This is a genomic window from Streptomyces sp. NPDC047525, from assembly GCF_040643025.1.
Taxonomy (GTDB): Bacteria; Actinomycetota; Actinomycetes; order Streptomycetales; family Streptomycetaceae; genus Streptomyces; species Streptomyces durmitorensis.
Genome location: NZ_JBEYTL010000008.1, coordinates 510,713 through 566,103, shown reverse-complemented (window position 1 = coordinate 566,103; position 55,391 = coordinate 510,713). Strand labels below are relative to the sequence as shown.

Annotated in this window: 48 protein-coding genes; 28 read left to right on the top strand and 20 right to left on the bottom strand. The window is 70.7% G+C overall.

The genetic code is table 11. The features are described 5' to 3' along the window. Nucleotides 1-410: vitamin K epoxide reductase family protein (locus ABZ833_RS26080; protein WP_361050729.1), on the bottom strand; the 410-nt coding region annotated here is incomplete at its 3' end. Nucleotides 411-544: 134 nt separating this feature from the next. Between ABZ833_RS26080 and ABZ833_RS26075 the strand changes: the two genes are divergently transcribed. Then, a complete protein-coding gene (locus tag ABZ833_RS26075; RefSeq protein WP_361050726.1) occupies nucleotides 545-754 on the top strand; it encodes a hypothetical protein in 210 nt (69 codons plus the stop codon). 99 nt (nucleotides 755-853) lie between these two features. On the opposite strand, the gene ABZ833_RS26070 is transcribed toward ABZ833_RS26075, so the two are convergent. The 5 genes from ABZ833_RS26070 to ABZ833_RS26050 form a co-directional block, all read right to left on the bottom strand. After that, on the bottom strand, nucleotides 854-1,357 hold the full coding sequence (locus tag ABZ833_RS26070) for a DUF5949 family protein (RefSeq protein WP_361050724.1): 504 nt from the start codon (nucleotides 1,355-1,357) through the stop codon (nucleotides 854-856). Between the two features lie 257 nt (nucleotides 1,358-1,614). Continuing rightward, a complete protein-coding gene (locus tag ABZ833_RS26065; RefSeq protein ID WP_361050721.1) occupies nucleotides 1,615-1,866 on the bottom strand; it encodes a chaplin in 252 nt (83 codons plus the stop codon). A 129-nt stretch (nucleotides 1,867-1,995) separates the two neighbouring features. After that, on the bottom strand, nucleotides 1,996-2,277 hold the full coding sequence (locus ABZ833_RS26060) for a hypothetical protein (protein ID WP_249588007.1): 282 nt from the start codon (nucleotides 2,275-2,277) through the stop codon (nucleotides 1,996-1,998). 209 nt (nucleotides 2,278-2,486) lie between these two features. Beyond that, nucleotides 2,487-3,179, bottom strand: a complete 693-nt coding sequence (locus tag ABZ833_RS26055) for a hypothetical protein (RefSeq protein WP_361050717.1) — start codon at nucleotides 3,177-3,179, stop codon at nucleotides 2,487-2,489. A gap of 178 nt (nucleotides 3,180-3,357) precedes the next feature. Beyond that, nucleotides 3,358-3,597, bottom strand: a complete 240-nt coding sequence (locus ABZ833_RS26050) for a chaplin (protein ID WP_361050714.1) — start codon at nucleotides 3,595-3,597, stop codon at nucleotides 3,358-3,360. A 346-nt stretch (nucleotides 3,598-3,943) separates the two neighbouring features. Between ABZ833_RS26050 and ABZ833_RS26045 the strand changes: the two genes are divergently transcribed. The 9 genes from ABZ833_RS26045 to ABZ833_RS26005 all read left to right on the top strand — a co-directional run bounded on the left by ABZ833_RS26045 (nucleotide 3,944) and on the right by ABZ833_RS26005 (nucleotide 14,411). Continuing rightward, on the top strand, nucleotides 3,944-5,047 hold the full coding sequence (locus tag ABZ833_RS26045) for a DUF3344 domain-containing protein (protein ID WP_361050711.1): 1,104 nt from the start codon (nucleotides 3,944-3,946) through the stop codon (nucleotides 5,045-5,047). A gap of 33 nt (nucleotides 5,048-5,080) precedes the next feature. Then, on the top strand, nucleotides 5,081-6,235 hold the full coding sequence (locus tag ABZ833_RS26040; RefSeq protein ID WP_361050708.1) for a glycosyltransferase: 1,155 nt from the start codon (nucleotides 5,081-5,083) through the stop codon (nucleotides 6,233-6,235). After that, nucleotides 6,232-7,713, top strand: a complete 1,482-nt coding sequence (locus tag ABZ833_RS26035; protein ID WP_361050705.1) for a sugar transferase — start codon at nucleotides 6,232-6,234, stop codon at nucleotides 7,711-7,713. The genes ABZ833_RS26040 and ABZ833_RS26035 overlap by 4 nt, the downstream gene beginning before the upstream one ends. Before the next feature lie 98 nt (nucleotides 7,714-7,811). Beyond that, complete coding sequence (locus tag ABZ833_RS26030) at nucleotides 7,812-9,077, top strand: O-antigen ligase family protein (RefSeq protein WP_361050861.1); 1,266 nt, start codon at nucleotides 7,812-7,814, stop codon at nucleotides 9,075-9,077. Continuing rightward, on the top strand, nucleotides 9,074-10,738 hold the full coding sequence (locus tag ABZ833_RS26025; protein WP_361050702.1) for a lipid II flippase MurJ: 1,665 nt from the start codon (nucleotides 9,074-9,076) through the stop codon (nucleotides 10,736-10,738). The genes ABZ833_RS26030 and ABZ833_RS26025 overlap by 4 nt, the downstream gene beginning before the upstream one ends. A 61-nt stretch (nucleotides 10,739-10,799) precedes the next feature. Next, nucleotides 10,800-11,513, top strand: coding sequence for a polysaccharide deacetylase family protein (locus tag ABZ833_RS26020; protein ID WP_361050858.1), 714 nt, complete (start codon nucleotides 10,800-10,802; stop codon nucleotides 11,511-11,513). Then, nucleotides 11,510-12,640, top strand: a complete 1,131-nt coding sequence (locus ABZ833_RS26015) for a glycosyltransferase (RefSeq protein WP_361050699.1) — start codon at nucleotides 11,510-11,512, stop codon at nucleotides 12,638-12,640. The genes ABZ833_RS26020 and ABZ833_RS26015 overlap by 4 nt, the downstream gene beginning before the upstream one ends. After that, on the top strand, nucleotides 12,640-13,302 hold the full coding sequence (locus ABZ833_RS26010; RefSeq protein WP_361050696.1) for a lipopolysaccharide biosynthesis protein: 663 nt from the start codon (nucleotides 12,640-12,642) through the stop codon (nucleotides 13,300-13,302). Before ABZ833_RS26015 ends, ABZ833_RS26010 begins: the two co-directional genes overlap by 1 nt. 5 nt (nucleotides 13,303-13,307) lie before the next feature. Then, complete coding sequence (locus tag ABZ833_RS26005; protein ID WP_361050693.1) at nucleotides 13,308-14,411, top strand: GNAT family N-acetyltransferase; 1,104 nt, start codon at nucleotides 13,308-13,310, stop codon at nucleotides 14,409-14,411. 10 nt (nucleotides 14,412-14,421) lie between these two features. On the opposite strand, the gene ABZ833_RS26000 is transcribed toward ABZ833_RS26005, so the two are convergent. Further along, nucleotides 14,422-15,711 (bottom strand): glycosyl hydrolase, encoded by a 1,290-nt coding sequence (locus tag ABZ833_RS26000; RefSeq protein ID WP_361050691.1) that lies wholly within the window; start codon nucleotides 15,709-15,711, stop codon nucleotides 14,422-14,424. 130 nt (nucleotides 15,712-15,841) lie between these two features. On the opposite strand from ABZ833_RS26000, the gene ABZ833_RS25995 reads away from it, so the two are divergent. Next, nucleotides 15,842-17,173 (top strand): ATP-grasp domain-containing protein, encoded by a 1,332-nt coding sequence (locus ABZ833_RS25995; RefSeq protein WP_361050688.1) that lies wholly within the window; start codon nucleotides 15,842-15,844, stop codon nucleotides 17,171-17,173. Then, a complete protein-coding gene (locus ABZ833_RS25990; protein WP_361050685.1) occupies nucleotides 17,173-18,441 on the top strand; it encodes an NAD(P)-binding domain-containing protein in 1,269 nt (422 codons plus the stop codon). The genes ABZ833_RS25995 and ABZ833_RS25990 overlap by 1 nt, the downstream gene beginning before the upstream one ends. A 247-nt stretch (nucleotides 18,442-18,688) precedes the next feature. On the opposite strand, the gene ABZ833_RS25985 is transcribed toward ABZ833_RS25990, so the two are convergent. The 3 genes from ABZ833_RS25985 to ABZ833_RS25975 all read right to left on the bottom strand — a co-directional run bounded on the left by ABZ833_RS25985 (nucleotide 18,689) and on the right by ABZ833_RS25975 (nucleotide 20,511). Then, nucleotides 18,689-19,513, bottom strand: a complete 825-nt coding sequence (locus ABZ833_RS25985; protein ID WP_361050682.1) for a chaplin — start codon at nucleotides 19,511-19,513, stop codon at nucleotides 18,689-18,691. A gap of 119 nt (nucleotides 19,514-19,632) precedes the next feature. Then, a complete protein-coding gene (locus ABZ833_RS25980) occupies nucleotides 19,633-19,824 on the bottom strand; it encodes a chaplin (protein WP_283779161.1) in 192 nt (63 codons plus the stop codon). Between the two features lie 276 nt (nucleotides 19,825-20,100). Further along, nucleotides 20,101-20,511: a rodlin gene (locus ABZ833_RS25975; protein ID WP_361050679.1), complete on the bottom strand. Its 411-nt coding sequence runs from the start codon at nucleotides 20,509-20,511 to the stop codon at nucleotides 20,101-20,103. A 217-nt stretch (nucleotides 20,512-20,728) separates the two neighbouring features. Here ABZ833_RS25975 and ABZ833_RS25970 point away from each other — a divergent pair, with 217 nt between their 5' ends. The 7 genes from ABZ833_RS25970 (at nucleotide 20,729) to ABZ833_RS25940 (ending at nucleotide 26,964) form a co-directional block, all read left to right on the top strand. Beyond that, entirely contained in the window at nucleotides 20,729-21,139 is a 411-nt protein-coding gene (locus ABZ833_RS25970) for a rodlin (protein ID WP_249587991.1), read from the top strand. 657 nt (nucleotides 21,140-21,796) lie between these two features. Continuing rightward, nucleotides 21,797-22,687, top strand: coding sequence for an LCP family protein (locus ABZ833_RS25965; protein ID WP_361050675.1), 891 nt, complete (start codon nucleotides 21,797-21,799; stop codon nucleotides 22,685-22,687). 112 nt (nucleotides 22,688-22,799) lie between these two features. Beyond that, nucleotides 22,800-23,207 carry a rodlin gene (locus ABZ833_RS25960; RefSeq protein ID WP_361050672.1) on the top strand — a complete coding sequence of 136 codons (408 nt, stop codon included), beginning with the start codon at nucleotides 22,800-22,802 and terminating at the stop codon, nucleotides 23,205-23,207. 104 nt (nucleotides 23,208-23,311) lie between these two features. Continuing rightward, a complete protein-coding gene (locus ABZ833_RS25955) occupies nucleotides 23,312-23,620 on the top strand; it encodes a trypco2 family protein (protein ID WP_361050669.1) in 309 nt (102 codons plus the stop codon). A gap of 11 nt (nucleotides 23,621-23,631) precedes the next feature. Then, on the top strand, nucleotides 23,632-24,699 hold the full coding sequence (locus tag ABZ833_RS25950) for a trypsin-like peptidase domain-containing protein (RefSeq protein WP_361050666.1): 1,068 nt from the start codon (nucleotides 23,632-23,634) through the stop codon (nucleotides 24,697-24,699). 124 nt (nucleotides 24,700-24,823) lie between these two features. Further along, nucleotides 24,824-24,991 carry a hypothetical protein gene (locus ABZ833_RS25945; RefSeq protein WP_249587986.1) on the top strand — a complete coding sequence of 56 codons (168 nt, stop codon included), beginning with the start codon at nucleotides 24,824-24,826 and terminating at the stop codon, nucleotides 24,989-24,991. A gap of 32 nt (nucleotides 24,992-25,023) precedes the next feature. Then, on the top strand, nucleotides 25,024-26,964 hold the full coding sequence (locus ABZ833_RS25940) for an HEXXH motif domain-containing protein (protein ID WP_361050663.1): 1,941 nt from the start codon (nucleotides 25,024-25,026) through the stop codon (nucleotides 26,962-26,964). Between the two features lie 66 nt (nucleotides 26,965-27,030). On the opposite strand, the gene fxsT is transcribed toward ABZ833_RS25940, so the two are convergent. From fxsT to ABZ833_RS25925, 3 genes are all read right to left on the bottom strand, one after another. After that, a complete protein-coding gene (gene fxsT / locus ABZ833_RS25935) occupies nucleotides 27,031-30,939 on the bottom strand; it encodes an FxSxx-COOH system tetratricopeptide repeat protein (RefSeq protein ID WP_361050660.1) in 3,909 nt (1,302 codons plus the stop codon). A 295-nt stretch (nucleotides 30,940-31,234) separates the two neighbouring features. After that, nucleotides 31,235-32,722 carry a hypothetical protein gene (locus ABZ833_RS25930; protein ID WP_361050656.1) on the bottom strand — a complete coding sequence of 496 codons (1,488 nt, stop codon included), beginning with the start codon at nucleotides 32,720-32,722 and terminating at the stop codon, nucleotides 31,235-31,237. Nucleotides 32,723-32,860: 138 nt separating this feature from the next. Further along, on the bottom strand, nucleotides 32,861-33,985 hold the full coding sequence (locus ABZ833_RS25925; protein ID WP_361050653.1) for a threonine synthase: 1,125 nt from the start codon (nucleotides 33,983-33,985) through the stop codon (nucleotides 32,861-32,863). Between the two features lie 234 nt (nucleotides 33,986-34,219). Between ABZ833_RS25925 and ABZ833_RS25920 the strand changes: the two genes are divergently transcribed. From ABZ833_RS25920 to ABZ833_RS25880, 9 genes are all read left to right on the top strand, one after another. Further along, entirely contained in the window at nucleotides 34,220-35,794 is a 1,575-nt protein-coding gene (locus tag ABZ833_RS25920; protein WP_361050650.1) for a S8 family peptidase, read from the top strand. Nucleotides 35,795-36,006: 212 nt separating this feature from the next. Then, nucleotides 36,007-37,239, top strand: a complete 1,233-nt coding sequence (locus ABZ833_RS25915; RefSeq protein WP_361050647.1) for a DUF4190 domain-containing protein — start codon at nucleotides 36,007-36,009, stop codon at nucleotides 37,237-37,239. A 55-nt stretch (nucleotides 37,240-37,294) separates the two neighbouring features. After that, nucleotides 37,295-38,560 (top strand): alpha/beta hydrolase, encoded by a 1,266-nt coding sequence (locus ABZ833_RS25910; RefSeq protein ID WP_361050644.1) that lies wholly within the window; start codon nucleotides 37,295-37,297, stop codon nucleotides 38,558-38,560. 174 nt (nucleotides 38,561-38,734) lie between these two features. After that, nucleotides 38,735-39,487: a GntR family transcriptional regulator gene (locus ABZ833_RS25905; RefSeq protein WP_361050641.1), complete on the top strand. Its 753-nt coding sequence runs from the start codon at nucleotides 38,735-38,737 to the stop codon at nucleotides 39,485-39,487. 178 nt (nucleotides 39,488-39,665) lie between these two features. After that, a complete protein-coding gene (locus tag ABZ833_RS25900; RefSeq protein ID WP_361050638.1) occupies nucleotides 39,666-41,360 on the top strand; it encodes a hypothetical protein in 1,695 nt (564 codons plus the stop codon). A 205-nt stretch (nucleotides 41,361-41,565) separates the two neighbouring features. Then, a complete protein-coding gene (locus tag ABZ833_RS25895; protein ID WP_361050635.1) occupies nucleotides 41,566-41,751 on the top strand; it encodes an SPOR domain-containing protein in 186 nt (61 codons plus the stop codon). A gap of 18 nt (nucleotides 41,752-41,769) precedes the next feature. After that, nucleotides 41,770-42,156, top strand: a complete 387-nt coding sequence (locus ABZ833_RS25890; protein WP_361050632.1) for a (deoxy)nucleoside triphosphate pyrophosphohydrolase — start codon at nucleotides 41,770-41,772, stop codon at nucleotides 42,154-42,156. Between the two features lie 210 nt (nucleotides 42,157-42,366). Further along, nucleotides 42,367-42,783: an ATP-binding protein gene (locus ABZ833_RS25885; protein WP_361050629.1), complete on the top strand. Its 417-nt coding sequence runs from the start codon at nucleotides 42,367-42,369 to the stop codon at nucleotides 42,781-42,783. 166 nt (nucleotides 42,784-42,949) lie between these two features. Then, a complete protein-coding gene (locus ABZ833_RS25880; protein ID WP_361050626.1) occupies nucleotides 42,950-45,622 on the top strand; it encodes a SpoIIE family protein phosphatase in 2,673 nt (890 codons plus the stop codon). Nucleotides 45,623-45,744: 122 nt separating this feature from the next. Here the strand turns inward: ABZ833_RS25880 and ABZ833_RS25875 are convergent, their stop codons facing one another. The 7 genes from ABZ833_RS25875 to ABZ833_RS25845 form a co-directional block, all read right to left on the bottom strand. Next, on the bottom strand, nucleotides 45,745-46,458 hold the full coding sequence (locus ABZ833_RS25875) for a PspA/IM30 family protein (protein ID WP_249587972.1): 714 nt from the start codon (nucleotides 46,456-46,458) through the stop codon (nucleotides 45,745-45,747). 91 nt (nucleotides 46,459-46,549) lie between these two features. Continuing rightward, nucleotides 46,550-48,652 carry a TPM domain-containing protein gene (locus ABZ833_RS25870; protein ID WP_361050855.1) on the bottom strand — a complete coding sequence of 701 codons (2,103 nt, stop codon included), beginning with the start codon at nucleotides 48,650-48,652 and terminating at the stop codon, nucleotides 46,550-46,552. Between the two features lie 101 nt (nucleotides 48,653-48,753). Further along, the gene (locus ABZ833_RS25865) at nucleotides 48,754-50,181 is read right to left on the bottom strand and encodes a glucoamylase family protein (protein WP_361050622.1); all 1,428 of its coding nucleotides are present in this window, start codon (nucleotides 50,179-50,181) and stop codon (nucleotides 48,754-48,756) included. A 147-nt stretch (nucleotides 50,182-50,328) separates the two neighbouring features. After that, on the bottom strand, nucleotides 50,329-51,534 hold the full coding sequence (locus ABZ833_RS25860; RefSeq protein WP_361050619.1) for a family 1 glycosylhydrolase: 1,206 nt from the start codon (nucleotides 51,532-51,534) through the stop codon (nucleotides 50,329-50,331). Between the two features lie 54 nt (nucleotides 51,535-51,588). Further along, a complete protein-coding gene (locus ABZ833_RS25855; protein WP_361050852.1) occupies nucleotides 51,589-52,440 on the bottom strand; it encodes a carbohydrate ABC transporter permease in 852 nt (283 codons plus the stop codon). A 41-nt stretch (nucleotides 52,441-52,481) separates the two neighbouring features. Beyond that, complete coding sequence (locus ABZ833_RS25850; protein WP_361050616.1) at nucleotides 52,482-53,474, bottom strand: sugar ABC transporter permease; 993 nt, start codon at nucleotides 53,472-53,474, stop codon at nucleotides 52,482-52,484. Nucleotides 53,475-53,479: 5 nt separating this feature from the next. Beyond that, complete coding sequence (locus ABZ833_RS25845; RefSeq protein WP_361050613.1) at nucleotides 53,480-54,724, bottom strand: sugar ABC transporter substrate-binding protein; 1,245 nt, start codon at nucleotides 54,722-54,724, stop codon at nucleotides 53,480-53,482. Nucleotides 54,725-55,391: the final 667 nt, after the last annotated feature.

The window sequence follows — 55,391 nt, the reverse complement described above, 5'->3', positions numbered from 1 at the left end:
CAGGTGCAGAAGCCGACCCCGAAGAGCATGCCCGCGTTCAGCGTCAGCCAGTACCAGCGCGGGAAGCGGGCGCGGCCCAGCAGGCTCATGCCGACGCACATCACGACGGCGTACGCGGCGATGCCCAGCATCGGGTTCGGGAACCCGAAGACCGACGCCTGCTCGCTCTTCATGATGTTGCCGCAGGAGACCACCGGATTGAGGCTGCAGCCCGGCGTGAAGTCCGGGTCCTCAAGGAGCTTGAACTTGTCCAGCGTGATGACCCACGCCGCCAGCAGACCCGCAGTACCCGTGATCACCAGAAGCAGCGCGAACGCACGGCTCCCGCCGGTACCACCGGATGGCGGGTCCACACGCCCTGACGGGGACTCGGGCGTACGGGCTTGGGGCAGAGGTGTCCTGGTGGTCATCGGCTGGGTCCTCACTGGGTTCGCGGGCGGCGGGGTCGGCACCCTTTTGCAGTAGTCGTGCATCTCTCGGCAGGACAGGGTCTGTGGGGCTGATTAGCGTCGGTCGCGTCCCCAACGGATCTAGGAGATCCCCCATGAAGATCACGCTTCGTCGTGCCGCGGCGACCGCCATGCTGACCCTGGCCGTGGCGGTGCCGCTGACAACTGCCGCTCAGGCGGCGGAAGTTCCCACGCAGAAGGCGGCGGCCTCCCACCCGTGCGACCACGGCGGCTGCTGGGACGACCATCACCACCACCACGGCCACGACCACGGCCTGCTGGACCTGGACCTCGGTCTTCTCTGACGCGATGCGCTGAACCACCGCGTCACGGAGTGCTTGGGTCCGCCGGTCCGTCCCGACCGGCGGGCCCTGCCACGTGCGGGCCCGCCGAAACGGCCGCGCCTAGCCGCGCAGGCTCTTCGCGGTGAGCAGGCAGTGCGCGGCGCTGGTCATGGTCTCCTCGGCGCCCGCGAAGGCCGCGAGGTCCTCCTCGGCGAGCGGAACCCCGGGCTTGGCCTCGGGCCACGGGCGCGTGGTGAACATGAAGTAGGCGTGTCCCCGCTCGCCCACCGCGGCGAGCCACTCCGGCGGTACGACGCACTGGGCATTGAGGTGCGGCATGTTCAGGACGGCCTGGCCGGCCTCGACGAGGAGGGTGAGGGGCAGGCTCGGGTTGCGGGAGCTCTCCACGACGGGGCCGCCGATGGGGAGCCCGGTGTTGCGCAGCAGGTGCTCGATGGCTTCGGTCGCGGCCTCAGGACCGCCTTCGCCGTCGCCCAGCGAGTAGGCGAGCAGGAAGGGCATGTCCTTCTCGTCCTCCGGGTGTTCACCGCTCCAGGCGACCACGGTGAGGGTGCCCAGATCGGCGGGTCGGAAGGTGCGGGTTTCGCTCGATGTCGAGGTCATCCCGGAACGGTATCGACGTGACCTGATGTCCCGGACCCGTCTGTCACTTGACTGGGTGAGTGCGGGCGAGCGATCACACGATCGGGGCACGCGAGGCACGCGCCGGTCGAACTCCGGGGCCCGTCAGTCGAACTGAGGCCCTGCAGAGGCGTGAAGTGCCGGGGAAAGCCCGAGGGCCGGTCCCGCAGAACGCGTCTGCGGAACCGGCCCTCACTGCTGCGTGCCGTGTGCTCGCGGCAGTACTTCTCGGGGGTGCGTCAGCTGTTGACGGCCGTGTTGCCGAACGCCGGGTTCAGGGCGCCGATCAGGTTGGCCGTGTTGCCCGCGACGTTCACCGGTACGTGGACCGGGACCTCGGCCAGGTTGCCGGAGAGGACGCCGGGCGAGCCGACAGCCGCGCCCTCGGCGGAGGAACCGCTGCCGTCGGTGGCGAAGGCGCTGCCTGCGGCGGCACCCGCGGCGAGACCGGCGGTGGCAAGGACGAGAGCAGCCTTCTTGGCAGTGTTCATAATCAAACCTTCCCTTCGGATTTGCTTTACCTTATGGACCTGTTCGCGGAAGCCTCAGCAGGAACACGCCCAGGTAATTGCTTCCTTCATTCGGCGCAATGCGCCGTCCGGAAGGAGCAAGAAAGAGTTCTACTTCGCGAGGGGAAGTCCGCCGAGAAGCTTGCCGGGTGCGCCGCCGCCCGCGTGCAGGTCGTCAGCGGCACCTGACACGCTGTTGACGACCGAGTCCTTGTTCTCGGCGTCGAGGGCGTTGGTGGCCACCGGGGCCGCGTCGAGCGTCGGCTGGCTGGTGATCGTGTCCAGTGCACCGTTCAGGCTGGTGGGCGTGAGGTCGGCGGCAAAGGCGGGTGCGGCGGCACCTGCGATGACCAGGGATCCGGCAACGACGGCGGCAGCCTTCAGGGGCTTCATCGTGTTCCTTTCTTCGGCGACGGACGGTCGCCAGAGGGGATTTTCACTTCGCCATGGGTAACGAGCGCTGTGAACGGCGGAAACTCTGTGCGGCGGAAAATCCAGGAACCCACCCGAACGAAGGCGGTGTCTCATTCTCGTATGAGATGGACGCGCACATGCCCGTCGCGCCGGCCCTGAGGACCGGCGCGACGGGCACTGACTGAGGCTCAGGAAAGCCCGGGTGCCTGCGGCAGGCCGGGTGCGGCCGGCAGCTTGGGCAGGGCCGGCAGACCCGCCAGGTCGGGTGCGGGGAGACCGCCGCCGAGCAGCGTGGCGGCGAGGAGGTTGACCAGGCCGGTGAGCACGGGCGGAACCGCGCCCGCCACCTTGGTGACGTCGCCGCCGGTGGCCGCCTTGACCAGGGCGTCGACCGCGGTCTGCAGCGCCTTCAGGGCGTCGGCCTTCGGGTCGGCGGCCGCGGCCCTGGAGTCGTCCGACAGTGCCTTGGGGAGGGCCGGTGCCTCCGGGAGCGCCGCGGTGTCGGGGAGTGCCGGGGTGTCAGGGGCCGCCGGGGTCTCGGGGAGTTCGGGCGCCTTGGGGGCCGCGGCAGAGGCCTTGGTGATGGCCTCCTTCACCGGGTCGGCGAGCTTCGTGGCGTCCGCGGCGGGCAGTTGGCCCTTGTCGGCCTTGAGCACGGCGGTGAGCAGGTCGGTGACCGGGGTGAGTACACCGCCGGCGTCGCCCAGGGTCTTGGCCTGGGCGAGCAGCGCGTCCGCCCCGGGGACCGGCGCGCGGGCCGCTTCCTGGGCGCTGGTGCTGTGAGAGTCGCTCTCGGCGGCGATGACGGGACCGGCCGTCCCGATGAGAAGTGAAGCGCAGAGGACGGTGGTCGCGATACGCCGTACGGGCAGAGCGCGCATGAATGTTCCCTTCGGTGATGCGTCGGATCTTGTGTTCACCGTGAAAGCGGTGGACACCGTCCGCAACCGAGCGACTGCCATTTGGGGCATGGCGGCCGTTCGGGGCACACGTGGGAACGCACGACGGCCGTCCTCCTCGGGGGAGAACGGCCGTCGCTGACTGCGTGCTGCTGAGGTGTCAGGCGTTGACGCAGGTGTTGCCGAACGCCGGGTTCAGCAGACCGATGACGTCGACGGTGTTGCCGCAGGCGTTGACCGGAACGTGGACCGGCACCTGGACGGCGTTGCCCGAGCCGACGCCGGGGGAGTTGGTGGCGGCCCCCTGGGCGCCGGCGTCGGCGGCGGCGATGCCGGCGCTGCCGGCCATGGCGGCCACGGCAACGGTGGAGAGGGCGAGGGCCTTCGCGGTACGCGACATGGAGAGTTGCTCCTTGGTCAGTTGATGCATCGGCTGGGCGGGGTGCCCGGCCCATGGATCAACGGACGTCGCCCGCAGGAGTTGTGGGCCCAAAAGGGTGATCTGCTGGCGCACGGTTAACGCGGGGGCCCTCGGCCCGTGCTCCGGGCACGCCCCGAGCGTTACTCACTTCACGTTTCCGACACACTTGTCAGCCTTCCTGGATTAATGCGGAAAGCGGCTAGTGTTGCTCTCCTCCTGAAGCCATTTGAAAGAACAAGTGCGGGAAGTTACGAGTCGAGTGTGACTTTCGCATTTACCTTCTCCCTCCTGGTTCGGAACCTTTCCCGAAAGGGCAACGCCGGTCATGCGTAATTCCCTGGGCCCCCTCCTGCGTCGCGTGACGCTGTGTGCCTTTTCCCTCGCGGTCGTCGCCACGCCGGGCGGCCCCGCCGTGGCCGCCGCGCCCGCACCCCCCGCCGCCGAGGCGTCGAGCATCAAGTTCGCGCAGCGCTATCACGCCCTCCAGCACGGCGGGATCACCCGCGCCGCCAACACGGCCATCACGTGCCGCAAGCCGATGGCGGTCCGCGCGGTGTCATGTCCTTCCGCGCGCGGGGGCAAGACGGCCGCCAACAACGACTTCGACATGTTCTACGTCGACGTCGACAAGGACCCGAACACCTACAACTCGAGCCGCGGCGAGGTCCGGATCCCGCGGGGCTCCCGGGTGTCCTACGCGCGCCTGTACTGGGGCGGCAACCTCCGCGTCGGTGAGCAGAAGCCGCCCAAGGACAACGGCAAGGCCCTGATCGCCGAACCCGGCGGCAGCTACCAGGACGTGAAGGCCGACACCCTGGTCGGGCACCGCACCGCCAACGGAGCGGACGCCTTCCAGGCCTCGGCCGACGTCACGAACCTCGTCAGGGCCAGCGGCGCGGGGATGTACACCGTCGCCCAGGTCAACGTGGCGATGGGCCACTCGAAGGCCGGGGCATGGGGCGGCTGGACGCTGGTCGTCGCGTACGAGAACGAGGCCGCGCCGCTGCGGCACCTGACCGTGTGGGACGGCTTCGACTCCTTCGACGCGCGCGGGCGCAGCCAGGCGGTACGGCTCGGCGGCATGCCGGTCCCGGCCCGCGCCAAGGGCCGCGTCGGCATGGTCACGTACAACGGCGACCGCGGAACGACCGGCGACACGCTCACCGTGTCCACCGGCCGGAGCAGGCCCGTGCGGCTCTCCGACGCGGCCAACCCCGCCCGCGACGTCATGAACTCGACCATCAGCGAGCCGGGCAGGCAGAGCGCGAGGACGCCCGCGTACGCCAACACGCTCGGATACGACTCCGACATCTTCCGCCTCGACGGGGGCCTCAAGGCCGACCGAAAGGGCCTGCTCATCCGTCTTGCCTCGCAGCGAGAGTCCGCGTGGGCCGGTGTGCTCTTCGCCGCTGTGGACGCGAAGCGGTAGCGCACCACCTTCCCCCTGAGCAAGGCGCCGTGCATGCAACTGTCAGCAACAGACCAACGGCTGAGCGTCCTTCATGTCGCCCAGCCCGTCGACGGCGGAGTGGCCCGCGTGGTCACCGACCTGGTGAAGTCCCAGCTGTCCGCCGGGATGCAGGTCAGCGTGGCGTGTCCGGACAGCGGCTGTCTGCCGGACGCCGTGCGCGGCCTGGGAAGCGACGTCCACCGGTGGGCGGCGACCCGTTCCCCCGGGCCCGGCCTTCCGGACGAAGTGCGGCGCCTTGCCCGCATCGTCGACGAGCTGCGGCCCGACGTCGTGCACGCGCACAGCGCCAAGGCCGGGCTCGCCGCCCGGCTCGCCCTGCGCGGCAAGGTCCCCACGGTGTTCCAGCCGCACGCCTGGTCCTTCGAGGCCGTCGGCGGCGTGACCGCGCGGCTCGCCCTGCGCTGGGAGCGTTTCGGGGCGCGCTGGGCCACGCACGTCGTCTGCGTCAGCGAGGCTGAGCGGCTCACCGGACAGCGGTCGGGGATCGACGCGCCCTGGTCGGTGATCCCCAACGGGGTGGACGTCGAGCACTTCCGGCCCATGGCCGCCCAGGCCGCGCGGGCCGGACTCGGGCTCTGCGAACAGGCGCCCCTGGTGGTGTGCGTGGGGAGGCTGTGCCGGCAGAAGGGGCAGGACGTCCTGCTGCGGGCCTGGGCGGCGGTCACCGAGCGGATGCCGCTGGCCCGGCTCGTCCTCGTCGGGGACGGACCCGACGGGCCCGGCCTGCGCGAACAGGCGCCCGCCTCCGTGCGGTTCGCCGGAGCCGTCGAGGACGCCACCCCCTGGTACCAGGCGGCCGACCTCGTGGTCCTGCCGTCCCGGTGGGAGGGCATGGCACTCGTACCCCTGGAGGCGATGGCCTGCGCCCGTCCCGTGGTGGTCACCGATGTGGACGGCGCGCGCGAGAGCCTGCCGCCCGCACTCGTGCCCCACGGCCTCGTTCCCGCCCAGGACCCCGACGCACTGGCGCGAGCCCTCGTCGGACTGCTCGGCGACCCGCCCCTTCGCGAAGCCCTCGGCCGTGCAGCGCACCGCCACGTATCGAACACCCACGATGTGCGGCACACCACGGACGCTGTCGCGGCCGTGTACCGCGAGCTACCGGGCGTGGGGCCCATCAAGTGCAGGGAGTCCATCAACCCGTGAGTGCGGAACGAACTGTCGCCACCCCCGCCGCGCAGCCACGGGCGGCCGACCACGCCATCGCCACCGCCTCGGTCATCCCTCCCCGCGGGGCCGGGAGCGGCCGCAGGACGAGCACCGGATGGGGGGCTTCGGTACGCCGCTCGTCGGCCCTCCCCCTGGTCGCCGTCGACTGCAGCGCCGCCCTGCTCGCCACCGTGCTGCTCACCGATCCGCAGCGCCACCCGCTGCTGGTGGCCCTGCTCCTGACCGCCGTGACCGGCCTGAACGCGCGCGCCGCGCTCTACCGCCGCCTCGCCGTGCCCTCCGCCCTCGACGAACTGCCCTCGCTTGCCTGGCAGACCGCGCTGAGCTGGGGCGCCGTGGGGCTCGTCGCCGCGAGCTTCTCCGCCCTGAGCCCGCTCTCCCTCACCGCCTTGTGCACGGCGGCGGCGCTCCAGAGCGTGCTGTGCTGCACGGGCCGAGGCGCCCTGTACTGGTGGGCGCGCAGAGCGACGCGGCGCCAGCCGCGCCCCGCCCTGGTGGTCGGCCCCGCCCCCGTCGCCCGCCGCGTGGCCGAGGCGGTCCTGCGCCATCCGCAGGCCGGGGTCCGGCCCGTGGGCATCGTGGGCGAGGCGCCCGCCGAGCGCACGGAGTCGGAGGGGGCCGAACTGCCGGTGCTCTCCACGATCGAGGAGCTGCGCCGCGCGGTCATCCAGAACGCCGTACGCACCGTCCTGGTCGTCGGGCCGACGCCGGGACCGGAGCAGATCGGCTGGCTGCGCACGCTGAGCGGATCCGGCTGTGACGTATGGGCGATCGACGCGACGCAGCCGCCGGGCTACGACGCGCCGGGGCGGCAGTCCAGATCCGGGCGGCTCGCCGGGTTCCCCTGCCGCTCGCTCGTGCCCGCCGGGCGCAGGCACTTCAGCCTCAGCAAGCGCGCCCTCGACCTCGTGACCTCGGGGATCCTGCTGCTGCTGATCAGCCCGGTGCTCCTCGCGTGCGCCGCCGTCCTGCGGGCCAGCGACGGCCCCGGGGTGATCTTCCGTCAGGAGCGCATCGGCAAGGGCGGGCGGCCGTTCACCCTGCTCAAGTTCCGCACGCACCGCCCCGCCGACCCGCACGAGGCCGCGACCCGGTGGACCGTGGCGGGTGAGCAGCACATGAGCCCGTTCTGCCAGTTCCTGCGCCGGACGTCGCTCGACGAGCTGCCGCAGCTGTGGAACGTCTTCTGGGGCGACATGAGCCTGGTCGGCCCACGCCCCGAACGCCCTTATTTCGTCGGCAAGTTCAGCCAGACCTACCCGGGCTACGCCGAGCGCCACCGCATGCCGACCGGCATCACCGGGCTCGCCCAGATCCAGGGGCTGCGCGGCGACACCTCGATCGAGGACCGGTGCCGGTTCGACAACGCCTACATCGACAGCTGGTCGTTCTGGCAGGACCTGTGCATCCTGCTGCGCACCGCCGCCTCGCTCGTCCGTCCGACGGGGAGCTGACCCAGGTGAACAGTGCCCCGATCACGCTCTTCCCGCCCGGCTCACCGGCCGCCGCGATCTCCTCGGCACTGCGCGGCGCGGGCCCCGTGCTGCCCGTCATGGCCCTGGTCGCCCTGCTCGCGCTGCCCGTGCCGCCCAGCGACGGCGGCTCCGGGGGCGGCACGATCGCCGACGCGGTCTCCGCCCTCGTGGTGCTCTGGTGCGTGGCCCGCGCCGTGCGCGGGGCACGCCGTCCGCTGACCCGGACCGCAGCCGTCGTGCTCGGCCTCCCGGTGATCGGCATCGCGGTCGCCGCGATCGGCGCGAGCACCGCGTCGGCCGGGGCGACCGGCCTGGTGCGCTACCTCCAGATCTTCGTCCTCGTACCGGCCGCGGTCCTGATGCTCGTGCGCGACCGCCGCGACTTCCGCCTGGTGGCCTGGTCGCTCGTCGCGCTCGCCCTGTTCCAGGGCGCGCTCGGCGCCTATCAGTACGTCACGGGGACCGGCGCCACCTACATGGGCGCGGACATCCGGGCCGTGGGGACCTTCGGTCCGACGGACGTCATGGGAATGGCGACCGTGGTGTCGTACGGAGTGGTGTGCGCGGTTGCTCTCGCGCTCGGCCCGGCATCCCCGAAGCAGCGTCAGATGGCGCTGGTGTGCGCGCTGCTCCTGGTCGTCCCGCTCGCGCTCTCCTTCAGCCGCGGCGCCTGGATCGCCACCGTCGTGGCGTGCGGTGCGCAGCTGGGGCTCGCGGGAGTGCGGCGAGCCCTGCGGTCCCTCGCCGTGGTGGCCGCAGCGGCCGTCGTCCTCGTGGGCGGGTTCGGCATCGGCACGCAGATGCTGCAGGAGCGGATCACCAGCATCACGCAGGTGACCGACGCCCCCGACCAGTCGGTCACCGACCGGTACACCATGTGGGCCGCCGCGGTGGACATGTGGCGCGACGAACCGGTGTCGGGCGTGGGGCTCAAGGCCTTCCCCGACCACCGCGACAGCCACGCCTCGCTGGCCCTGTCGTCGGCAAGCGACACCGGAGGCGCGGGCGCGGAGTTCAGCCGCCAGCCGCTGCTCTCCCCGCACAACATGTACCTGCTCGTCCTCAGCGAGCAGGGGCTGCTCGGCCTGTGCACCCTCGTGGGCAGCTGGGCGGCCTTCCTGCTGCTCGGTCTGCGGCGGCTCGCGCGGGTCCGCGGGGGAGCGGGCGTGGACTGCGCGCTCGTCGCGTGCGGACTCCTCGTCTGGCAGCTGGTGGACTTCGCGTACGCCGACATCGGCGGGCCATCGACGGTGCTCATGGCCGTGGTCCTCGGGCTCGTGGCCTGGTGGGCGCTGTCCGGCCGCGCGCTCGCGGCGCCGATGCCGGGGGAGGCGCCGCGATGACCTCCACGACCCACTCCGTGGACGCGGGCCCGGTCGGCAAGGTGCCCGCGCCGGCCAGCGAGGCCGAGCCCGTCAGGGGCTCCGACCCCTCCAACGGCTTTCTCGCCAAGGCAGCCCTGGTCACCGCGGTCCTCACGGTGGCCGGATCGGTGCTCGGGCTCGTGCGCGACCAGGCGCTCGCCCACTTCTTCGGGGCGGGCTCCGAGACCGACGCCTTCCTCGTCGCGTGGACCGTCCCCGAGGTGGCCACGACCCTGCTCATCGAGGACGGCCTCGCGTTCGCCCTCGTACCGGCCTTCAGCATGGCGCTCGCCCGCCGCGGCCAGGGCGCGCGCCGCGACCCGGTCCGCGCGCTCGTCGCCGCGACGCTGCCCCGCCTGATGCTCGCCTCCGGGGTCGTCGCGCTGATCCTGATGGCCGGGGCGCCGGCCTTGGTGGAGATCCTCGCGCCGGGCCTGCCCGACCCGCGCCTCGCCGTGGACTGCACGCTGCTGACCGCCACCTGCGTCTTCACGTTCGGCCTCGCCGGGTACTGCAGCGCCGCGCTGCGCGCCCACCGCCGGTTCGTGGCCCCCGCGGGCATCTACGTCTTCTACAACATCGGCATCATCACCGCGGTGTTCGTCCTCGCCCCCCGCTACGGCGTCCGCGCGGCAGCCCTGGGTGTCGCGGTCGGCGGCGTACTCATGGTGCTCGTCCAGGCGCCCTCGCTCTGGCGGCAGCTCACCCGCGACACGGCGGACGCCCCGAACGAGCAGGCGACAGGACCGTCGGCCCCGGCGCTGATGGGCAGCACCCTCATCGCCACCGTGCTGCTCTTCGCGCTGTGCCGGCAGTCGCAGGTGCTCATCGAGCGCTTCCTCGCGTCCTCGCTGCCCTCGGGGGCCATCTCGCACCTCAACTACGCGCAAAAAGTGGCGCAGGTGCCGATGATCCTCTCCCTGATGCTGTGCACGGTCACGCTCCCCGTCGTCGCGCGGGCCCTGGCCGAAGGAGACGTCAAGCGGGCCAGGTCGCGCGTCGAGCGGGACCTGGGCCTGGCCGGCTGCGTGGTCCTCCTCGGCACCGCCGTGGTCATCGCCTGCGCGCCGCAGCTCATCCAACTCCTCTTCCAACGGGGCGCGTTCACCGCGGACGACACCGTCGCCACGGCGGCCGTGATGCGCGTGTACGCCCTGGGACTCTTGGGCCACACGCTGGTCGGGGCGCTCGTCCGCTCCTACTTCTCCGGCGGGCGCGCCACGTGGTTCCCGCTGGGCGCGATGGCGGTCGGCGTCTCCGCGACCGCCGCGATCGGCGGCTGGGCGGTGGACCTGTGGGGCGTACGCGGCATCGCGCTCGCCAACGCGGCGGGGATCAGCGTCACCGCCTTCGTGCTGCTGTGCGGGATGGGGCCGCGCAATGTGCCGATCCGGGTCCGCCGTGTCCTTGGCGAACTGGTCAAGCCGGTGGCCGCGATGGTGTGCGCCACCGGCTTCGGCGGGGCCTTCGCGAGCCGCGTCGAATCGCCGTTCCTCGCCTTCGCCGTCGGGTCCTCGACCGTCGCCGCTGTCTTCGTCCTGGTGCTCTGGGCCCTGAAGGCCCAGGCCATCGAACCCGTCGTCCGATCCGTCACAACCGCCGTCACATCCGCCACACGAAAGCTCACGCATGTCCGTTGACACAGCACTCGGTGAGACCCCACGTTCGCGGCGCACGCGGCACTGGCTGCCCCAGGCGCCGATGTGGGTGGCGATGTACCACTCCGTGGACAACTGCGCGGACGACCCCTACAAGATCACCGTCTCGCCCGAACGCCTCGCCGCCCAGCTGCGCTGGCTCCGCCGCCAGGGGCTGCGCGGGGTGAGCATGACGCGGCTCCTCACGGCGCGCGCCCGCGGCGAGGGACGCGACCTGGTCGGCCTCACCTTCGACGACGGGTACACCGACTTCGTCGACCACGCCCTGCCGCTCCTGCGCCGCTACGACTTCGACGCCACCCTGTTCGTGCTCCCGGGCCGCCTCGCGGGCGAGAACGCGTGGGACCCCCTCGGCCCGCGCAAACCGCTGCTCACCGCGGACGGCATCCGCCACGCCGCCGCCGAGGGGATGGAGGTCGCCTCGCACGGCCTGACCCACATCGACCTCACCCGGGCGGACGACCGGCTCCTGTGGCAGGAGACCAGTGGCAGCCGGGTCGAGTTGTCCGACCTCATCGGCCGCGAGGTGGAGGGCTTCTGCTACCCGTACGGAACCGTCGACCAGCGGGTCGTCGAGACCGTACGCGCGGCCGGCTACCGCTACGCGTGCGCGATCTCCCCGGGTCCCCTGACCGGGGTGCACGCCCTGCCGCGCGTCCACATCGGGCAGGAGGACACCGCCCTGCGGCTCCAGCTGAAGCTGCGGCTCAACCGGCTGCGCCGCCGGGCGGTCCGCGAACCGGCGGTGGCCGAGTGAAGGCCCTGCACATCATCACGGGCCTCGGGGTCGGCGGCGCCGAGCAGCAACTGCGCCTGCTGCTGCGCCACTTGCCCGCCGCCTGCGACGTCGTGACCCTCACCAACCCCGGTCCCGTCGCCGAAGGCCTGACGGCCGACGGGGTGCGCGTCATCCACCTGGGCATGTCCGGCAACCGTGACGTGGGCGCCGTCCCCCGCCTCGCGAAGGTCATCCGTGGCGGCCGGTACGACCTCGTGCACACCCACCTGTTCCGCGCCTGCCTCTACGGGCGCATCGCCGCCCGCCTGGCGGGGACGCGCGCGGTCGTCGCCACCGAACACTCCCTCGGCGACTCGCAGATGGAGGGACGGCCGCTGACCCCGGGCGTCCGCGCGCTGTACCTGACCGGCGAGCGCCTGGGCCGGGCCACGGTGGCGGTGTCCCCGTCCGTCGCCGAGCGGCTCAGCCGGTGGGGCGTGCCCCGGCAGCGCATCCACGTCGTACCGAACGGCATCGAAGTGGAGCGGTTCCGCTTCGACCCGCGGGCCCGCGTCGCCGCCCGCCGTCAACTGGGGCTCCCGGACGAGGCGTTCGTCGTCGGCGGGGTCGGCCGCATCGTCGAGGGCAAGCGCTTCGACGTCCTGCTGCACGCCCTCGCCTCGCTGCCCCAGGACGTACGCGTGCTCCTGGTCGGCGGTGGCCCCGACGAGGACAGACTGCGCATGACGGCGGCCCAACTGGGGCTCGCGGAACGGGTGGTGTTCGCCGGGGAGCGCTCGCATCTCTCTTCTGAGACCACCGGCCTCCCGGCGCTCCTCGCCGCGATGGACGTCCTCGCGTCGCCGTCGCCCGAGGAGGCCTTCGGCCTCGCTGTCGTGGAGGGGCTCGCCGCCGGTCTGCCGGTGCTCTACGTCCGGTGCCCCGCCGTCGAGGACCTCCCGCCGGAAGCGGCCACCGGCGCCGAGCGCGTCACGGGCGACCCGGATTCCTTCGCGCGGGCGCTGCTGCGGGTCCGGGATGCGGGGGCGCGGCCGCGCCTCGCCCTTCAGGCCGCGCACCACTACAGCATCACCCGCAGTGCAGCACAGCTGATGCATGTCTACGAGGCAGCTGCCTCCGGCTCGACCCCGAGAGTGAGTTCCTGATGACCGATACCCTCAGCAGGCGGCACCGCCCGGCCGGTCACCCGGCCCCGATGCTGGCCCGCGTGAAGCGGCTTCCCGCGTGGTGGCTCCTGCCGGCGGGCGCCGTGCTCGGCGCCCTGACAGGCGGGGCCTACGGCGTGGTGAAGACCCCTCAGTACACCGCGACGAGCTATGTGATCGCGGTCCCGGAGAAGGACTCCGACCCCACGGCGGCGCTCGGCTTCGCCACGGCGTACGGCCGGGTCGCCACGCAGGTCGCGGTGCTCGGCGACGCCCAGGTGGAGTCGGGCGTCTCGCCGCAGACACTGCGCGACAGCGTGCAGGCGGCCACATCGCCCGACGCCCCGATGATCTCGATCTCGGCGACCGCGGCCAAGCCCGGCAAGGCCCGTGACATCGCCAACGCGGTGTCGCGCTCCCTGACCAACAACGCGAACCACACCAAGGACAGTACGCAGGTACGCCTCCTTCAGCTCTCGCGCGCGGTCAAGCCCGCGGCCCCCGCGTCGGCATCGGCGCCGATGACCGCCCTGGTGGGCGGCTGCGCGGGAGGCCTGCTCGGCGGGCTCGCCCTCCTCGTGCGCCCCCGGCGCGGCGATGACGCGGTCCCGGCTTCGGTGCCGGGTCCCGCGCAGTCCGCCGATCTCAACCGGGAGAGGTGATGGGGGTGGCCGAAAGCGCCCTGACCGTCGAACTCTGCACGGACGAGGGCGAGTTCGGGGGCCTCGCGGCGGCGTGGGCCCGGCTGCACCGCAGGTGCGGGACGGCGACACCGTTCCAGAGCCACGCCTGGCTGCACTCGTGGTGGCTCTCCTACGGCACGCGCGGGCGGCTGCGCGTCGTCCTCGTGCGCAGGCACGGCGAGCTCGTCGCCGCGGCGCCGCTGATGCGCGCGTACGTCCCGCTCCCGGCGCTCGTGCCGCTGGGCGGCGCGATCTCCGACTTCACCGACGTGCTCCTCGACGACGCGTTCGCCGACGAAGCCGCGGACGCGCTGGCGGGCGGCCTGTCGGAACTGGCCCGCAGCGCGCTGATCGACTTCCGCGAGGTCCGGTCGGGAGCCGCCGTGGAGCACATCTACGAACGCTGGCGCGGGCCCCGGCTCCGCCTCGCGGACTCGCTCTGCCTCGAGCTGCCCGCGGCGTCGATGGAGGAACTGCTCGGGCGGCTGCCCGCGCCACGGGCCCAGCGGGCGCGCGCCAAGATCCGGAAGATGGACGCGCTGGGCGTCGAGCGGCGGATCGTACGCCACGACGAGGTGGACGATTCGGTGCGCACGCTCCTGCGCCTGCACCAACTCCAGTGGCAGGGGCGCAAGGTGACGTCCGAACACCTCCAGCCGCGGTTCTCCGAGCACCTGATCAGGTCGGTCGGGCTCATGGTCAGGGCGGGCGACGCGGTGGTCACCGAGTTCCGGCTCGACGACGCCGTGGTGGCCGCCGATCTGACCCTGCTCTCGCCCCACCTGGTCGGCGGCTACCTCTACGGGGCGCATCCGCAGCTGCGGGAGCGCAAGGTGGACGTGGCCACGATGCTCCTGAACGCCTGCACGGAGCACGCCGAGGGCGACCGGAGCCGGGTCCTGAGCCTCCTGCGCGGCAACGAACCGTACAAGCACCACTGGCGCCCCGAGGAGGCCACCAACCACCGGCTGCTCCTCGCCCGCAGGCGCACCGCCCCCGTGCTGCGGGCCGCCGCGTGGGACGCGGCGGCCCGCAGCCGGGGCAAGGAGTTCCTGCGGGCGCGCAGGGAACGCCAGGAGCGGTCCTGAGGGCTCCCTTCTAGGGCCGCTTGTACCAGTCCAGGCGCATGCACAGCTTGCCGCCGAGCCAGTGCTCGACCCAGTCGCCGAGGTTCAGCGGGGAACAGTTCGGCGGTGTCGTGGGCGTGGCCGGCTGCGTCGGCTCCGGGACGGTCGGCTCGGTGTCCTTACGGCCGAAGAGCAGGGACCGGTAGGCCTTGGACGACTTGGGATTGTCGTCGCACTGCCACACGCCGTGCGGGCAGTAGTCGGTGACGGTGTTGTACAGCGGTTTGTGCTCGTCCATCCAGGCGAGCATTTTCCGCATGTATTCCTCGTTGTCACCGTTGCGGAAGAGACCCCACTCCGGATAGGAGATCTCCTTGCCGTGTTCCTTCGCGAATTCCACGTGCTTCTTCAGGCCGTACGGCTCGCTGACCTGCTCGGCGAAATCAGTGCCCGTCGGCTGGTCGTACGAGTCCATGCCGACGATGTCCACGACGTCGTCGCCCGGATAGCACTCCGTCCACGGAATGGCGTCCCGGCCCCTGTTCGGCGTGAAGTCGAACTTGAACTTCTGTCCCGGCACCGAACGCATCGTCGTGACGATGCGCTTCCAGTACTTCTTCCAGGCCTCCGGGTCGGGACCACATCGATGGGTGTACGTGATGCCGTTCATTTCCCAGCCGAGCACCACGACGGTGTCGGGCACCTTGAGCTTCACGAGCCGCTGCGCGAGCGCGCGGTAATGCTCGTCGAAATCGCCCGCCGCGCCCCGGCGCAGCAGCGAGCGGACCTCCGAGTCGCCGACCCGGTCCTCGTTGCGCTCCATCATGGGGACGTTGAGCACGAAGAGCCGGTCGTCCTGCGCGCGCCGCCACTCGGCCCAGCTCTCGAGGAAGTTCGGGGCCCCCTCGATGTTGCTCCACCGGTCGCCCGGCAGGTAGGTGTGCCCCACGCGCAGCTCGGCGCCGCCCAGCCACTTGCTGAGCTCGGCCATGCGTTCCACGCCCTGGGGCCCGTAGGTGAGGTAGGCGCCGAAGGCTGGCTTCTTGGCGTCCGGGGCGGCGGGGACGGCCGGGGCGTCCGACGGGTCCGGTGTCGCCGCGGTGTCCGGACCGACCGGGATCGCTGGGGTGGCCGCGGAGGGGGATGGGACGGGCGCCGTCGTCGGCAGCCCGGCGAGGCCGGGCAGCTCGACCGGTGGGTCGGGGTCCTGCCCGGCTCCCCACGCGTATCCGGGCCCGACGGCGAGCGCCGCCGACATGACGATTCCGCCGGCAATGAATGCCAGCCGTCTACTGGTGGTCAGGCGTCTCTGCAAAGCCATGGCCGCTCCTCATGCTGCTCCTCCATCTACTGACACTCAGTCATATGTATTTCTATTGCGCCAATCGAGCCCCTAATCCTTTGGGCGTGCCCATCGCCCGCATGGGGGATCGAATTGAGAGGATTTGGCCGTGCTAACTCTCGACACGCGAGTCCCCGCGGTTCTGCTGCGGATCGACCGGAATCCCTTTCATCACGGCACGCTCGGAGCTGTTCGGTCCCTCGGCCGCGCGGGAGTGGAGGTACATGTAGCGGCCTCGGATTCCGCCGGGAGTCCGGTGCGCAGATCCCGCTATCTGCATCAGACGCACCCTCCGCCGCCGCCGGGGGCATCCCTCCAGGAAATCTCATCCGTCCTGCGCCGCATTTCCCACCGGGTGGCCCGGCCGTCCGTGCTGATTCCGATGGACGACGCGGGAGCCCTGGCGATCGGGCGCCTGCAGAAAGAGCTGGCCGAGTCCTATCTCCTGCCGGACCAGGCGAGCGGCCTCGCGGAACGGGTGGCCGACAAGGCGACCCTGGCCCAGGTGTGCGCCTCGGCCGGCATTCCCCACCCGGTGACGCTCCTGCCGGAATCCCCCGCCCAAGCAGCCGCCGCCGTACGCCGGTTGGGGCTCCCCGTGGTGGCGAAGTGGAGCCGCCCGTGGCTCGTCCCCGCAGGGACCGATCTGCGCAGCACGGTCCTGGTGCGCTCGGCGACGGAGGCCCAGGAGCTCTACCGGCGCAGCGAGGAGGCGGGCAGCCGCCTCCTGTTGCAGGCCTTCCTGCCGGACGGCCCCGGCCGCGACTGGTTCGTCCACGGATACGTCGACCGGACGGGCGCCGTGCGCGGCGGCGGCTCCGGCCGCAAGCACCGCTCCTGGCCGCGCGGTGCGGGCCTGACGGCGGTGGGCGAGTGGACGCCCGACCCGGGCCTGCGGGCCGGCGTGGAGAGGCTGGTCGACACGCTGGGCTACCGGGGCATCTTCGACCTCGACTTCCGGGTGGACGCCGCGACGGGCGAGCACTGCCTGCTCGACTTCAACCCACGGCCCGGCGCCCAGTTCCGGCTCTTCGCCGACGGGGCCGACCTGGACGTGGTGCGCGCCCAGCACCTGGACATGACCTACCGCCCGCTGCCGGCCGCCGCCGTGCTCTCGGGCCGCGCGTTCGTCGTGGAGAACTACTCCCCGCTGGCCGCACTGCGCGTCCTGATGACGGCGGGGCCCGCCTCCACGGCGTCACAGCGCCGCGAGCTGGCCTGGCACGCCCAGGACGACATGGCTCCGGCGCGTGCCATGTGGGTGCTGTGGTGCCGGCACGTGACGCGGCGGCTCCTCGGCCGGCTGAGGCGGACGGTACGCCCCACCGGACCACCGGGGGAGGAGGTGCGGGTGCGGATGGTGCGCCAGGCGGGAGCGCCTGACGGCTCCGGCCGTGCCGAAGCCGCCCGTATCGACGACGAGAGAGCGAGCAGTTGCTGATGTATGACCTGTTGGTTGTCGGAGCCGGCCCCTACGGGCTCTCCATCGCGTCACACGCCGCCGATGCCGGACTCGACGTACGCATCTTCGGCAGACCCATGGCGTCCTGGCGCGACCACATGCCGCGGGGCATGTTCCTGAAGTCGGAGCCCTGGGCGTCGAACCTCTCCGACCCCCGGCGCCGCTACGGCCTCGCCGAGTACTGCACGCGCAACGGGATGGAGGCCAGGCACGGCCAGCCGATCTCCGTGGAGACGTTCGCCTCGTACGGCCTGTGGTTCGCGCAGCACGCCGTGCCGGACGTCGACGAACGCATGGTGGCGTCGGTCAGCGCCTGCCCCGGAGGGTTCGAGGCGGTCACGGAGGACGGCCAGACCGTCCGCGGCCGCACGGTGGCCCTGGCCGTCGGGGTGATCCCCTTCGTCGAGATCCCCTCGGCGCTGCACGGCCTTGGCACGGAGCACGTCTCGCACAGCAGCCACCACCGGGACCTGGACCGCTTCCGCGGCAAGGACGTCACCGTGATCGGCGGGGGCCAGGCGGCGCTTGAGACCGCGGCGCTCCTCGCCGAGCAGGGAACGCGCGTGCGGGTGCTCGCACGGTCGCGCCGGCTGAGCTGGAACAGCGTGCCCCCGGAGTGGAAGCGCCCGTGGCGGGAGTCCGCCCGCGCTCCGCACAGCGGCCTCGGCTGCGGCTGGCGCAACTGGTTCTACGCCGAGGTGCCGGGCGGCTTCCGGCGGCTTCCCGAGGCCACCCGCGCCCGCATCTCGGCGTCGGCGCTCGGCCCCGCGGGGGCCTGGTGGGTACGCGAGCGGGTCGAGTCACGCGTGGAGGTGCTGCTCGACCACGAGGTCGCCACGGCGTCGGTCGCGGGGGGCCGGGTGCGTCTTGAGACCGTGGGCAACGCGAGCGGCGGCCCGGACTTCGAGACCGACCATGTCATCGCGGCCACCGGCTTCAGGGCCACGAGTGCGCGCCTCGGCCTGCTTGCCCCGGACGTGCGCCGGGGCCTTGCGGTGAACGCCGCACAGGAGCCGTACGCCTCCGTCGAGTTCGAGTCCTCGTACCCCGGTCTGTTCCTCGCGGGCCTGGTGACGGCGTCCAGCTTCGGCCCGGCCATGCGCTTCGTGCACGGGGCGTCGTTCACGGCGGGGAGGCTGGTGCGGGGCGTTCGACGGAGCCTGCGACGGACGCCGTTGGGGACCGCGGTCCCGGCGCCGGTCGGTGAGCTCGACCGCCGGACACCCCTGGGCGCCGTCAAGCGCTGAGGAGGAAACCCCGTCTGTCGGGAACTCGATCAGGTGATGCCGTCGGCGAACGGGTGAATCGGTTCTTCGGCGGCGGCGATCAGGTGGTGGACTCTGTGGTCATGGGACGGGCCTGGTTGCCCTCCGCCAGCCGTCGGCGTCTTCGCCGTGGGTGGGCGACACCGCCTTCGCGGGCCGGCCCCCCTCCCGTTCTGGCGGGGAAGAGACCCTCGGGTGTCTCTTCCCCGCCAGCGGCATGTCCGGGCGGCTAGCGGCCGGACGAGGCGCGCCCGCGGCGGTACAGGATCCCCCCGCCGACCAGCAGCGCGGCGCTTGCCGCCGCCGCGGCCAGGAGGTCCTGGTCGCTTCCGGTCTCGGCGAGCCGAGCGTGGCCGTGCGGCGCCGCGGGGGCGGACACCTGCCGGGCGACCGAGGACGCGACCTGCTGCGGCGGCGCCGCGTGCTGCACCGGCCTGGGGACGGAGCGCTCGACGGGCGGCTCCACGGGCGGCACGACGGCCGGGGGAGGCGTCTCGTGCTGCGGAGGCGTCGGCGCGGGCACTCCGTTGGAGCAGCTGTTGCCGGTGACCGGGTTGAGCACGCCGACCACGTCAGCGGTGTTGCCGCAGGCGTTCACCGGCACGTCCAGGGGGGCCTGCAGGCTGTTGCCCGACAGGATGCCGGGCGACTGCCTGGCGTCGCTCTCGGCCAGCGACTGGGTGCCGGCGTGCGTGCCCGGCTGAGAGCCCGGCTGAGAGCCCGGGTACGAGTCCGTGTCCGAGCTCTGGCCGTATCCGCCGTCGTCCGTCCTGGTGGCCGCCCGCTCCTGCGTGGCCGCCCGGTCCGGGGCGCTCGTGTGCTGCTCCTTCGAAGCGGACCCGGAGTTCGCGCAGCTGTTGCCGGTGGCCGGGTTGGCCGCGCCCACCACGTCAGCGGTGTTGCCGCAGGCGTTCACCGGAACGTCGAGGGGGGCCTGCACGCTGTTGCCCGACAGGATGCCGGGCGAATCCGCCGCGACCGCGTCCCCGCCCGCGGCGAACGCGTTCGAGCCGGACAGGGAGAGGATGCTGGTCGCGGCCGCGGTCGCGAGCATCCCTTTACCAATGACCTGTCGCAAGGTAGTTGTCTTCCTCTGTGCAAGTGGAAAGCCGGCCTTGGAGTCGGAGCGACAGTCCAAGGCCGGCCATGAAACAGCCTGGTGGCTGGGTGCTATCAGGTGTTGGCGCAGGTGTTGCCGAAGGCCGGGTTCAGCAGCGCGATCACGTTCACGCTGTTGCCGCACACGTTGACCGGAACGTGGACCGGGACCTGGACGACGTTGCCGGAGAGAACGCCCGGCGAACCGACGGCCGCACCCTCGGCACCGGCGTCGGCGAACGCGGGAGCCGCCATGCTCATGGCCATCACGACACCAGCGATGATCGTTGCGCTCTTCTTGTGCTTCACAGATGTTCCCTTCTCTGTGGTCATGCCGATCTGGCAGTCGAAACCGAGCGAGCACTTCTGTTTACGTCTCGCACCATGACCCGCAGTCTGCAAACGAGTTGAGTGAGCGGAAGAAACCGCTGGTTTCGACCGTTCAGAAAATTCACCCGAATTACCGCATTCAAAAATGAAGGAGCTCGGGCTGCCACGCCTTGAAGAAGGCGGGCGGCCCGAGCGTCCTCACATCGGCAGAGATCAGCCGTTGAACTCGCCGTTCCCGGACAGGACCGGGATGTCGTTCAGGATGTGCGACAGCGGCTCGTCGCCCTTGGCCTGCGTCGAGTTCTCGGTGCACTGCTGGTTCTGCGGGGCCGACAGGACCGGGATGTCCTGGACGGCGATCGGCACGAGGCCGACGAGCGAGCCGACGTTGCCCTTGACCGGCAGACCGACACAGGGCTTGTTCAGCGAACCCTGGACGAGCGAGAGCTGGGGGCTCATGTCGCCGTGCGTCGCGGAGTTGCCGTACGCCTGCTTGGCGCCGTTGCCGCTCAGGGAGGTGGTGCCGTGGTCGTCACCGATGGCCAGCGCCGTCGGGGCCGCAGCGGCAGACATGCCGACGACCGAAACGGCAACCGCCGCCGTGGCCATAGCCTTCTTCATCATGGTGTGTGTTCCTTTTCTGGGCAGACGCTCGAGTCACTGCGAGCTGACCAACATGCCGACCGGAGTTTGGGTTTCGGGGCTTCACTCGGTTGGGCCCTCTTCCGTCCCTCTTCGGGCCTTCGTTGGGCCATCAGAGTGAAGCGGAGCAACTATGCGGAGGGCGTGGAGTTAATCAGAGCGCTCCGGCGAACGGGGTTTCTCCAGAAGGGAATTAGTTGTGATCAAGAAGGGTATGGCTGCAGCTGCGGTTGCCGTCTCCGTCGTCGGCATGTCGGCCGCCGCTGCTCCGTCCGCGCTGGCCATCGGCGACGACCACGGCACCACGTCTCTCAGCGGCAACGGCGCCGAGCAGGCCTTCGGCAACTCGGCCACGTACGGCAACATGAGCCCGCAGATGGCGCTCATCCAGGGCTCGCTCAACAAGCCCTGCATCGGCCTGCCGGCCAAGGCGAACGTCGGCTCGCTCGTCGGCGTCGTGCCGATCTCCGTCCAGGACATCCCGATCCTGTCGGCGCCGCAGAACCAGCAGTGCACCGAGAACTCGACGCAGGCCAAGGGCGACGAGCCGCTGTCGCACATCCTGTCCGACATCCCGGTCCTGTCGGGCAACGGGGCGGGCAACGGCTGATCTCCCCCACGCAGTGCACAGCGGGCCGCCGTTCACCGGCGGCCCGCTGTCGCGTTCACCCTGTCGCGGTCAACTCGGCCCGGCCGTCAGCTCCGTGGCCAGGGATCGCGTGACACGAGTGCCATCCACTCCTGGTCGGGTCGGCCAGGAACGGTCTTGCCCTGTCTTTCCCAGGAATCCTGCAACGACGTGTAGATGGGGTCATCGACGCGGCGTTCCGGAGAATCCCTGCTCACCGGGATGAGGCCTTGACGCTTCCATTGCTGCTTGAAGTCAGCCATGTTCCCTCGCCATCGAAAGGCGTGTGTGGAGCCATGTGTTCCAGCAGTGGAATCAGGCGAAACCGAACGGCTTAGGGCGAACGAGTTGTTGTTCGTGCGTGCCGCGAACTCCCACGCACCGCAGTGCCGTAGAGCGGTTTACCTTTTCTTCGTCCCGGTTCCCCCGGCAGCGGAGATCAACTTGCTCACTCACCTTTACTCACCGACCGGATCCCGGCGGGCGCGCAGGCTGCGTCTGGCCATTCCGGCGGTCCTTCTGGTCGCCGCCGCTGGAATGGGAAACGCCACGGCTCTGCCGCTCCCTGTTCAACGCGTCGATGTCTTCGGTGACATGAAGAATCGACCGAACGAGGGAAGCGGTACGAATATCCTCCTGATGGGGACGGATGGCCGCGACACCATCACGCGCAAGGAGAAGCGCAAGTTCTACGCGGGCGGAGTCGCCTGCAACTGCACGGACACGCTCATGCTGGTCCATCTCTCCGAGAAGCGGGACCGCGTCAGCGTCGTCAGCCTTCCCAGGGACTCCTACGCCGACATCCCGGCGCACCGCGACGAGGCCACGGGGCAGGAGCGCGCGGCCCACCCGGGGAAGATCAACGGCGCCTACGCGGAAGGCGGCCCCGCCCTTTCCGTGCGGACGGTCGAGGCGATGACCGGCGTCCGCGTCGACCGGTATCTGCAGCTCGACTTCCGGCGCTTCATGGACAGCGTGGATACGGTCGGCGGTGTGCGGGTCTGCACGCCCCGTGCGCTCAAGGACAAGACGACGAAGCTCGACCTCGCGCCCGGGAGCCATCTGCTGGGCGGCGGCCAGTCCCTGCAGTACGTCCGTTCCCGCCACGTGGACACGAGCGCCGACTTCGGTCGGATCCAGCGCCAGCAGCGCTTCCTGCTCGCCGCGCTGCGCCGCGTGACCAAGGAGAACGTCCTGGCCGACCCGGTCAGGGCGGCACGGCTCGGCCGGCTGCTCGTCGGCTCGGCGCGGGTCGACCGGGGATTCAGTACCCAGCAGATCCTGACGCTCGCGTCGGACCTGGGCAGACTCCCCGCGTCGTCCATGGAGTTCACCACGGTGCCGGTCAGCGGCTTCAGCACGACGCTGAACGGCTCGCTGGAGTGGGACAGGGCCAAGGCGGGCAAGGTCTTCAAGGCCCTCAGCCAGGACCGCCCCCTGACCGCCCGGAACTCGACGGCCAGGCTGAGCGATCCGCCCAGGTTCAGCAGCCCGGCGACCGTCCGGGGGGACACGCTGGAGTGCCGTTGACGGCCGTCTGATTACTGGGCCAACCGGGTCGCAAGTCGCAACCATCACCTCATCAGGCAGTTGATCATCACGCGGCTCTGCCAAGGGAGCCCGCTCTTGAAAGGGAATCAAAATGAAGAAGCTGTGGGCTTCCGCGGCCATTGCCGCGTCCGTCGCCGGTATCTCGGCGGGGATGGCCCCCCAGGCCCTGGCTATCGGCGACGACTCGGGCACCACGTCCCTGAGCGGCAACGGAGCCGACTCGGCGTTCGGCAACCAGGCGACCAAGGGCGACCTGAGCCCCCAGGCGACGCTCGTCCAGAGCACGCTGAACAAGCCCTGCATCGGTCTGCCGGTCAAGGCGAACGTCGGCTCGCTCGTCGGCCTCGTGCCGATCGCCGTCCAGGACATCCCGGTCCTGTCCGCCCCGCAGAACCAGCAGTGCGCGGACAACTCCACCCAGGCCAAGGGTGACGAGCCGCTGTCGCACATCGTCAACGACATCCCGGTTCTGGCCGGTAACGGCACCAACAACCACTGAGTGCCCGCCAGGGGGCCGGCCGTCGTCGTGCCGGCCGGCCCCTTCGGCTCTCCCCGTGTCGCCGCCACCGTGTGGCGGCGACACGCCGGGGGTAGGGGCTCGGCGTGATTGAACTCGCCGAGATGATCGCGCAGTTACGTGGGGAACTCACCGCCGCCATGGCCGCGGCAGAGGACTCCGAGGACGACGCACTGCACTTCGAGCTGGGTCCCGTACAGCTCGAGGCGGAGTTCGCCGTGCAGCGGTCGGGCACCGCGGAGGGCAGGATCCGCTTCTGGGTCGTCGAGGCGGGCGCCTCCGGCCAGCAGACGCACAGCACCACCCACCGCGTCACCCTCAGCCTGGAGCCCCGCGTCCGGGGCTCCGATCAGCGGCCCTGGGTCAGCGGTGACCAGACCGCACGCGAGCGCTGAGACCGGCCACCATGTCCGTGTCGGAGGGGCTTGAGGCGGCGCGGGTCGCCGAAGTACTGGTGGAGAGGCCGGGCCAGGCTCCCGGACGGCGCGGGTCCGGGTACCGCGTGGGGGACAGGACCGTGCTGACGGCCGCGCATGTGGTCGCCGGTCCTGTGGCGTCGGTGCGGGTGCGCTTCGACGCCGATCTGCCGGGGGAGTGGAGCGCCGACGTACGCGTCGTGCTGCTCGCCGAGGCCGCGGACATCGCGCTGCTCGAGATCATGACGACGCCGCCCGGCGCCGGGGGCATCGAGAAGCCCCGCTACGCGGCCGTGCCCGAGAGCGATGTGGTGCTGCCCGTCAGTGCGATGGGCTTCCCGCGCTTCAAGCTGCGGGACGACCGCATGCGCCTGCTCGACGACGGTGCTCCCAGCCAGTACCGGGACTCCTGCCATGCGTCGGGGACCGTCTCCGTCCTGTCCAACCGCCGCGAGGGCACACTCGAACTGGCCGTTCTCGCGCCGCGCGCGGACCCCGAACCCGAGCGCTCGCCCTGGGAGGGAATGTCCGGCGCGGTGGTCTGGTCCGGCGACGCCGTGATCGGTGTGATCAGTGCCCACCACCGCTCGGACGGTCTGGGGCGGCTCGCGGCGAGTCGGGTGGAGCACTGGTACGACGTGCTGTCCTCCGCCGAGTTGGCGCACCTCCATCGGGACGCGGGGCTTCCGTTGCGTGGAGGGCTTGGTTCCGCGGGGGATCCGGAGGGTTCGACGGCTCCCGTGAGCCTGGCCGCTCTCCCCTCTGACCTGCCCCTGCGTGAACTCATGGGTCTTGTCGACGCGTTGGTGAAGATCCCCTCGCTCGGAGACGCCAACGGACTGGGTCTCGTGCTCGCCAGCATCGACTCGGAGATCGCCGCGAACCGGCCAAGAGACCCCCGGCTCAAGATGGACATCTACGGCATCGTGCGCACCTGCCTGCGCTACCGAGGCACTCTGGATCAGCTCCTGGAGACTGTCCGGCTCCTGGAGGGGCAGTCGACCGAAGTGGCCGGTGTCGACCGTGAGGCGGCTCAACTGGCCAAGCGATACTGCTGACTTGATGTCGGGCACGGCTCGGACGCGGGGTTTCGCCGCGTGCCGCGCTGGGCCATCATGAGGGGGAAAGGGATGGCGCATGCACGGAATCACGGGAGGGGACTTGGCAGCCGTGGAGCAATCGATGCCTGCCGTCGAGTCCGATCTCGTAGATCTCTCGGGGGTTTCTCTTGAAGCGCTGCTCTCCATGGACGGCAGTGCCATCGCGGGGTCGCTCGAGTCCCTGCTGCATCACATCGATGATGCCCAGGCCATCACGAACACGTACGGCGGCCCGTCGCGGTTCGACTGACGGGATCGCCGCGGAGCCGTGGCGGACGGCCCATGGCGCGTAGGTCCGCGGGATCGGTGGAGCTGCCGGTCCACCGGCTGTCGGCTGCCGGGTTCCGGGCCCTCGCGCGGGGTGAGGGCGGCCGGGCCGTGGTGGTGGAACTGCTCGCTGCCGAGCGCAGCCGCCGCATGCTGTTGCTGAGGGCGCTGTACGACGGTCTTTCCGGGGGCGGTCTTTCCGGGAACGGCGTTTCCGGGAACGGCACTTCTGGGGGCGGTCCGAGGCCTCCGGCAGGCGCGGCCGCCGTGTCGTATCGCGAGGCCTGGGCCCTGCTCGAGCGCGCCCAGCGGACGGCTCCGGACGTGTTCGAGGACATTCTGATGTCCCCGCACACCGGGATGTGGCTGTCCCTGGCGCTGCGTCAGCTCAGGGGCGCCTCCTTCGAGGACGCGCCCCTGTGGGCGGTGGCGGGGCATCTGTCGGCGCTGGCCGCGTCGGCGGGGGCCCGGGCCGGTCTGGACTTCTCGCTCGCCGTGCCGGTGCGCCGCGGCGTCGCGTTCCTGCCGACGGTGGGATGTGCGGAGCTCACGGTGGCGGAGCCCTGGAGCACGGCCCAAGTCGTGTTCCGTGAGGGGCAGTTGCGGATCATCGGGGAGCAGGGCGCGGTCGTGGTCGGGCCGGGGCGTGAGGACGGCGCACCGGGATGGCGTGCCGTGCGCCGGTTGTCGCTGGGGGCGGAAGGGCCTCAAAAGTGCTTGTCACTTGAGGAGTTCGACCCCTACCGGACGTTCCCGCAGCCGAGCGAGCCGCTGCTCCTGTCCGAGACGGACGCGCGGGCGTGGCAGGCCATGCTCACCGATGCGTGGGAGCTGCTGCTGCGTGACGAGCCGGAGAGCGCCGAGGCGATGCGCGTCGGCCTGATGTCGGTGACGCCGACTCCGGCGAGAGAACGGTTCCGGCCGCACAGTGTGACCGCGGGGGACGCCTTCGGCGGTGTCATGGCGTCCCGCCCGGACGACGCGACGCAGCTCGCCGCCACGCTGGTGCACGAGTTCCAGCACATCAAGCTGGGCAGCCTGATGCGGCTGCGACCGCTGAATCTGACCGGCCCGGGTCTTGGCCCTCATCCCGGTCCTGGCCTTGCGGAGGAGCTGTTCTACGCACCGTGGCGCGACGACCCGCGCCCCCTGGGCGGACTGCTCCAGGGCATCTACGCCTTTGCCGGTGTGACGCGCTTCTGGTGTTCCCACCGGCAGTCCGCCGACGCCGCGCAGGCCGGGCTCGCGCACTTCGAGTTCGCGCTGTGGCGTACGCAGGTGTCGTCCACGGTGGACCTGGTGCGTACGCACGAACGGCTGACGCCCTTGGGGCGGCAGGTCCTGGACGCCCTGCGCGAGCGCTGCGCCGAGTGGAGTGACGAGTCGGTGCCCGCCGCGGAGCTGCGGCTGGCCCAGGAGGTGGCGGCCGACCACCGGGCCCGCTGGCGAGCGCACCATCTGCGGCCGCCCGCCGCCGCGGTGGAGGAGGCGGTGCGCGCCTGGCGACGGCGGGACGACCGTCCCCCGCCCGGTCTTGCCGGTGAGCCCGTCCTCGTACCGGATGCCGGGGCCCGTTTCCTGGACACCGCGGCCGTCCTGGCCCGGCACCGCCTCAGCGGAGCCGGTGGGGACGGGCGAGAGGTCGAGAGGGCCGAGGGGGCCGAGGACGCCGACGTGCTGCTGGCACGCGGCGAACTGGCCGGGGCGCGGGATGCCTTCGCCGCACTGCTGTCGCGGACGGGGGCGCCGTTCGGCGCCTGGGCCGGTCTGGGGCGTGCCCTCGCCGGTGACGAGGCCCTCAAGGACGCCTCCTGGCTGCTGCGGAGCCATCCGGAGCGGGCGTGCGCCGTGCAGGGCGCGCTGCGGAAGGCCACGGGGCAGGGAGCGGACCCGGTGCGTCTGGCCGCGTGGCTGGCGCGCGATCGCGTGCGGGACGGTGCGTGGGGCGCCGAGTGACGGTGTGAGCGGAACCCGGCGGGGCGGGCGGTGCGGATGTCATCCGCACCGCCCGCCCACTCACGGCTAGAGCGGCACCGGGTCGATGTCGCAGTTGGCCCGCTGGCCCGCCTTGGCCTGCAGGGTCGCCGGGTGCGGGGTGGCGGGCTCCGCGAGGAGCCGGGGAGCGTCCAGGACGCGTTCCATCCGCGCCAGGGTGTCGGCGCGCAGCGCGGCGCCCTCGGTCTCCTCGCCCAGCTCGATCATGTCCATCGCGAGGTTCCCCGCGCACGCCAGCGTGGTGGGGTGGTCCTCGCCGTGGGTGCTCAGGCAGAGCTCCAGGGTCCGTTCGCCCAGTACGCGCGCCGCGTGGTGGTCACCGAGGGCGGCCAGGTCACTCGCCAGGTTGATGGCGGTGGCCAGGGCGATGGGGTGGGCCTCGCCCAGGCGTTCGGTGAGCGAGGAGAGCGCTGCCTCGTCGAGGCGGCGTGCCTCGTCGGGCTGGCCGAGCAGCCGCAGGGTGACGGCGAGGTCGACGTCCGCGGCCAGGACGTGCGGGTGCTGCGGGGCGAAGATGTTGCGGTACTCCCGGCAGGCCTTGACTCCCCGTTCGCGCGCCGCGTTCAGATCGCCGTTCTGGCGCAGCGCCACCGACAGGGTCAGGGCGGCGGACAGCGACGAGGGGTGGGTGTCGCCGTACCGTCGGGTGAACTTGGAGTACGCCTCGGTGGCGAGCTCCAGGGCCTGTGCGTGGTCGCCGGCCTTGCGGCTGGCCTCGCTGAGCTGGCGCATCGTGCTGATCGTCGCGGGGTTGCCGCGGCCGAACACGTCGCGGTAGGCGTCAAGAACCGCTTGCTGGCGGGCGCGTGCCCCTACATAGTCGCCGGTTTCGCGGACGTCGATGGCGACGTTGTTCTCCGTCATCAGGGTCCGCTGGTGGTCCTGGCCGAGGACGCGGAGCCGCAGCGCCAGCGTGTGCTCGTCGAGTTCGAGCGCCTGGCGGAAGTCACCGGCCTGGCGCAGGCTCGTGCCGAGGTTGTGGGCGGCGTCCAGGGTCGTGGGGTCTTCTTCGCCGAAGGCCCTGCGCGCCCGCTCGTACACCGTGGCGTCCAGCTGGGCGCCGATGGCGAACTCGCCCTCGACACGGCGCACGGCGGCTTCGAGGCCGATCGCCGCCAGGGCGTCCTCCCGGATGTCCTCGCGGCCCTCGGGGGCCGTGCGCCGGTAGATGTCCTGCAGCTTGGCCACCAGCTCGACGGCCTCGCCGTGGCGGCCGAGGACCCAGTAGATGTAGCAGAGCCACTGCCCCATGAGCAGGGTCTGCTGGTCCTCCTCGCCGAAGACGGTCTGCCAGGTCTCCCAGGCCTGCTCGGAGAAGTCGAGCGACACCTCGTGGTCGCCCCAGTAGTAGAGGTACTTGGCGATGTTCATGACCAGCTGGCGCACCCAGGGCTGGTCGGACTTGATGGCTTCCGAGGCGATGACGTGGCCGTACAGCTCCGCGTAACGCGGCCAGTTCGCCGCCGTGGTGGGTGCCTTCGGGTCGGCCGCGGCAAGGAGCGTGTGGGCGCCATGGCGCATGCGGGACTGCTCCTCGGGGGACATGCGGTTGTTCAGGACGAGCTGGACGAGGCGGTGCATCTCGATGGAGTTCGTCCGGTGGTCGATGCGGGCCAGGGAATAGCGGTTCACCTCCCTTATGGCGCGCGCGAGCCGCATCGGGTCGTTCAGCGTCGCGTCGAGCTCGGGGAAGATGCTGCTGTTCCCGAGGCCCGAGAAGATGGACCGCGAGATCGGGTCAGGCGCGAAGTACGAGCAGAGCTGGAGCAGGCGCAGAGCTGACGGGCTGCGCGTCTCCAGGTGGTCGAGGGAGACGTTCCAGGCGGCCGCGACCGGCAGTTGGTAGTCCGGGGGCGGGGACGTCTCCAGGAGTTCGGTGCGCTTGTTCTCGAAGAGGCGCAGATACTCGGACGCGGGCATGCCCGTCTCCGCACGCCACGCGGCGGCCTGCTCCAGGGCGAGAGGCAGATCTCCGAGGGCCTCGGCCAGCTGGTCGGCCTCGTCCTCCTGGAGGGGCGGCCCGGAGTGGCGGAGGAGTTCCTTGCTCTCCTCGCGCGTGAAGACGTCCACTTCGAGAGATCCGCCGACAAGACCCCACCGCCTGTTGCGGGAGGTGACCAGGATCGTGCCGTTGCCTCCGGTGGGGAAGTAGTGGCGTACCTGCTCGGGGTTGTCGGCGTTGTCGAAGATCAGCAGCCAGCGCGAGAACGGACGGCCCTCGCGCAGCGCCTCACGGACCGCGGGACCGGCGATGTTGGCTTCGGTGCTGGTCTCGATGCCCAGGCGCCCGGCCAGTTCCACCAGGGCCTGACCGATCTGGCCCGGCCGTTCGGAGGGGATCCACCAAACGATGTCGTACTCGTTCTGATGGCGATACGCGTACTCGATGGCCAGCTGGGTCTTGCCCACGCCGCCCATGCCGTGGATCGCCTCGGGCAGGACCGTGGTCGTGCCTTCGCGCAGGCGCTCGCCGAGCGTTTCGAGCAGCTCGGTGCGGCCGGTGAAGTTGGGATTGCGTGGCGGTAGGTTTCCCCAGACGCGCGGCTGTGATGTGCGGTCCCCCTCCACCGTTTGCTGGGGTGTAGTCGACATCACCGATGCTCCTTCAGGATCGGGCCGAGAGACAGGGGGGCTGCCGCTTTTCTCCAGGCTGACTGCGTATCGACGATCGTGCCAGCCAAGTACCCCTGCCAGCAGGGCGGCGCGCTGCATGAAACGTCCGGAGAGTGCCCTCAGCGCGGCGAGTTCCACGCGGAGGAAACCGATATTGCGACTGTTCACCCGGGGCATGGCCAGGGTGTCCAGTGGTTCGGCCGGGGAGGGGAGCAGCGAGGGGCTCTGGGCGCCGTCCGCGCCGTCCGCCAATAACGCGCGTACGTCGTGCAGGATCCGTGCCGTGTCGCTGCGGCGGCCCAGGGCGAGCAGTTCCTCGCGGATGTTGGGGGCGAACGAGAACGCCACATCCGTCACTTCTTCGCCCTGCGTCCCGCTGGGCCGGACGAGTCCGCTCATCAGGAGCTCTGACGCGTGCACCGGACCCGCTCCCGGTGTGGTCGCGAGGACTCTGCGGATGAGGGGGAGGCTGAGGGGTACGGCGGACAAGCGGGTGGCGAGGGTGAAGGCCGTGGGTGACGCTCCCGCCCGGAAGTCGGACACGCGCTCCGATGCGGGCACCGTGCTGAGGGGGTCGGGAACGTCGTCCGTCCAGGGCAGGGCGCGCGCCGCGTCGGGCCGGCGCTTCCACTCCCGCGCCCGGATGGCGGACATCTCGAGCCACCGCGGCTCGGGTCCCATGACGAGCTGGGTCCAGACCTCGGCCCAGCGGTTGGTCAGGGCGAGGACCGGCACGAGGACCGCGTCGCCCTCGGCATCGGGCTCGTCCGGGTCGTGCGACTCCACCGGGGCCTCGCGCAGCTCCCAGGCGAGCTCGCTGTTGGCCGCCCAGGGGCGTTCGGCGCGCAGCCTCACCCGGCAGACGTCAAGTCCCGTGCGGAACCACAGCTGCTGGGGCAGCACGTGCACCACGGCGACCGGGCAGGTGCGCCCCCAGGCGCGCAGCAGGGTCATGACCGCGCCGGACCGCCATCCGGCCGCGAGGCCGTCGGTCAGCACCAGGATCACGCGGCGTAAGTCCCCGGCGTCGCCGAGCGGTTCGGCCGGGCGGAGGCGGGCCGGGCCCGTCTCGTCGGTCCCGCGCAGGCGCACCACGCGTACGCGGGCGAAGTTCCCTTCGCGGTTCAGCTCGTCGACCAGGTCGGTGACCGCCTGGTCCCACACCTTCATCGTCAGGTGCCCGTCGATGACGAGGACCGCCTCGGCGCGCTCCTGGCTGCCCGACTGGCCGAGTCTCGCGCGCCCGAGCCTGCCGAGGACGGACGCGGCCTCATGACGTGCCCGCGCTGCCGGCCCCTGTCGTTGACCTCCGTCGTCATGCATATGCGCCCTCAAGGCGTAGAGGTGACGCTGACCATTGTGCGGAGTCCCGCAGAGCGCGGGCGTGCGTGACATCCACATGCGCAGCGTGGCAGTGCGCCCGCCGTGCAAGCAAGGGGGTACGGCGGCATGTGCCGGGGCGCACAGAATTCGTGCTAGCGGTCGTGCCTCCGGCAGGGAGAGGTGTGGCTCCGCCGGGGAGCGTCCGCACGGCAGCGGAGGCCGGCTCATTCACGGCGCGGCACCTCCTCTCGCCGGGTGTGCGGGAGGTTCACGGACAGGCGGCCTGCGGGCCCGTTCAAGGCGTCACCGGCGCACGGTCGGGGCCGGGCGGCCCGGGTCTGCGTTCCGGGTCGTCGACCAGGATCGCCAGATGGCGTCCCACGTGGTTGTCCCAGCCCTCGGGGCCCAGCGCCAGAGCCTCCTTGCGCCAATTTCCGGCGCGCGTCACCAGGCTGGACAGGCCCCTGTCCTGGACCATCTCGGCGACCGCCTCCTTGAAGGCCGGGTCCCCGCAGTCACCCCGGTGCCAGATCATCGCGGGCACCCCTGCCCGCAGCCCGGCCATGAACTCCTGCTGGCCGGCTCCTGACTCGCCGCCCGGCGGCTCGCTCAGCACCAGACAGACCGCTTGGTCGTCCTCCTTCAGTTCGCGCTCCAGGTGGAAGTGCGACTGGCCGGGAGGGTTGAAGTACGAATGGCTGTCGGCGGGCTGCTCCTTGAGCTGGCGCCACTTCTTGTGCCAAGGACGGTGCCAGGCGGCCTTGCGCAGGCGCTCGAAACTGCGGACGAGGACCGCGTAGTCCATCACCAGAGGGGTCGGCGACGAGGAGTCGGACTCCTTGTGCCACCACTCCACCGGCTCGCCCAGCAATTCCCACGGGAGGATGAATTCCAGGACGACCGGTTGTCTCAGATCCGCCCACCGCTCCTCGGTCTGCTCGATGAGGACCTCGACCTCGGCGGGCAGGTCGTCCCGGTGCAGATGCAGGGTCTCGCCCGGTACGGGATGCCAGCCCTCGGCGTCCGACTGGCGCCAGTGGGAGAGGAGATAGCGGTCGGGGTCCACTCCGTCGGGCTCGAACTGGATCATCAGATAGGCGGGCACCATGGGGGGCGGGGCCTGCTGGGCGATGCCGCTGCGCTGCCAGTCGGTCATCTTGTCCTCGAGGCCCCACGCCAGGGACTGCTGACGGTTCCAGCGACGCAGATCCTCCGCTGCCTCCATCTGTCCGTCCTCCACGAGCCGATCGGCGGCCAGGGCCAGGAACGCCATGCTCACGGGGAGTTCCTTGGCGGCGGAATTGCCGCCGGCCAGTCGCAGGAAGACTGCCCATCCCGTGTCGCACCACGCGGGCAACTCCTGGGTGCGTGAGCGGCTGGCCCGCCGTGCCAGCGTGGCGAGTTCGGCCGACGAACGCATGTCCCGCAGTATCGGCTGCAAGGGACGCAGGTCGGCGCCGTCGAAGAAGTCCACGGCCTCCCATTCGTCCACCAGGCGCAGCAGCGACAGAATGGCGGAAGACTGCTGCTCCAGATACTTGAGGCAGCGCACCAGACACGGCAGCCCGTCTGGGATCTCCGCGCAGCGCTCGACCAGGTGCAGCAGCCAGGGCCGCAGCGCCGCGTTCCGCAGGGGTTCCACGGGTGCGTCCAGCTCGTCGCTCAGCATGCGTACCCAGATGTCGGCGCTGTTCTCCTGTCGCACCGTGGTCGATTCCTGCAGTACGTCGACGATGTCGGCGACCAGTTCATTGCGAACCCTCGCAGGGCTGCGCTCTTCCACCCCCGTGACCTCCCGATCGCCACCAGCAGCCGACTCATGTAATCGATGGTGGCGACAAGCGTACGGCCACAGTTGGGCTCAGGGCAGGTCTCCGGCCATGAGCGCGGTGGAGCTGTGACCTTGGCGGTGGGCCGCCAACTAGCTTTGGCCCACGCCCTGTTCGCGCGCCAGTCCGGATTTCAGACCTGCCCCGCACAGCGGCACCACTGCCGTGCGCTCGCCGAGCGCGCCGTCCCGCACGGCCGCCCAGCACGCGACCCCGGTCGCCTCGACGTACAACCCGCGCCCTGCCAGGTCCAGTTGGGCGTGCCGGATCTGGTCCTCCGTCACCGTCAGGAAACCGCCGCCGGATCCGCGTACCGCCCGGAGGATCTGGCGTGCGCGAGGGGGCCGGGGGATCGCGATGCCCTCCGCGAGCGTGGGCGCCATCGGGGTGGTGCCCAGGGGCTCGTCGGCGCCCGCGCGCCACGCCTCGGCCAGCGGGGAGACCGCGGCGGCCTGCACGGCGTACAGCGCGGGTGCCTTCGCGATCAGGCCGGCCGCGTGCAGCTCCCGCACCGCGAGGGCCGCGCCGAGCAGCAGGGTGCCGTTGCCCACGGGCACGACGAGCGCGTCCGGAAGGCGGCCGCCCAGGTCCTCCCAGAGCTCATGGACGTACGTCTTGGTGCCCTGGAGGAAGTAGGGATTGTGGACGTGCGAGGCATAGAAGACGCCGGGTTCGTCGGCCACGTCCCGTGCTGTCCGCGCCGTCCGCTCACGGTCTCCGGGGACGACTTCGAGGCGTGCCCCGTGCGCGCCGATCTGCTCCAGCTTCTTCGGGGACGTGCCCTCCGGGACGTACACCGTGCAGGGCAGACCGGCCCGCGCGCAGTACGCGGCGATCGCCGTGCCCGCGTTGCCGCTGCTGTCGGCGATCACCCGCTCCGGGGCGAGCCGCGTCGCGAGCGCGGCGAGCATCACCGCGCCGCGGTCCTTGAAGGAGAGCGTCGGCATCAGGAAGTCGAGCTTGGCCGAGATCGCGCCATCCAGCGGTACGAGCGGTGTGCGGCCCTCGCCGAGCGAGAAAGCGGGTGCGGGCAGCGGCAGGGACTCCGCGTACCGCCACAGGGAATTGACCCTTCCGTCAAGGGACTTCAGCGACGCGGGATTGGGGGAGAAGTCCAGGTCGAGCGGGCCGCGGCAGACGGGGCAGCACCAGGCGAGGGTGCCCGCGGGGACACGCGTTCCGTCGGTGGGGCAGAAACAATCCGGCAATGCTGTCATGTGAGCAGGCTAGTTGGGGCAGTTGGGGCCGATGTGTCATGGCGGGTGCGTGGCGGTCGTGTTACGTCCGGTCCTGACCCTTGTGAGATTCCTATGGATCCGCCAATCTTTCGTCCCGACGAAGGCAAAAGTGGGCATGGTGCTTGACATGTCCCTGCCTTTCGTCTCCGTGTGTGTGGGCACCACCGGCACCATCCCCCACCAACGCACCACCTATTGAGGAGGACCCCTCAGATGGCAGTGATGCGTCATACCCGCCGAAGACTGGCCGGGATCAGCGCGACAGCGGCCCTGGCCCTCGCCCTCGGCGTCGTCTCCGCCCTCCCCGCGACCGCTCAGCCGGGTCAGGCCGAAGGCACGATCGAGAACGCCGGAGCCCCCGGCGCGATACCGGGCAGCTACATAGTCAGCCTCGACGAGGACGCCGCGAAGGCGGGCTCCAAGGCGGGCAAGGCGCTGGCCGAGAAGTACGGCGCCGAGATCGACCGTACGTACAAGAAGGCCCTCAACGGCTACGCGGTCGAGCTCTCCGCGGCCGAGGCCAAGAAGTTCGCCGCGGACCCGGCGGTCGACTCCGTCGTGCAGAACCGGACGTTCACGGTCGACGCCACCCAGCCGAACCCGCCGTCCTGGGGCTTGGACCGCATCGACCAGAAGACGCTCCCGCTGAACAACTCCTACACCTACCCGGACTCCGCCGGTGAGGGCGTCACGGCGTACGTCATCGACACCGGGGTCCGCATCAGCCACAGCGACTTCGGCGGCCGTGCTTCGTACGGCTATGACGCCATCGACAACGACAACACCGCGCAGGACGGCCACGGCCACGGCACGCACGTCGCCGGGACCGTCGGCGGAACCCTGCACGGCGTCGCCAAGAAGGCGAAGATCGTCGGCGTCCGCGTCCTGAACAACCAGGGCTCCGGCACCACAGCCCAGGTCGTCGCCGGCATCGACTGGGTCACCCAGAACGCGGTCAAGCCCGCCGTCGCGAACATGTCGCTCGGCGGCGGCGCCGACAGCGCCCTGGACACGGCCGTACGCAACGCCATCGCGTCCGGCATCACCTTCGCGGTCGCGGCGGGCAACGAGTCCGTCAACGCCTCGACGCGCTCTCCCGCGCGCGTGACCGAGGCCATCACGGTCGGCGCCACCACGAACACCGACGCCAAGGCGAGCTACTCCAACTTCGGCGCCGTCCTGGACCTGTTCGCGCCCGGCTCGTCCATCACCTCGTCCTGGAACACCAACGACACCGCGACGAACACTATCTCCGGTACGTCGATGGCCTCCCCGCACACCGCGGGCGCCGCGGCGCTCTACCTCGCGGACAACCGCACGGCGACCCCGGCGCAGGTCTCCGCGGCTCTGGTCAGCGCGGCCTCCACGGGCGTCGTCACCAGCCCCGGAACGGGCTCGCCCAACCGCCTCCTGAACGTGGGCCCCGGCTCGACGAACCCTCCGGGCCCCAAGTTCGAGAACGCGACCGACGTCACGATCAGCGACAACGCCACCGTCGAGTCGCCGGTCACCGTGAGCGGCGTCCCGGGTTCGGCCCCGGCCGCCCTGAGCGTGCCGGTCGCCATCAAGCACACCTACGTGGGTGACCTCCAGGTGCAGCTGATCGCGCCCGACGGCACCGCGTACACGCTGAAGGGATATGGCACCGGCGGCAGTTCGGACGACATCAACACCACGTACTCGGTGAACGCGTCGTCCGAGACGGCCAACGGGACGTGGAAGCTGCGGGTGAGTGACAACGCGGCACAGGATGTCGGGAAGATCGACTCCTGGGGGCTGCAGTTCTAGGCCGGAGGCCTTGAGCTGAGCTGCTTCAGTACGTACGCGCTCTCGTCCTCGGGGACGGGCTTCGGGTCGTCGGCCCGGCCCGCCGCCGCGAGGGCGAGAGCGCGTCGCGCGAGACGCCCCCCTGTCCTCGTGCAGTCCCCTGTCCGTGCCCCGCATACGATGCGAAGCCCCCTCGCATCGACTGGCCGCACGAACGCAGGAGCACGGCACCCGTGGACATACCCCCGCCGCCCGATCCCGGTGGCCGCCCTCAGCAGCCTTACGGGCAGGCTCCGTACGGGCAGGCTCCGTACGGGCCGCCCGTGCAGCCCCCGTACCCGGGCGGGCCCCAGGTTCCGTACCAGCGGTGGCCCGGCGCGTACTCGCCGTACTCCCGCCCTCCGGTCAACGGCTTCGCGATCGCCTCGCTCGTCCTCGGCATCCTGTGCTGCGTGCCCGCCGCCGGTCTGGTCCTCGGCCTGGTCGCGCTCTCGCAGATCTCCAAGAAGGGCGAGCGCGGCAAGGGCATGGCGATCGCGGGGAGCGTCCTCTCCGTCGTCGGCATCGTGCTCCTGGTGCTCGCCGTCGTCACCGGGGGCGCGCGTGACTTCATGGACGGCTTCAAGCAGGCCGCGCGCGACTCCCGGAACAGTTCCGGGTTCCCCGTCGGCAAGGGGAAGTGCTTCAACGTCCCCGGCAGCGACCTCGAAGGGGCGAGGTACGCCTTCGAGATCGACGAGGTGCCCTGCTCCACGCGGCACGACGGCGAGGTCCTCGCCCAGTTCCGGGTGAATCACGAGACCTTCCCGGGCGAGGCCGCGCTCACCTCGCTCGCCGCGCGGAGGTGCGTCGACCTCGACGCCTCCTACGTACTCGACTCCTGGGCCGACCTCGGGGACGCCGAGCTCACCTACTTCATGCCCGACCGGGACACCTGGAGCCAGGGGGACCGGCACATCACCTGCCTCTACGGCGTCGTGGAGCCCGAGCGCACCCTGAAGGGCTCGATGCGCCGCGACGCGACGAACCTGGACGCCGACCAGCTCGCCTACCTGAAGGCGGACAAGGCCCTCTACGACGCATACGGGACCGAGCCGGACACGGAGCGCTTCGAGGACGACCTGCCGGGCCACAAGGAGTGGGCGGGCCGCGTCGAGAAGGGCCTCGCCGAACAGGCGCGGCTGCTGCGCGCGCACGACTGGCCCGCGAAGGCGGACGCCGGTGTCACCGGCCTCGTCGACGCGATCGAGCGGAACCGCGAGCAGTGGAAGAAGGCGTCCACGGCCAAGGACGCCGACGCCTTCGACGCGTACTACGTGCGGGCACAGCGGCACATCAGCGGCAAGCGCGAGGCCGCCGCCCGCAAACCCCTTGGCCTGGCCACCACTTCACCGCGCGACGCGACCCCTGGCGACGGGACCCCCGGCGACGCGACCCCCGGCGGCGGGGCGAGCGGGTCCGGTTGACGCCAAGCCACTCACCCTAAGGGCTTTTTGTCCGCTTCTGTGATAGTTCTTCGGCGTGACGACCGTCATGACGCCGACCGTCGCGGCCCAGCGCACTGTGGGGCCCGCGGCGTCGGACTCTCCCCGAAGGGGCAGCCGCAACGGCAGGAACGGGCCCAGGGTTTCGTGCGTCGCGCACCTCTCCCGCGGGCTCCTCGTCGTCGTCGCCCTCCTGAACGCCGCTCTTGCCGTGCTCGTCGCCGCCCCGCTGCCCCGCATCCCGCTCCTGGTGCTCGTCGCGGCGGCGGTCACCTCCTGGGGGCTCGTGATCGTGCCGCCCGCGGTCATCGGCCTGGTGGCCGGTGCGGTGGCGGGCCGGCGGTACCCCTGGTGCGCCGGATTCGCCGTGCTGACCGCGTTCGTCGCGCTCGTGTACGGCGTCATGCCGTACGCCGCCGCGTACCGCACCGCGGAGGGCCACGGGCAACGCCTGGCCCCCACGGCGTACTTCGACGGCGTCAACTACGCCAAGGCCCCCGACGGCGACCGCACGCGCCGCTACGCCCGCATCGGCGAGCGGCGCGAGAAGCTGGACCTCTGGACCCTGCCGAGGCGGGAGGGGGTGCGTCACCCGGCCGTGGTCTGGGTGCACGGCGGAGGCTGGAACAAGGGGCACCGCGGTCAGAGCCCCGCATGGAACCGCTGGTTCAACGAACGCGGCTGGTCGGTCTTCGACATCGACTACCGACTCGCGCCCCGCGTGACCCAGCTCGACCAGATCGGCGACGTGAAGTGCGCCGTGGGGTGGGTGCGGCGGCACGCGCGCGTGTACGGCATCGATCCCGACCGCCTTGTCCTCGCGGGGAGTTCGGCGGGCGGCAACCTCGCCCTGGCGGCCGCCTACACGGAGGGTGATGACCGCGTCCCCGCGTCCTGTGCGGTGCGTGACAGCTCGGTCTCCGGGGTGATCTCGCTCTACGGGCCGACCGACATGGGGCGCCTCATCGCCGGGACGGCGCTGCGCGGCGACCCCATGATCCCGCGCCTGATGGGCGGTTCGGCGAAGGCGGTGCCCGCCCGCTACCGCCTCGGCTCGCCCGCGAAGCTCGTACGGACCGACGTGCCGCCCACGCTCCTGCTGCACGGCAGCGCGGACCGTGCGGTGCCGGTGGCGCAGGCGCGGGAGCTGGCGCGGCGCCTCTACGCGGCCGGGGCGCCGGCGACGTACGTCGAACTCCCCTGGGCGGACCACTGCTTCGACGTGAACTGGGGTGGCTGGGGGAGTCAGATCGCGCGGTCGGCGATCTCCCGGTTCCTCGACATCCGGGGCGCGAGCGTCTGACGGCCGCCTTCTGGACCGTCGCGGAAAAGTGATCGCCATAGCTGCGGAAAGCCCCTGCGTAAAGCCCTGCACACCTAGAAATCATCACTTCGGGTGATTCCTTGGCCTTGGGTTGCGGCCAACAACCGACGGTTGCCAGGCTGTTGCTGTCTGTCAACCTGATGGGAGTGGCCAGTGACTTTCGGTGAACAGCCGGCGTATCTGCGTGTCGCGGGTGATCTCCGCAAGAAGATCGTCGACGGTTCCCTGCCGCCGCACACCCGACTCCCCTCGCAAGCCAGGATCCGCGAGGAGTACGGAGTGTCGGACACGGTCGCCCTGGAGGCCCGCAAGGTCCTGATGGCCGAAGGCCTGGTCGAAGGACGTTCCGGATCCGGCACCTATGTGCGCGAGCGGCCGGTGCCCCGCCGCGTGGCGCGTACGGGCTATCGGGCCTCCGGCGGCTCGACGCCCTTCCGCCAGGAGCAGGCGGAGGACGGCGCGCGCGGCACCTGGGAGTCCCGCAGCGAACAGGCCGAGGCGAACAGCGCGGTCGCCGAGCGCCTCGGCATCCGCGCGGGCGACCGCGTGATGTGCACCAGGTACGTCTACCGCGACGCGGGCGAGGTGATGATGCTCTCCACCTCCTGGGAACCCCTCGCCGTCACCGGACGCACTCCGGTGATGCTCCCCGAGGAGGGACCGCTCGGCGGCTGCGGAGTGGTCGAGCGCATGGCGGCCATCGACGTGGTCGTGGACAACGTCGCGGAGGAGGTCGGCGCGCGTCCGGGGCTTGCGGAGGAGCTCATGTCGCTCGGCGGCGTCCCCGGCCATGTGGTGATCGTCGTGCAGCGGACGTACTTCGCGTCGGGCAAGCCGGTCGAGACGGCCGACGTCGTGGTGCCCGCGGACCGGTATCGGATCGCATACCACCTGCCGGTGAGGTGACCGAGTGCTCCGGCGTACGCCCGGAATCCGGACGGGCCCGTCCGCCCGCCGTGATCGCGAGTTAACCCGCGCTCGAATTCCGTAACGCCGAGGCAATCGCGCCTTGCAGCAACTTGTCATGCACGGCTCCTAATTTCATCGCCCGTACCCGCAATCCGGTCGGACGACAGGAACCCACATGACGGATACGGCCACCCGCGACACCAGCGCCGCCGCAGGCCCGCCGCCCCAGCGCAGCTACGCGAAGATGGCGGCCGACGAGAGCCGCGAGGACTACTCCCTGCGGTACGCGCCGCATTCGTTCCGGCGCTGGTCGCCGACGATGGTGGCCTCGACCGCGCTCGGCGGCATCGCCTACCTCGCGGACTTCGCGATCGGCGCGTCCATCGTCTTCACCTACGGCTTCACCAGCGGACTCGCCTCGATCCTGTGCGCCGCGACGATCATCTTCGTCACCGGCATCCCGATCGCGCGGGCCTGCGCCAAGTACGGCCTGGACATGGACCTGGTGACCCGGGGAGCGGGCTTCGGCTACTTCGGCTCGACGCTGACGTCGCTGATCTACGCCTCGTTCACGTTCATCTTCTTCGCGCTCGAAGGCTCGATCATGGCCCAGGCCATACACCAGGCCGTCGGACTCCCGGTGGAGATCGGCTACTTGATCACGACGCTCATCGTGATCCCGATCGTCTTCCGGGGCATGGGCGCCCTGGCCAAGGTGCAGGCCTGGACGCAGCCGATCTGGCTCATCGGCATGGTGCTGCCCTTCGTGGTGCTCGCCTTCGAGGCACCGGACGCCTTCGGCGCCTTCGGTTCCTTCGGGGGCACCGAGGGCGCCGGCAGCGGGTTCTCCTGGGTCGCCTTCGGGCTCGGCACGGGCGTCGCGCTCTCGCTCATCGCCCAGATCGGCGAGCAGGCGGACTATCTGCGTTTCATGCCCGCCAAGACGGAGCAGAACAAACGGCGTTGGAATCTGGCCGTTCTCGCGGCAGGACCCGGCTGGGTCATCATCGGCGCCGCCAAGCAGCTGGGCGGCGCGCTCCTGGCGTTCGCGGCCCTGGAAGCCGTCGGTAAGACGCACGCCCTGGAGCCGATCGCCCCGCAGATCGAGGCCCTGAAGCCCTGGCTCGGCTCCTTCGCGCTGCCCGCGGCGGCCCTCTTCGTGATCGTCTCGCAGATCAAGATCAACGTGACCAACGCCTACAGCGGCTCGCTGTCCTGGTCGAACTTCTTCTCCCGCATCACGCACAAGCACCCGGGCCGTGTCTGGTACATCTTCCTCAACCTCGCCATCGCGCTGACGCTGATGGAGATGAACATGTTCGCGGCCCTCAACAAGCTGCTCGGCTTCTACTCGAACGTGGGCATCGCGTGGATCGTGGCGGTCGCCGCCGACCTCGTCATCAACAAGAGGATGGGCTGGAGCCCTCCGTACATCGAGTTCAAGAGGGCCTACCTGTACGCGGTGAACCCGGCGGGCTTCGGCTCGATGGTGATCGCGTCGGTGGTGTCGATCCTGGCCTTCTTCGGCCTCTTCGGGCAGTACGCGGAAGCCTTCTCCACGTTCATCGCGGCCGGACTCGCCGTCGTCCTGTGCCCGTTGATCGCCTGGGCGACGAAGGGCAAGTACTACCTGGCGCGCCCCAACCCGGTGAACGGCCCGCACGTCGACGTCCCCGACGTGACGGCCACGCACGCGTGCAGCGTCTGCGAGACGGCGTACGAGCTCCCGGACATCGCGGACTGCCCGGTCCAGTCGGGCCCGATCTGCTCCCTGTGCTGCTCGTTGGACGCGGAGTGCGGCGACGTCTGCCGTACGTCGCCTTCGGGTGTGCCGGTGCTCATGCCGATGCCGACGGTGCGCGCCGACTGACACCGGCTCGCACCGGCTGAACCTGTTTCATCAGGGGGCGCACCCGCCAAGGTGCGCCCCCTCGACGTTGGCCAATTGCGTACCTCTTTGTGCAAAGTCGTATCCGCTGAGTAAAGGTCGGGCGTAGGCTCGGGCATATGCGGATTGCGGTTTCCTTACTGATCGAGGCGTTACGCGCGCCGGGGGCGGCGAGCGGAGGGGCGCGATGAATGACGGAACGGTCGTACTTCCCTGGCTCGTGATACGCCAGGACGACAACGGCAACCGCTACAGGGTGGGCAGGTACGCGACGAAGGCCGAGGCCGAGAAGATGGCCGACAGCCTCGACGAGCACGGCAACCAGAAGCTGTACTGGGTGGAGAGGCTGATCCAGAACGGCAGTGCGCACTGACCGCATAGGCTCCGGCGCATGACGGAACGGATCGTGGTGGGCGCCGCCCTGTACGACGACGGGCGCCTGCTGGCCGCGCGGCGCAGCGCACCCCCTGAGCTCGCGGGCCGCTGGGAGCTGCCCGGCGGGAAGGTCGAGCCCGGCGAGCAGCCCGAGGAAGCCCTGGTGCGGGAGTTGCGCGAGGAACTGGGCGTGGACGCCGAGCCGGTCGCGAGGGTGCCGGGGGAGTGGCCGCTCAAGCCTGGATACGTCCTGTGGGTGTGGACGGCGAAGCTCCTCTCGGGAGCCCCCGAGCCCCTGGAGGACCACGACGAACTGCGGTGGCTCTCGCCGGACGAGATCTGGTCGGTGGAGTGGCTGGACGCGGACGTCCCCGCGGTGGCGGCCGCCCTTGAGTGCCGCTAGCCATCGAGCGCCGCCGGCCATCGAGTACCGCCGGCCATCGTGTGCCGCCAGGTGGGGGAGCGTGCGAGGCCGTGTATCCCCGCACTTGAGCCCCACCTACGCCGTTCGTGCCACAGTGCGCCCAGGTAAGCGGTACTTCCGCCGGGATATCGGGTATGTGCCCATTAACCCCATGAAACCGGACAAGGGTCCGCTGTTGCTGGTCTGGAAGTGATCGGCGTGATCGACACCGAAGGCGACTGCGCCGAGTGGGATTTTCCCGCGGACCCGGGCGCCGTGCGCACAGCCCGTGCCGTCGTCCGCAAGCAGCTCGCCGCCTGGGGCCTCGCCTCTCTCGGTGATGTCACCGTCCTCCTCGTGAGCGAGTTGGTGACCAATTCCCTGCGGCACGCGTCGGGCCCCATCGGCGTACGTCTCGTACGCCCTGCCGGATCCTTGGGCACCCTCCTCGTGGAGGTCTCCGATCCGCTTCCCGACCCGCCCCAGGAGCGCGACGCGGCCCCTGATGACGAGGGGGGCAGGGGTATCCAGTTGGTGGCCCGCGCGTCGCGGCGCTGGGGGACACGACAGGGCAGCACGGGGAAGACGGGGAAGACGGTGTGGTTCGAGCTGGTGCTGCCGGGTTAGAAGACTGGCAGCGTGGGACGGACACAAGACGGTCACGGGCCAAAAAGAGTTGAGTCCGTGCTGTGATCGTGAACGCCGTGTGGCGTGGCTCCGTAGTGCTGGATACTGCGGGCAGCTGCATCCGGTGACCGGTGCCGGACGTGGTGAGCTGGAGGGGACGGTTCGCGTGAGCGAGATACCAGCGAAGGCGACGGAGCAGGACGGGCCGTCGGGTGACGCTAGGGGCGAAGCTGCGGATGACGTGATGTGGCAGAGCAGTCCACCCGGTTCGATCTATGACTACATCAAGGTGGCGTCGTTCTCGATCGGCCCCGACGGTCTCATCGACCAGTGGAGTCGGCGGGCCGAGCGGCTGTTCGGTGTGTCTGCCGAGGATGCCGTGGGCAGGGACCCGATCGAGGCCTTCGTCCCGCCCGAGCTGCGCAGCAGCGGGCACCGCAAGATGGCGGAGATCCTGGACGGCAGGGAGTGGACCGGGTCCGTCCCTTTCCGGGCGCCCGGACAGCCGGACGGGTCTGAGGGGTCTGAGGGGCCTGAGCGGTCTGTGGGGCCCGACGGGTCCGGCGGGCCCGAAGCGGGGTCCTTCAAGGGCTCCGAAGGCATAGCCGAGGTCTACGTGATGCCGACCGAGACGGAGGACGGTGAGCGGGCCGCCGTCTGCATCGTCGTCGACGTACGGGCGCTCCGGCAGATCGAGACCGACCTCGCCGCTTCGCAGGCCATTTTCGGCCAATCTCCCTTCGGCTTCCTGCTGTTCGGCACGGACCTGAAGGTGCAGCGGGCCAACCGCCGCTTCGCCTCCGTCTTCGGGGGCGGCGTCGACGAGCAGCGCGGACGCACCGTCCACGACTATCTGCCCCGGCACGAGGCCGACCGCATGGCCGCCGCGCTCAAGCGCGTCCTGGAGACGGGCGACTCCGTCACGGACATGCAGATAGTGGGCCCCGCCCCCGGCAGCAGCGACCGCCGCCACTGGTCGATCAACCTCTACCGCGTGCACAGCGGTTCCGGCCGCCCCATAGGCGTCGCGGGCCTCGGCACCGACGTCACCCGGCGGCACGCCGCCGCCCGTGAGGCCGCCCACGCCCGCCGCAACCTCGCCCTGCTCAATGAGGCGGGCGCCCGCATCGGCAACTCCCTGGACCTGGAGACGACCGCACGCGAGCTCCTGGACGTCACCGTCCCGGGCTTCTGCGACCTGGCCTCGGTGGACCTCTATCAGGGGCTCCTCGACGGCGACGAGACGCCTCCGGGCCTCGCCGACGGAAGCGCCGAACTGCGCCGCGTCGCCTTCGCGAGCGCCGTCTCCGACGCGCCCTTCCCGGACGGCGGCCACCCCGTGGACGTGGGCGCCGTGCACCGGTTCGCCTTCACCTCGCCCTGCGCCGACGCCCTGCGCACCGCGCGGCCGCGGCTCGTCTCCGGGGCCGACGAGGGCTCCGCGAGCAGGCTCACCGGCGGCCTCATCCAGTCGACGCTCGTTGTGCCGATGGTCGCCCACGACACGGTCGTCGGCCTCGCCCAGTTCTCCCGCACGAAGGGAAGCGAGCCCTTCGGGGAGCGCGATCGCGCCCTCGCCGTCGAGCTCGCCGCGCGCGCCGCGGTCTGTATCGACAACGCACGCCTCTACCGCCGCGAACACGAACGCGCGCTCATACTGCAGCGCTCCTTGCTGCCGCCGGGCGACCCCGAGGCGTCCGGCCTCGACATCGCCTGCCGCTATCTCCCGGGCAACGCGGCCACCGAGGTGGGCGGCGACTGGTTCGACGTCATCGAACTGCCGGGCCATCGCACCGCCCTGGTCGTCGGCGACGTCATGGGCCGCGGCCTGCGCGCCGCCGTCGCCATGGGAGAACTGCGCACCGCCGTACGCACCTTGGCGCTCCTGGACCTGGAGCCCGCCGAGGTGCTCTCCGCGCTCGACGAGATCGCCCGCGGCCTCGGCGACCCCTCAGGCACCCAGCAGGCCACGAGAGCGGCCCGTCAGACGCGTTCCGCGAACGGGACGGACCTCTCGGAGGTCTACCTCGCCACGTGCGTCTACGCGGTCTACGACGCCGTCACGCGCCGCTGCACGTTCGCCAACGCCGGCCATCTGCCGCCCGTGCTCGTCGAGCCCGACGAATCGCCGCTCATGCTCGACGTGCCGCCCGGCATGCCGCTGGGCGTCGGCGGCGAACCCTTCGAGGAGGTCGAGGTCGAGCTGCCCGAGGGCGCCCTCCTCGCGCTCTACACCGACGGGCTCGTCGAATCCCGCGACCATCCGCTCGACGAGGGCCTGAACGCCTTCGTACGCGCACTCGACGACCCCGCACCCGCCCTGGAGGACGTCTGCGACCACGTCCTGAACACCCTCGACACGCACCACGGAGAGGACGACATCGCGCTGCTCATGGCGCGCATCCAGGGGCTGCCCGCCGACGCCGTCGGCGACTGGACGCTGCCGCGCGACCCGAAGTCGGTGGGCCGGGCGCGCGAACTGGCCTGCGAGCAGCTGCGCACCTGGGACCTGGAACCGCTCTGCGACACGACCGAGCTGCTGGTCAGCGAGCTGGTCACGAACGCGCTGCGGTACGGAGAGGGCGACATCCGGCTGCGGCTGCTGCTCGACCGCTCCCTGGTGTGCGAGGTGTGGGACGCGGGCCTCGTCCAGCCGCGCCGCCGCCGGGCGCGTGACACGGACGAGGGTGGCCGCGGGCTGCAGCTGGTGGGTCTGCTGAGCGCCGCGTGGGGCTCGCGCAGGACGCCGCGCGGCAAGACGGTGTGGTTCGAGATGCCGCTGCCGGACAGCGGGGTGCAGCCGATGGACGCGGCGGAGGCGCTGCTCAGCCTGTTCTGATCGGCTTCTTCTTCTGCTCAGCCTCTTCTGACGGCCCGGCTGCCGCGGGCCGTTAGGTGGTGGCCTTCAGGGTGGTGAGGCGGGCCGTCAGGTGGTGGCCTTCAGGGCGGCGAGGCGGGCCGTTAGGTGGTGGCCTTCAGGGCGGCGAGGCGGGCCGCGACCTCCGCCTCGTCGCCCAGGCTGTCCAGCTGCTCGAACTGCGCGTCGAGGGAGGACGCGGCCAGCTCCTGCTTGCCCAGCGCCCTGGCTTCCTCGCGGCGCACCTTGTCCTCGAAGCGGCTCAATTCGCTGGCCGGGTCGAGCACGTCGATGCTCTGGGCGGCGTCCATCATCTGGTTCTGCGCCTGCGCGGTCTTGGCGCGGGCCACCAGCTGATCGCGCTTCGACTGGAGCTGCGTCAGCTTGATCTTCATCTGGTCGAGGCCGGACTTCAGCTTGTCGACGACCTCGGTCTGCGAGGCGATCGTCGGCTCGGCGTCCTTGGCCTCACGCTCGGACTGGAGCTGCCGCTGCAGCGCGACCTTGGCCAGGCCGTCGAACTTGTCGGCGTCCACGGCGCTCCCGCCGGAGCGCAACTCGTCCGCCTTCTTGCTGGCGGCCACCGCCTTGGTGCCCCACTCGTCGGCCGCGTCCCGGTCCTCCTTGTGGTCCAGTTCCAGCATCCGCAGATTGCCGATGGTGGTCGCGACCGCCTCCTCGGCCTCCCTGATGTTGTTCGTGTAGTCGCGGATCAGCTGGTCGAGCATCTTCTGCGGGTCCTCGGCCTGGTCGAGGAGGGAGTTGATGTTGGCCTTGGCGAGCTGGGCCACGCGTCCGAGAATCGTCTGCTTCGTCATGTCGGGCTCCTTCTATGTGGGGTGGTAGGAGTCGCGGGGGAAGCGGTGCGGGCAGTGCGGTGCTGTTCAGCGCGGTGCGGTGGGGCGGCTCTCAGAACCTTCCGCCCCCGCCCATCCGCCCCCGCGTTCTCCCGCCGCCGAAGCTCCCGGGGCTGCCTCCGCCGAAACCGCCGCCTCCGAAACCGCCGCCTCCGAAGCCGCCTCCTCCGAAGCCCCCTCCGCCCGTCCCGCGGCCCCTGCCTCCGAGCAGCTCGCCGAGGATGATGCCGCCGAGGACCGCGCCGCCCATGCCGCCGCCGCGCCCGCCGCCGCCTCCGTAGGGGTTGCCGAAGCCGCGTACGTCGCCTTCGGCGAGCTGCTGCGCCTGCCGGGCCTGGGCGTCGGCCTGCTGGGCCTCGGCGAGCGCCGCGGCGGCGTCGGTGTCCTGGGCGGCCTCCGCGCCCGAGAGGTGCCGTTGTGCCTCTGCGAGGCGGGTCCTCGCCTCGCTGCCGACCGCGCCACGGTGGGTGTCGATGAAGTCCGCCGCCGTTCCCACGGCGCTGCGCGCAGTGAGCAGGGCCTGGCCGAGGAGGGTGGCGGCGCGCTGACGGGTGACCTCGCGTTCGCGGGCGCCCGCCAGGGACTCGTCGAGGACCGTGTCGGCCTCCTCGACCCTGCGCAGTGCGTCGATCGGGTCGTGCGGGCCCGCCGCCATCTTCTTGCGGACCTCGGCGACCACTGTCTGCGCGCGGGCGATACGGCCGTGCAGATCGGCCGTGGAGGCTCCCGCCGTGGTGCCTTCGAGGAGGCCGCGCGCCTCGGCGAGGTCGGTCTCCGTCTCGGTGAGCGCGTCGGGCAGCTTCTCCGCGGCCAGCGCGAGCTCGGCGCCGAGGCGGTCGACGGCGTCCACGAAGGTGCCCGCCTGGTCCACCGCCCCCTCGGCGGCGCGCAGATGGACGGCCGCCTTGCCGTTGTCGCCCGCGTCGATGGACTGCCGGGCCTCGTTGAGGTGCGTCGTGGCGAAGACGAGGCGGTCCTTGGCCTGCTCCACATGGCCCACCACGGGCGCTGACGCGGACGGCGCGTACCGCTCCCGCATCCCGGCGAGGGTGCTCTCGGCGGCGGTAGTGCGCACGTTGACCTGCCGGAACACCGTTTCGGCGTGCTCCAGGGCACCGGCCGCGTCGCGTTCGAGTGCCCGCAGCTGGTCGAAGCCCGCGGCTTCCGCGTCCAGGCGCCGGCCCGCCTCGGTGCAGCGAGAGACGATCTCGTCCAGCATGGTGCGCCTGGTCGCGTCGTCCTCCGGGTAGGCGTCGTCCAGCTGCTGGCGCACCTTGAACGCCGCCGTCAGCTCGGAGCGTGCGTACGTGAGCGCGTCCGTGAACGGCCGCACCGCCTCGTCGCCGAACTGGGCGGTGGCGAAACCGAGTTCCTCGGAGCTGGTGCGGATCGCGTCGTCGGTCTCCACCAGGAGCTGCTTGCTCTGTTTGTCGAGCTCCGGGAGCGGCGTCGGCTGCTCGGCCCCCGCGCCCTTGCCCCAGCCGCCTCCGGGCGTCGTACGCGTGTGGGTGCGCCGTTTGCGGCGGCTGTACGCGACCGCGGCGAGGGCGCCCGCGCCGCCGACCGCCACGATGGGCAGGACCAGGTCGCCGGTGGCCACGTCGTCGCCGCTGTCGCCGCCGCCCGGATCGGCGTCCCCCGGGGTGATCGCCGGGGTGGGGACGGGCCGGCCGGAGAGGACCGCGCTGTAGCCGTTCGCGGCGCCGATGGCCGCGCCGGCCCAGTCGTTCTGCCGCAGCGCGGGCTTGATCGCGGTGGTCGCCACGTCCTGGAGCTGGGCCTCGGTGAGCCGGGAATCGACGTCTACGGAGTAGGCGTACTGCCGGTCGTGTGTCGCGACGGCCAGCAGCACGTCGTCCAGGCCGAGACCATTGCGCTCGGCGGTGGCGTCCGCCCAGTCCTGCGAGCCGCGTCCGGAGAAGTCACGTACGTAGACGACGAAGAGCTGCAGGCCGCGGTCGTCGTAGAGCTGGTCGAGCGCCCGCGCGGTGGCGTCCTTGCGGTCGCCGAGCGCGCCCACCTTGTCGGTGATCTGGCCGTCGCGGGAGAGCGTGACCGGGTCGTCGGCCGGGGCGGCGAATGCCGCGGGGGCGGCCAGGAGCAGCAGGCACCACGTGAGCAGTGCGGCGGCTGCCGCTGTCGCCCGCACGGCCAGGTGCGGGGGCGGCGTCACATTTGGGAGCGTATGGCCGTCTTTGAGGGTGCGCGACCGGGGGACACCGGCTGCTGTCTCCGGAGCCCCCCCGGTCGCCGTGCTCAGATGCTGAACCGCTCCTTGGCGAGGAGTGGCCGCACGCGTGTGCGGAAGCCGCCCGACCGGAACGGCGCCTGCAGCAGTCCGGGCCTGAGCTCCTGCGCCAGCGCGGCCGCGATCATGCCCTGGTCGAGCGCGAGCACGAAGTCGCTGACCCGTCCGGTCCGCACGTTCACGGAATCCCGGAATCCGTACTCCTCGTCGTACGCCCCGAAGTCGCGGGCGAGCGCCTTCAGGTTGCCGATGGCCTCCCCGCGTGCGTGGGGGAGTGCGAGGAAGGAGGCGTGCGGGGTGACGACGCCGAGGGAGTTGTAGCCCTCGGTCTGCATGCCGATCGCGTCGACGCCGTACTCCCGGTACCCGCCCTCGGGGATGTTCGCCGGTGAGAACCCCCAGTAGCCGTACTTCTCCTCGTCGAGGCCGTGCTCGATCTGGCTGCGGACGTAGCGCGTGTGGGAGGTCCCCCAGGAGCGCGGCGACCACTCGCTCTCCGGCACGAAGAGCGGCACCATCAGCGCCTCGAACATCGAGCCGCCCCAGGTGGGGACCAGCTTGCGTCCGCGGTACGTGTAGTGACCCTGCCACACCCGGATGCCGTCCAGGGTGACGTACGAACCGCCGGGGGCCTGCTCCTGCTCCTGGCCGGGGAGCATGGTGCGCAGCAGGTGCCAGTAGTGGTCGCCCGGCAGCGAGCCGTCCGCGATGCCGAGGTAACTGGCCATGCGCGGTTCGGTGTTGAGGGCGCCGTAGTGGTGCGGGGTGGGCTCCCCCGTGTCGGTCCAGAAGCCGCCGCGCAGCTGGCCGGGGTGGCCGACGGGGTCCGCCGCGTCGTAGGGCGTGTAGAAGTACGACCAGTCGGCGGCGGCCAGGAGCTTCGCGATGCGGGGCCGCAGGGCGGGGTCCGCGTCGGCGGCGATACGAAGGCCGGTGACGAGCCAGGCGTTGTCGACGGACGACAGGAACGGGCGGACCGGGTCGCCGGTGCCCGGCCAGCTCGTCAGGACCGAACCGTCGTGCGCGTCGTACCAGTTGAGCCAGAAGCCGTGATGGCGCTCCAGCTTCTCGACGGCGGCGACGGTGCGGGAAAGACGGGTGTGCATGGCGCTGTCGCCGAGGAGGCCGAGGCCGCGCGCGGCGACCGTGGACCACAGGCCGCAGCCGATGTTGGTGGGCGAGGTCTGGCGCGAGGGGACGGGCGCGCCGGAGCCGCTGACGTCGATCTTGTCAGCGGTGAGGCCGATGCCGGTCGTCATCGCCTCGATCGAGTGATGCGTCGAGCGGAACCACTTCCGCAGCAGCGGTGTATCAGAAGTATGAGAACGCGATGCGGCGGATGCCGATGGGGAAGCGAAGGCCGGTGCGGATGCGGCGCCCAGCGACAGGGCGGCGGCTCCGGTTCCGGCGGCGCCGAGGAACGTACGACGGTCCATGAAGGTCCAACTCCCAGTGACAGGTGTGGAAGGGGAGATCCGTGGCGTGCAGGCCGTGCTGTCCACGCGTGCGTGCGGCACGCGGAGGTACGGGGGCCGGCCGCGGTCAGGTGCGGTCGGCCCCCGGATCTGATGGGGCGGGGTGAACTAGCCCTCGATGCGGGGCAGTTCACGCGTGCGCCCGAGCCCGCCCAGCCAGACGGCGGACGGCTTGGCGGTGCGGACGAAGGTCTCGCGGTCCCAGGCGATCAGGCCGAAGGTGGGCTTGTAGGAGCCCCACTCGTAGTTGTCCAGGGCGCTCCAGGCCAGGTAGCCCTCGATGTTGAGGCCGTCCTCGAGGCAGGCGGCGACCGCGTCCAGCGCACCCTTGTAGTAGTCGACGCGGCGCGCGTCGTCGGCGGTGGCTATGCCGTTCTCGGTGACGATCATCGGCACGTCCGCGTTGCCGAGCACCTCGGCGGTGTGGCGCAGGGCGTGGCCCACGGCGGCCGGGTAGTACTCCCACTGGGTGAGCGTGCGCTCGACGTCGTCGGGCCACGGGATGGGGCCATCGGAACCGATCTCCGTGCGGGTGTAGGACTGGACGCCGATCCAGTCGTCGTCGCGCGCGGCCTCGATGAAGATGTCCTCGCGGGGGTGGCGGTAGGCGACGGCGACGTCCTCGGCTCCGGGCAGGGCCTGGTAGACCTGGTTGGCGATGGTCCAGCCGGCCTGGATCTCCGGGTTGATCGCCTTGACCTCCTTGACGGCGGCCCGGTGCGCGGCGATCACCGCGTGAGTGGTCTCCTCGTCGGGCGTCGGCAGCCCGGCGGGCGGGAAGCCGATGTCGCCCGCCTTGGCCTGACCTGCCATCACGGCGATCATGTTGGGCTCGTTGATGGTGCACACATGGCGCACGTCCTCGCCGATGACGGGCGCGCAGGCGGCGACGTACCGCGCGAAGAGATCGACGGCACCCTCGGCGGTCCAGCCGCCCCGCGCCTCGAACCACTGCGGCACGGTGAAGTGGTGCAGCGTGACCATCGGGCGCAGCCCGCGCACGATCGCGCCTTCCACCATCCGCCGGTAGTGAGCGAGTTCGGCCCGCGAGAACTGGCCCTCGGCGGGCTCGATGCGCGCCCACTCGATGCTGAACCGGTAGTCGGTGAAGCCGAGTTCGGACAGGACGTCCATGTCGTCGCGCCAGCGGTGATAGCTGTCGCAGGCGTCCAGGCTCGGCTCCTGGATGTGCGTGCCGGTGCTGTGTTCCTTCACCCACCAGTCGCTGTTGGTGTTGTTGCCCTCGATCTGATGGGCGGCGGTGGAGGCCCCCCAGAGAAAGCCTTCGGGGAACGGGATCGGGGTGTGCGTCATCGTCAGATGTCTTTCTGGTGGAGAGAGGGCGCGGGCCGTCGTGGCGCGGGCGGGCTACTTCATGCCCGCGGTGGCGATGCCCTGGGTGAAATGCCGCTGCAGCACGGCGAAGACGATCAGGACCGGCAGCACGATCAGGAACGAACCGGCCATCAGCATGCCGTTGGAGCCACCCGACTTGTTGGGGTCGGTGGCGAACGTGGCCAGGGCCACGGGGAGGGTGTATTTGTCGGGGTCGTTGGTCGCGATCAGCGGCCAGACGAAGTTGTTCCAGGAACCGAGGAAGGTGAAGATCGACAGCGTCGCGAGAGCGGGCTTGACCAGCGGCATCACGATCCGCCAGAAGATGTACCACTCACCCGCGCCGTCCATCCGGGCCGCCTCGAGCAGCTCGTCCGGGATCGACTGCATGAACTGCCGCATCAGGAAGACCCCGAAGGCACCGGCAGCGAACGGCAGCACCAGAGCGGCGTACGAATCGATCAGCTGCAACTTGCTCATCAGCACGAAGAGCGGCAGCAGCATCAGATTGCCGGGCACCATCAGCGCACCGAGTACCAGGCCGAAGATCTTGTTCTTGCCCGCGAAGTTCAGCTTGGCCAGCGCATAGCCGAGCATCGAGCAGAAGACGAGATTGGAGACGGTGACGAGCACCGCCACGATCACCGAATTCATGAAGTAGAGCGGCAGATCGAGCTTGTCGAGCAGCGCGCTGAAGTTGTCCAGGGTCCACTCGGTGGGAATCCACACGGGCGGACTGGCCGTGAGCTCGCTCGACGTCTTGAAGGCCGAGAGCGCCATCCACAGGAAGGGCGCGGACATCACGAGCAGCCCGACGGCGAGCAGCACATACACGAGCCGCTTCTTCACCCCGGCCGACTGCCCGGCCTTCGGCTCCGGCTTCATCTGCTTCTTCTGCGGCGTCTTCTCCGCCAGACCCGAGGCGCTCATTTCGTGTTGTCCTTCAGCAGTCGGAGCTGGAGCACGGTAATGCCCATGATCACTACGAAGAGGACATACGCCATGGCGCTCGCATAGCCCATGTGGAAGAAGTTGAAGCCCTCGCGGTACATGTCGAGGGAGACGGTGAGAGTGGAGTCCGAGGGCCCGCCCTGGGTCATCACGAACGGCTCCTCGAAGACGTTGAGATAGCCGATCGTGGTGATCACCGTGGCGTAGAGCAGCGTGGGCCGCAGCAGCGGAACGGTGATGGCGCGGAACTCCTGCCACATTCCCGCCCCGTCGAGCTTCGCCGCCTCCCGCACCTCGGTGGGGATGGCCTGAAGACCGGCGATGAAGAGCACCATGACGGTTCCGAGATTCCGCCACACGGCCATCGCGATCAGCGACGGCATGGCGAGCTTCTCGTCCCCCAGGAAGTCCGGGGCAGTGAGCCCCACTTCGGAGAACAGACCGGCGATCAGGCCGTCACTCGGATCGAGCACGAAGCGCCAGACGACGGCGACCGCGACGATGGAGGTGACCACGGGAGCGTAGAAACCGACCCGGAAGAAGGTCCGCGCCCGGTCGATGCCGTTGTTCAGCAGAACGGCGACGACAAGACCCAGAAGGATGGTGAGAGGAACACCGACCACCACGAAGTAGGCAGTGTTGAACAGTGCCTTGAGGAACTTCTCGTCGCTGAACAGCTTGGTGTAGTTCTCGAACCCGATGAAGTTCGCTTCCAGCGGGTGCGTGACATTGCGCAGCCCGAAGTCGGTGAAGCTCATCAGGAGCGTGGCGACGATCGGGAACGCCATGAAGACGGTGAACAGAACGAGGAAGGGGGTCGAGAACAGCCAGCCGGCGAAGTTCTGCACGCCCATGGAGCCCCGTTTGGAGCCCTGTTTGCGCCCCCGGCCCGGACCCGCCGAACCGGTGGCGGCCCGCACCCCGGCCGCCCGTGCGACCTTCTCAGTCTTGGTGCTCGTGGTGCTCATGGCTCCTACTTCACAAGGCTCTCGATCTCGGACTTGGCCTTCTTGGCGGCGTCCTCGGGGGAGGCCTTGCCCTGGGTCACCGACTCGACGGCCGCGTCGACCTTGGAGGTCACTTCGGTCCAGTTGGCCAGCGTCGGCGAGGACTTGGCGGTCTCCATCTGCTTCTTGAACACCTGCAGGCTGGGGCTGTCGGCGAGCTCGCCGGTCTTCCAGGCCTCGGTGTTGGCGGGCAGATCACTGGTCCGCTCGAACCAGTCGGTCTGGCCCTTGGCGTCCGTCAGGTACTTGATGAACTCCTTGGCCGCGGCCTTGTGGGAGCTGTCCTTGGAGACCACCAGGCTGGAGCCGCCCGCCATGGAGGTGGAGGTCTTGTCCGCGGGGACGGGGGCGACGGCCCACTTGCCCTTGAGGTCCGGGTACTGGTCCTTGATCAGGGTGCTGATCCAGGGACCGGAGAAGAACATCGGCACGTCACCGGTGTTGAAGTCCTTCAGCGGGTCGTAGCCGGGCTGCGAGCTCTTCATGCTCAGGCCCTGCTTGACGTAGTCGCCGTACTCCTTGAAGGCCTTGACCGCGGCCGGGCTGTCGATGACGGGCGTGCCGTCCTTGTCGACGATCTCGCCGCCGGCGGAGTACAGGAAGGGGTAGAAGGACTGCACGGTGTCGAGGCCGCGGGGCTGCATGTAGATGCCCCACTTGCTGTCGGCCTTGTCCTGCAGGGCCGACGCCATGGCCCGCAGGCCCTTCCAGTCGGAGGGTGCCTTGGTGATGCCGGCCTTCTTGGCGAGGTCGGTGCGGTAGTAGAGGACGCGGGTGTCGACGTACCACGGAACGCCGTAGGCCTCGCCCTCGACTTCGCCCTGCTGCCAGCCCGCCGGGAAGAAGTCCTTCTCGTCGAAGGTCTTGGTGTCCACCGGTTCAAGGACGCCGAGCTCGGCGAACTCGCCCATGTAACTGCCGCCCATCTGCGCGACGTCGGGCATCTTTCCGGCGGCGGCAGCGGCGACCAGCTTCTGGTGGGCGACGTCCCAGCCGACCGGGGTGACCTTGACGGTGATGTTCGGGTTCGCCTTCTCGTACTCCTTGGCGACATCCACGAGCTTCTCGCCCTCGGCACCCATGGCCCAGACGGTGAGGGTCTGCTTCTTGTCGGCGGCGACTTCGCCTCCGGCGGAGCTTCCGCACGCGGTGACGGCGAAGGCCGTCGCCAGCGCTGTGGCTACCGATGCGGTTCTGGCGGCGCGGTGCATGGACGGCTCCTCCTTGAGCTTCCCTGGCAGTCCGGCATCCCTGGAAGGGGCAGATGCAGGATGTATGCGCTGTCTGTAAGCGCATACATCACTCTGTGGCAGCGTCCTGTGGTGCCGCAAGAGGGTCCTGGTCACACTCCCGTAACGGGTCCTTCATTCAGGGAGCTCACCTAAGTGGAGCGTACTGGTCCGTTTGCACTTGGCTTGGGCGGACGGTTGCCCGTGCCCGGCGGCTACACGTGCCCCTGGGCGGGGGCGGCTTCGGGTATTGGCGCCCGCCAGGCGTGGGCGCCGCGTGCCCCTGGGTGGGGTTGCCGTCTCGGGTACCGGTGCCCGGCGGCTACGGGCTGTGCCCACCCGTTCCGCCGTGCGGAACGCCTGCCCACAGGGGGAGCGGCTGCGGCCGCAGCTGGGGCGAGCGGCCGTTGGGTCGACGGGGAGAGGATCCCGGCGGTTTGGGGCGGGAGTGGAGTCGGCCCGCAGTCGCTGATCCGTCCTGAGGGGACGTGGGGGTATGTCTGCCCGGAGCACGGTAAGCGGCTCTCCGGGAGGGAGCTGGCTCAGGGGCCGGCGGCGGATGGCGAGGACGGACATACCCCCGCGGCCCCGCCCCCAAGACGAACGCCAGGCGCGACCGGTGGCGGCGCAGCTGCAGGCTCGCCCCGCC

What these genes read in the sequence shown, in the direction of transcription:
- ABZ833_RS25950 (WP_361050666.1), top strand. Translation starts at nt 23,632, where the DNA reads ATGTCCGTGTCGGAGGGGCTTGAGGCGGCGCGGGTCGCCGAAGTACTG.
- ABZ833_RS26050 (WP_361050714.1), bottom strand. Translation starts at nt 3,597, where the DNA reads ATGTCGCGTACCGCGAAGGCCCTCGCCCTCTCCACCGTTGCCGTGGCC.
- ABZ833_RS26055 (WP_361050717.1), bottom strand. Translation starts at nt 3,179, where the DNA reads ATGCGCGCTCTGCCCGTACGGCGTATCGCGACCACCGTCCTCTGCGCT.
- ABZ833_RS25895 (WP_361050635.1), top strand. Translation starts at nt 41,566, where the DNA reads ATGAATGACGGAACGGTCGTACTTCCCTGGCTCGTGATACGCCAGGAC.
- ABZ833_RS25940 (WP_361050663.1), top strand. Translation starts at nt 25,024, where the DNA reads ATGGCGCGTAGGTCCGCGGGATCGGTGGAGCTGCCGGTCCACCGGCTG.
- ABZ833_RS25850 (WP_361050616.1), bottom strand. Translation starts at nt 53,474, where the DNA reads ATGAGCACCACGAGCACCAAGACTGAGAAGGTCGCACGGGCGGCCGGG.
- ABZ833_RS25990 (WP_361050685.1), top strand. Translation starts at nt 17,173, where the DNA reads ATGTATGACCTGTTGGTTGTCGGAGCCGGCCCCTACGGGCTCTCCATC.
- ABZ833_RS25875 (WP_249587972.1), bottom strand. Translation starts at nt 46,458, where the DNA reads ATGACGAAGCAGACGATTCTCGGACGCGTGGCCCAGCTCGCCAAGGCC.
- fxsT (WP_361050660.1), bottom strand. Translation starts at nt 30,939, where the DNA reads ATGCATGACGACGGAGGTCAACGACAGGGGCCGGCAGCGCGGGCACGT.
- ABZ833_RS26025 (WP_361050702.1), top strand. Translation starts at nt 9,074, where the DNA reads ATGACCTCCACGACCCACTCCGTGGACGCGGGCCCGGTCGGCAAGGTG.
- ABZ833_RS25965 (WP_361050675.1), top strand. Translation starts at nt 21,797, where the DNA reads ATGGGGACGGATGGCCGCGACACCATCACGCGCAAGGAGAAGCGCAAG.
- ABZ833_RS25845 (WP_361050613.1), bottom strand. Translation starts at nt 54,724, where the DNA reads ATGCACCGCGCCGCCAGAACCGCATCGGTAGCCACAGCGCTGGCGACG.
- ABZ833_RS25925 (WP_361050653.1), bottom strand. Translation starts at nt 33,985, where the DNA reads ATGACAGCATTGCCGGATTGTTTCTGCCCCACCGACGGAACGCGTGTC.
- ABZ833_RS25985 (WP_361050682.1), bottom strand. Translation starts at nt 19,513, where the DNA reads ATGCTCGCGACCGCGGCCGCGACCAGCATCCTCTCCCTGTCCGGCTCG.
- ABZ833_RS25975 (WP_361050679.1), bottom strand. Translation starts at nt 20,511, where the DNA reads ATGATGAAGAAGGCTATGGCCACGGCGGCGGTTGCCGTTTCGGTCGTC.
- ABZ833_RS26020 (WP_361050858.1), top strand. Translation starts at nt 10,800, where the DNA reads ATGTGGGTGGCGATGTACCACTCCGTGGACAACTGCGCGGACGACCCC.
- ABZ833_RS25865 (WP_361050622.1), bottom strand. Translation starts at nt 50,181, where the DNA reads ATGGACCGTCGTACGTTCCTCGGCGCCGCCGGAACCGGAGCCGCCGCC.
- ABZ833_RS25890 (WP_361050632.1), top strand. Translation starts at nt 41,770, where the DNA reads ATGACGGAACGGATCGTGGTGGGCGCCGCCCTGTACGACGACGGGCGC.
- ABZ833_RS26075 (WP_361050726.1), top strand. Translation starts at nt 545, where the DNA reads ATGAAGATCACGCTTCGTCGTGCCGCGGCGACCGCCATGCTGACCCTG.
- ABZ833_RS26065 (WP_361050721.1), bottom strand. Translation starts at nt 1,866, where the DNA reads ATGAACACTGCCAAGAAGGCTGCTCTCGTCCTTGCCACCGCCGGTCTC.
- ABZ833_RS25900 (WP_361050638.1), top strand. Translation starts at nt 39,666, where the DNA reads ATGACGGATACGGCCACCCGCGACACCAGCGCCGCCGCAGGCCCGCCG.
- ABZ833_RS25980 (WP_283779161.1), bottom strand. Translation starts at nt 19,824, where the DNA reads ATGGCCATGAGCATGGCGGCTCCCGCGTTCGCCGACGCCGGTGCCGAG.
- ABZ833_RS26045 (WP_361050711.1), top strand. Translation starts at nt 3,944, where the DNA reads ATGCGTAATTCCCTGGGCCCCCTCCTGCGTCGCGTGACGCTGTGTGCC.
- ABZ833_RS26070 (WP_361050724.1), bottom strand. Translation starts at nt 1,357, where the DNA reads ATGACCTCGACATCGAGCGAAACCCGCACCTTCCGACCCGCCGATCTG.
- ABZ833_RS25920 (WP_361050650.1), top strand. Translation starts at nt 34,220, where the DNA reads ATGGCAGTGATGCGTCATACCCGCCGAAGACTGGCCGGGATCAGCGCG.
- ABZ833_RS26060 (WP_249588007.1), bottom strand. Translation starts at nt 2,277, where the DNA reads ATGAAGCCCCTGAAGGCTGCCGCCGTCGTTGCCGGATCCCTGGTCATC.
- ABZ833_RS25855 (WP_361050852.1), bottom strand. Translation starts at nt 52,440, where the DNA reads ATGAAGCCGGAGCCGAAGGCCGGGCAGTCGGCCGGGGTGAAGAAGCGG.
- ABZ833_RS26040 (WP_361050708.1), top strand. Translation starts at nt 5,081, where the DNA reads ATGCAACTGTCAGCAACAGACCAACGGCTGAGCGTCCTTCATGTCGCC.
- ABZ833_RS26010 (WP_361050696.1), top strand. Translation starts at nt 12,640, where the DNA reads ATGACCGATACCCTCAGCAGGCGGCACCGCCCGGCCGGTCACCCGGCC.
- ABZ833_RS26030 (WP_361050861.1), top strand. Translation starts at nt 7,812, where the DNA reads ATGGCCCTGGTCGCCCTGCTCGCGCTGCCCGTGCCGCCCAGCGACGGC.
- ABZ833_RS25945 (WP_249587986.1), top strand. Translation starts at nt 24,824, where the DNA reads ATGCCTGCCGTCGAGTCCGATCTCGTAGATCTCTCGGGGGTTTCTCTT.
- ABZ833_RS25860 (WP_361050619.1), bottom strand. Translation starts at nt 51,534, where the DNA reads ATGACGCACACCCCGATCCCGTTCCCCGAAGGCTTTCTCTGGGGGGCC.
- ABZ833_RS25960 (WP_361050672.1), top strand. Translation starts at nt 22,800, where the DNA reads ATGAAGAAGCTGTGGGCTTCCGCGGCCATTGCCGCGTCCGTCGCCGGT.
- ABZ833_RS26000 (WP_361050691.1), bottom strand. Translation starts at nt 15,711, where the DNA reads ATGGCTTTGCAGAGACGCCTGACCACCAGTAGACGGCTGGCATTCATT.